The sequence below is a fragment of the Paenibacillus sp. SRL342 genome, assembly GCF_984798905.1.
The window spans coordinates 6,509,136-6,566,806 of the sequence record NZ_OZ481790.1 but is presented as its reverse complement, the minus strand read 5'-3'; the positions used below and the strand labels follow the sequence as shown (position 1 = coordinate 6,566,806).

The 57,671-nt window shown below is 47.2% G+C and carries 55 protein-coding genes and 1 riboswitch (1 of these 56 only partly in view); of the genes, 50 read left to right on the top strand and 5 right to left on the bottom strand.

Annotation, left to right across the window (positions count from 1 at the left end; all coding sequences use genetic code 11):
- On the bottom strand, positions 1 to 1,013 hold the 5' portion of the coding sequence (locus tag AC4E8D_RS29180; protein ID WP_490205577.1) for a phospholipase D family protein. The gene continues 655 nt to the left of window position 1, outside the view; only the first 1,013 of its 1,668 coding nucleotides appear in the window; it begins with the start codon at positions 1,011 to 1,013; its stop codon lies beyond the left edge, outside the window.
- Between the two features lie 75 nt (positions 1,014 to 1,088).
- Between AC4E8D_RS29180 and AC4E8D_RS29175 the strand changes: the two genes are divergently transcribed.
- The 9 genes from AC4E8D_RS29175 to fni all read left to right on the top strand — a co-directional run bounded on the left by AC4E8D_RS29175 (position 1,089) and on the right by fni (position 11,706).
- Positions 1,089 to 2,033, top strand: a complete 945-nt coding sequence (locus AC4E8D_RS29175) for a MerR family transcriptional regulator (RefSeq protein WP_221825440.1) — start codon at positions 1,089 to 1,091, stop codon at positions 2,031 to 2,033.
- A 266-nt stretch (positions 2,034 to 2,299) separates the two neighbouring features.
- On the top strand, positions 2,300 to 3,850 hold the full coding sequence (locus tag AC4E8D_RS29170) for a phytoene desaturase family protein (RefSeq protein WP_490205576.1): 1,551 nt from the start codon (positions 2,300 to 2,302) through the stop codon (positions 3,848 to 3,850).
- Positions 3,847 to 5,310: a phytoene desaturase family protein gene (locus AC4E8D_RS29165; protein WP_490205575.1), complete on the top strand. Its 1,464-nt coding sequence runs from the start codon at positions 3,847 to 3,849 to the stop codon at positions 5,308 to 5,310. Before AC4E8D_RS29170 ends, AC4E8D_RS29165 begins: the two co-directional genes overlap by 4 nt.
- On the top strand, positions 5,307 to 6,179 hold the full coding sequence (locus tag AC4E8D_RS29160) for a phytoene/squalene synthase family protein (RefSeq protein WP_490205574.1): 873 nt from the start codon (positions 5,307 to 5,309) through the stop codon (positions 6,177 to 6,179). Before AC4E8D_RS29165 ends, AC4E8D_RS29160 begins: the two co-directional genes overlap by 4 nt.
- Positions 6,179 to 6,946 carry a carotenoid biosynthesis protein gene (locus AC4E8D_RS29155; RefSeq protein ID WP_047840715.1) on the top strand — a complete coding sequence of 256 codons (768 nt, stop codon included), beginning with the start codon at positions 6,179 to 6,181 and terminating at the stop codon, positions 6,944 to 6,946. Before AC4E8D_RS29160 ends, AC4E8D_RS29155 begins: the two co-directional genes overlap by 1 nt.
- Complete coding sequence (locus AC4E8D_RS29150) at positions 6,915 to 7,676, top strand: lysophospholipid acyltransferase family protein (RefSeq protein WP_339305912.1); 762 nt, start codon at positions 6,915 to 6,917, stop codon at positions 7,674 to 7,676. The genes AC4E8D_RS29155 and AC4E8D_RS29150 overlap by 32 nt, the downstream gene beginning before the upstream one ends.
- Position 7,677: 1 nt before the next feature.
- Positions 7,678 to 8,826 (top strand): glycosyltransferase family 2 protein, encoded by a 1,149-nt coding sequence (locus tag AC4E8D_RS29145; RefSeq protein WP_339305910.1) that lies wholly within the window; start codon positions 7,678 to 7,680, stop codon positions 8,824 to 8,826.
- 11 nt (positions 8,827 to 8,837) lie between these two features.
- Complete coding sequence (locus tag AC4E8D_RS29140) at positions 8,838 to 10,304, top strand: phytoene desaturase family protein (protein WP_339305908.1); 1,467 nt, start codon at positions 8,838 to 8,840, stop codon at positions 10,302 to 10,304.
- A gap of 334 nt (positions 10,305 to 10,638) precedes the next feature.
- The gene (fni, locus tag AC4E8D_RS29135; RefSeq protein ID WP_221821842.1) at positions 10,639 to 11,706 is read left to right on the top strand and encodes a type 2 isopentenyl-diphosphate Delta-isomerase; all 1,068 of its coding nucleotides are present in this window, start codon (positions 10,639 to 10,641) and stop codon (positions 11,704 to 11,706) included.
- 418 nt (positions 11,707 to 12,124) lie between these two features.
- Here the strand turns inward: fni and AC4E8D_RS29130 are convergent, their stop codons facing one another.
- The 3 genes from AC4E8D_RS29130 to AC4E8D_RS29120 form a co-directional block, all read right to left on the bottom strand.
- Positions 12,125 to 12,751 (bottom strand): hypothetical protein, encoded by a 627-nt coding sequence (locus AC4E8D_RS29130; RefSeq protein WP_221821840.1) that lies wholly within the window; start codon positions 12,749 to 12,751, stop codon positions 12,125 to 12,127.
- Positions 12,752 to 12,757: 6 nt separating this feature from the next.
- Complete coding sequence (locus AC4E8D_RS29125; protein WP_221821838.1) at positions 12,758 to 12,949, bottom strand: hypothetical protein; 192 nt, start codon at positions 12,947 to 12,949, stop codon at positions 12,758 to 12,760.
- A 690-nt stretch (positions 12,950 to 13,639) separates the two neighbouring features.
- Positions 13,640 to 13,876, bottom strand: coding sequence for a helix-turn-helix domain-containing protein (locus tag AC4E8D_RS29120; protein ID WP_127549025.1), 237 nt, complete (start codon positions 13,874 to 13,876; stop codon positions 13,640 to 13,642).
- A gap of 243 nt (positions 13,877 to 14,119) precedes the next feature.
- Between AC4E8D_RS29120 and AC4E8D_RS29115 the strand changes: the two genes are divergently transcribed.
- The 4 genes from AC4E8D_RS29115 to AC4E8D_RS29100 all read left to right on the top strand — a co-directional run bounded on the left by AC4E8D_RS29115 (position 14,120) and on the right by AC4E8D_RS29100 (position 16,456).
- Positions 14,120 to 14,476: a hypothetical protein gene (locus AC4E8D_RS29115; RefSeq protein WP_221821836.1), complete on the top strand. Its 357-nt coding sequence runs from the start codon at positions 14,120 to 14,122 to the stop codon at positions 14,474 to 14,476.
- Between the two features lie 174 nt (positions 14,477 to 14,650).
- Complete coding sequence (locus tag AC4E8D_RS29110; RefSeq protein ID WP_260632813.1) at positions 14,651 to 15,994, top strand: transcriptional regulator; 1,344 nt, start codon at positions 14,651 to 14,653, stop codon at positions 15,992 to 15,994.
- A gap of 6 nt (positions 15,995 to 16,000) precedes the next feature.
- Complete coding sequence (locus AC4E8D_RS29105) at positions 16,001 to 16,138, top strand: hypothetical protein (protein ID WP_307415876.1); 138 nt, start codon at positions 16,001 to 16,003, stop codon at positions 16,136 to 16,138.
- 147 nt (positions 16,139 to 16,285) lie between these two features.
- Positions 16,286 to 16,456, top strand: coding sequence for an aspartyl-phosphate phosphatase Spo0E family protein (locus AC4E8D_RS29100; protein WP_221821834.1), 171 nt, complete (start codon positions 16,286 to 16,288; stop codon positions 16,454 to 16,456).
- Between the two features lie 82 nt (positions 16,457 to 16,538).
- On the opposite strand, the gene AC4E8D_RS29095 is transcribed toward AC4E8D_RS29100, so the two are convergent.
- Positions 16,539 to 16,973: a hypothetical protein gene (locus tag AC4E8D_RS29095; RefSeq protein WP_221821832.1), complete on the bottom strand. Its 435-nt coding sequence runs from the start codon at positions 16,971 to 16,973 to the stop codon at positions 16,539 to 16,541.
- A gap of 214 nt (positions 16,974 to 17,187) precedes the next feature.
- Between AC4E8D_RS29095 and AC4E8D_RS29090 the strand changes: the two genes are divergently transcribed.
- The 37 genes from AC4E8D_RS29090 (at position 17,188) to csaB (ending at position 57,667) form a co-directional block, all read left to right on the top strand.
- Positions 17,188 to 17,658 carry a GNAT family N-acetyltransferase gene (locus tag AC4E8D_RS29090; RefSeq protein WP_237177396.1) on the top strand — a complete coding sequence of 157 codons (471 nt, stop codon included), beginning with the start codon at positions 17,188 to 17,190 and terminating at the stop codon, positions 17,656 to 17,658.
- Positions 17,659 to 17,850: 192 nt separating this feature from the next.
- On the top strand, positions 17,851 to 18,951 hold the full coding sequence (ychF, locus tag AC4E8D_RS29085) for a redox-regulated ATPase YchF (protein WP_017691917.1): 1,101 nt from the start codon (positions 17,851 to 17,853) through the stop codon (positions 18,949 to 18,951).
- 670 nt (positions 18,952 to 19,621) lie between these two features.
- A complete protein-coding gene (prfA, locus tag AC4E8D_RS29080; protein ID WP_076209786.1) occupies positions 19,622 to 20,689 on the top strand; it encodes a peptide chain release factor 1 in 1,068 nt (355 codons plus the stop codon).
- A 24-nt stretch (positions 20,690 to 20,713) separates the two neighbouring features.
- Positions 20,714 to 21,598, top strand: a complete 885-nt coding sequence (gene prmC / locus AC4E8D_RS29075) for a peptide chain release factor N(5)-glutamine methyltransferase (RefSeq protein WP_221821856.1) — start codon at positions 20,714 to 20,716, stop codon at positions 21,596 to 21,598.
- A gap of 85 nt (positions 21,599 to 21,683) precedes the next feature.
- Positions 21,684 to 22,904 carry an FtsW/RodA/SpoVE family cell cycle protein gene (locus AC4E8D_RS29070; protein WP_221821830.1) on the top strand — a complete coding sequence of 407 codons (1,221 nt, stop codon included), beginning with the start codon at positions 21,684 to 21,686 and terminating at the stop codon, positions 22,902 to 22,904.
- Positions 22,905 to 23,131: 227 nt separating this feature from the next.
- Positions 23,132 to 24,352: an FtsW/RodA/SpoVE family cell cycle protein gene (locus AC4E8D_RS29065; RefSeq protein WP_221821829.1), complete on the top strand. Its 1,221-nt coding sequence runs from the start codon at positions 23,132 to 23,134 to the stop codon at positions 24,350 to 24,352.
- Positions 24,353 to 25,078: 726 nt separating this feature from the next.
- Complete coding sequence (spoIIR, locus tag AC4E8D_RS29060; RefSeq protein WP_221821828.1) at positions 25,079 to 25,738, top strand: stage II sporulation protein R; 660 nt, start codon at positions 25,079 to 25,081, stop codon at positions 25,736 to 25,738.
- 264 nt (positions 25,739 to 26,002) lie between these two features.
- Complete coding sequence (locus AC4E8D_RS29055; RefSeq protein WP_260632812.1) at positions 26,003 to 27,175, top strand: L-threonylcarbamoyladenylate synthase; 1,173 nt, start codon at positions 26,003 to 26,005, stop codon at positions 27,173 to 27,175.
- 175 nt (positions 27,176 to 27,350) lie between these two features.
- On the top strand, positions 27,351 to 27,911 hold the full coding sequence (locus tag AC4E8D_RS29050) for a manganese efflux pump MntP (RefSeq protein ID WP_221821826.1): 561 nt from the start codon (positions 27,351 to 27,353) through the stop codon (positions 27,909 to 27,911).
- 58 nt (positions 27,912 to 27,969) lie between these two features.
- Positions 27,970 to 28,542: a low molecular weight protein arginine phosphatase gene (locus AC4E8D_RS29045; protein WP_221821825.1), complete on the top strand. Its 573-nt coding sequence runs from the start codon at positions 27,970 to 27,972 to the stop codon at positions 28,540 to 28,542.
- Positions 28,543 to 28,638: 96 nt separating this feature from the next.
- Positions 28,639 to 28,720: riboswitch (ZMP/ZTP riboswitch) on the top strand.
- Between the two features lie 141 nt (positions 28,721 to 28,861).
- Complete coding sequence (locus AC4E8D_RS29040; protein ID WP_490205573.1) at positions 28,862 to 29,455, top strand: TIGR01440 family protein; 594 nt, start codon at positions 28,862 to 28,864, stop codon at positions 29,453 to 29,455.
- A 41-nt stretch (positions 29,456 to 29,496) separates the two neighbouring features.
- On the top strand, positions 29,497 to 30,744 hold the full coding sequence (glyA, locus tag AC4E8D_RS29035) for a serine hydroxymethyltransferase (RefSeq protein WP_017691928.1): 1,248 nt from the start codon (positions 29,497 to 29,499) through the stop codon (positions 30,742 to 30,744).
- A 425-nt stretch (positions 30,745 to 31,169) separates the two neighbouring features.
- Complete coding sequence (gene upp / locus AC4E8D_RS29030) at positions 31,170 to 31,799, top strand: uracil phosphoribosyltransferase (RefSeq protein ID WP_017691929.1); 630 nt, start codon at positions 31,170 to 31,172, stop codon at positions 31,797 to 31,799.
- Positions 31,800 to 32,022: 223 nt separating this feature from the next.
- Entirely contained in the window at positions 32,023 to 33,180 is a 1,158-nt protein-coding gene (gene wecB, locus AC4E8D_RS29025; protein WP_221821824.1) for a non-hydrolyzing UDP-N-acetylglucosamine 2-epimerase, read from the top strand.
- A gap of 185 nt (positions 33,181 to 33,365) precedes the next feature.
- The gene (locus AC4E8D_RS29020) at positions 33,366 to 33,620 is read left to right on the top strand and encodes an AtpZ/AtpI family protein (protein ID WP_024632723.1); all 255 of its coding nucleotides are present in this window, start codon (positions 33,366 to 33,368) and stop codon (positions 33,618 to 33,620) included.
- Positions 33,613 to 33,990: an ATP synthase subunit I gene (locus tag AC4E8D_RS29015; RefSeq protein WP_221821823.1), complete on the top strand. Its 378-nt coding sequence runs from the start codon at positions 33,613 to 33,615 to the stop codon at positions 33,988 to 33,990. The genes AC4E8D_RS29020 and AC4E8D_RS29015 overlap by 8 nt, the downstream gene beginning before the upstream one ends.
- 45 nt (positions 33,991 to 34,035) lie before the next feature.
- The gene (atpB, locus tag AC4E8D_RS29010) at positions 34,036 to 34,854 is read left to right on the top strand and encodes a F0F1 ATP synthase subunit A (protein ID WP_221821822.1); all 819 of its coding nucleotides are present in this window, start codon (positions 34,036 to 34,038) and stop codon (positions 34,852 to 34,854) included.
- 78 nt (positions 34,855 to 34,932) lie between these two features.
- A complete protein-coding gene (gene atpE, locus AC4E8D_RS29005; protein WP_017691934.1) occupies positions 34,933 to 35,157 on the top strand; it encodes a F0F1 ATP synthase subunit C in 225 nt (74 codons plus the stop codon).
- A gap of 113 nt (positions 35,158 to 35,270) precedes the next feature.
- A complete protein-coding gene (atpF, locus tag AC4E8D_RS29000) occupies positions 35,271 to 35,759 on the top strand; it encodes a F0F1 ATP synthase subunit B (RefSeq protein WP_036612568.1) in 489 nt (162 codons plus the stop codon).
- The gene (locus AC4E8D_RS28995) at positions 35,756 to 36,304 is read left to right on the top strand and encodes a F0F1 ATP synthase subunit delta (RefSeq protein ID WP_036612565.1); all 549 of its coding nucleotides are present in this window, start codon (positions 35,756 to 35,758) and stop codon (positions 36,302 to 36,304) included. The genes atpF and AC4E8D_RS28995 overlap by 4 nt, the downstream gene beginning before the upstream one ends.
- 16 nt (positions 36,305 to 36,320) lie before the next feature.
- Entirely contained in the window at positions 36,321 to 37,835 is a 1,515-nt protein-coding gene (atpA, locus tag AC4E8D_RS28990) for a F0F1 ATP synthase subunit alpha (protein WP_047840700.1), read from the top strand.
- 167 nt (positions 37,836 to 38,002) lie between these two features.
- Entirely contained in the window at positions 38,003 to 38,875 is an 873-nt protein-coding gene (atpG, locus tag AC4E8D_RS28985; RefSeq protein WP_036612560.1) for an ATP synthase F1 subunit gamma, read from the top strand.
- Positions 38,876 to 38,970: 95 nt separating this feature from the next.
- Complete coding sequence (gene atpD / locus AC4E8D_RS28980) at positions 38,971 to 40,374, top strand: F0F1 ATP synthase subunit beta (protein ID WP_047840699.1); 1,404 nt, start codon at positions 38,971 to 38,973, stop codon at positions 40,372 to 40,374.
- 62 nt (positions 40,375 to 40,436) lie between these two features.
- Positions 40,437 to 40,841: a F0F1 ATP synthase subunit epsilon gene (locus AC4E8D_RS28975; protein WP_221821821.1), complete on the top strand. Its 405-nt coding sequence runs from the start codon at positions 40,437 to 40,439 to the stop codon at positions 40,839 to 40,841.
- Between the two features lie 608 nt (positions 40,842 to 41,449).
- Entirely contained in the window at positions 41,450 to 41,707 is a 258-nt protein-coding gene (locus AC4E8D_RS28970) for a DUF1146 family protein (RefSeq protein ID WP_017691941.1), read from the top strand.
- Between the two features lie 521 nt (positions 41,708 to 42,228).
- A complete protein-coding gene (gene murA / locus AC4E8D_RS28965) occupies positions 42,229 to 43,575 on the top strand; it encodes a UDP-N-acetylglucosamine 1-carboxyvinyltransferase (protein ID WP_083656970.1) in 1,347 nt (448 codons plus the stop codon).
- Between the two features lie 470 nt (positions 43,576 to 44,045).
- Complete coding sequence (gene spoIID, locus AC4E8D_RS28960) at positions 44,046 to 45,386, top strand: stage II sporulation protein D (RefSeq protein WP_490205572.1); 1,341 nt, start codon at positions 44,046 to 44,048, stop codon at positions 45,384 to 45,386.
- 1,012 nt (positions 45,387 to 46,398) lie between these two features.
- Positions 46,399 to 47,139 carry a M23 family metallopeptidase gene (locus AC4E8D_RS28955; protein ID WP_036667765.1) on the top strand — a complete coding sequence of 247 codons (741 nt, stop codon included), beginning with the start codon at positions 46,399 to 46,401 and terminating at the stop codon, positions 47,137 to 47,139.
- Positions 47,140 to 47,309: 170 nt separating this feature from the next.
- Positions 47,310 to 47,597: a sporulation transcriptional regulator SpoIIID gene (gene spoIIID, locus AC4E8D_RS28950; RefSeq protein WP_024632710.1), complete on the top strand. Its 288-nt coding sequence runs from the start codon at positions 47,310 to 47,312 to the stop codon at positions 47,595 to 47,597.
- A gap of 219 nt (positions 47,598 to 47,816) precedes the next feature.
- A complete protein-coding gene (locus tag AC4E8D_RS28945) occupies positions 47,817 to 48,815 on the top strand; it encodes a rod shape-determining protein (protein ID WP_036612542.1) in 999 nt (332 codons plus the stop codon).
- Between the two features lie 102 nt (positions 48,816 to 48,917).
- Entirely contained in the window at positions 48,918 to 49,802 is an 885-nt protein-coding gene (locus tag AC4E8D_RS28940; RefSeq protein ID WP_105600129.1) for a flagellar hook-basal body protein, read from the top strand.
- A 642-nt stretch (positions 49,803 to 50,444) separates the two neighbouring features.
- Positions 50,445 to 51,284: a flagellar hook-basal body protein gene (locus AC4E8D_RS28935; protein ID WP_221821819.1), complete on the top strand. Its 840-nt coding sequence runs from the start codon at positions 50,445 to 50,447 to the stop codon at positions 51,282 to 51,284.
- Positions 51,285 to 51,296: 12 nt separating this feature from the next.
- Positions 51,297 to 51,521 carry a DNA-directed RNA polymerase subunit beta gene (locus AC4E8D_RS28930; protein ID WP_017691949.1) on the top strand — a complete coding sequence of 75 codons (225 nt, stop codon included), beginning with the start codon at positions 51,297 to 51,299 and terminating at the stop codon, positions 51,519 to 51,521.
- Between the two features lie 485 nt (positions 51,522 to 52,006).
- Complete coding sequence (gene fabZ / locus AC4E8D_RS28925) at positions 52,007 to 52,438, top strand: 3-hydroxyacyl-ACP dehydratase FabZ (protein WP_036613058.1); 432 nt, start codon at positions 52,007 to 52,009, stop codon at positions 52,436 to 52,438.
- 111 nt (positions 52,439 to 52,549) lie between these two features.
- The gene (locus tag AC4E8D_RS28920; RefSeq protein WP_490205571.1) at positions 52,550 to 54,271 is read left to right on the top strand and encodes a phospho-sugar mutase; all 1,722 of its coding nucleotides are present in this window, start codon (positions 52,550 to 52,552) and stop codon (positions 54,269 to 54,271) included.
- A gap of 217 nt (positions 54,272 to 54,488) precedes the next feature.
- Positions 54,489 to 56,510 carry a DUF5693 family protein gene (locus AC4E8D_RS28915; RefSeq protein ID WP_490205570.1) on the top strand — a complete coding sequence of 674 codons (2,022 nt, stop codon included), beginning with the start codon at positions 54,489 to 54,491 and terminating at the stop codon, positions 56,508 to 56,510.
- On the top strand, positions 56,486 to 57,667 hold the full coding sequence (gene csaB, locus AC4E8D_RS28910) for a polysaccharide pyruvyl transferase CsaB (RefSeq protein WP_490205569.1): 1,182 nt from the start codon (positions 56,486 to 56,488) through the stop codon (positions 57,665 to 57,667). The genes AC4E8D_RS28915 and csaB overlap by 25 nt, the downstream gene beginning before the upstream one ends.
- Positions 57,668 to 57,671: the final 4 nt, after the last annotated feature.

Genomic DNA, 57,671 nt, shown 5'->3' with positions numbered 1-57,671 from the left:
ATGTCGAGAATAGCTTGCTCTGACTGAAGAATATCGCCAATGATTGGGCCTGTTACTTCAAATGCAATGTTCGAGTGGTAGGCACTCGCATCATGAATATTGCCAGAAGAGACAATCGCCGTCTTCTCACTAACAACAACTTTGCGATGATTTGCTTTCACATTGAGCAGCTTGAGATAGGAACGGACCGTTACATCCGGGCCATCCGTGGCCATCAGGTTTTTGATCCAGCCATCTCCGGATTGGCCAAACCATTGGAAGAAGGTACGCCAGACCGCAGAGTATACTGGCGTTGAATCACGCAAAGGGTCCACATCGGTGATGACCACATGAATGCCTGCTTGTTTCATTTGTTCCAGCAACGGATTGGGTGCTGAGTTATAGTTGGTATTTACTTCATCTGTAATGAACCAGATGTCCATATCAGGATGTTGATTTTTTTTGGCAACCAGCGCTTCGGTGAATTCAGTACTCACGGGAGGAAAGTTCTGTCCCTTGTGCTGATAATTATTGAACAGGAACATATCCACCAGGACAAACTGCTCTGCTTCCTCCACAATTTGCATCATGCGCTGGAAAATCTGTTGTTCGTGCTGCATCTGTCCGTCAGATGAAGGGTAGGTGAGGTCATGCAGGAACTCGACTTGATCCACACGATACTCCGGACTTTCGTAGGAAATGCCTGGTGGTAATGGTTTGTAGGTCTGATAGAGCATGACGGCGATGAGCCATAGGACCAATAGGACGAGTCCTGTTCGTATGTATGGAAATTTGCCGCGTGAAGACTTGCGGTCTGATGTATGGCGGCGTAATGAGACCAACGGTGGACTCCCCCTTCTGTACTTGCTGACTTCTATTACCACACGGATGATAACGTTGACGCAGGACAACCCGGTAGAATAACTGATGTAGCGGTAAAATGCATATGGCAAAATTGGCAGGATGTAATCGACAGGTGTCTGAGCGTTGTGTATAATGAGTGTATTATTTTTGTAGAATGTTAGGGTTTTCATATGCCTGACAAGGACGGGGAACCAATGATATAACCTTTGAAATCTGGACATTTAGGAAAGAAAGTGGGTAATAAGGTGTATTCCATCAAACAAGTCGCTGCCATGCTCGGTATCCCGACGGTGACGCTCCGGGCTTGGGAGAATCGGTATAGTGCGGTCACCCCTGAGCGGACGGAATCGGGGTATCGAATGTATACCGAAGAGAATGTTGCGGATCTGCGCTGGTTGAAAGAGCAGGTTGAGCTGCATCAGACCAATATTTCGGAAGCGGTACGGATGTTGAAAGTAAACAAATTAAATCCGCCCGAGGCTGTGCCCACGCCGATCATGGCTCCGGTGCCTACGATGGAAGAAGCCTACGCACGCATGGCAGATCAGATCTATGACTCGCTCTACAACTTTCAGGGTGAACGTGCCAATGGTTTGATTGATTTTGGTTTCACCATGTATGGGTATGACTCGATGTTCTATCATGTGTTGGTGCCCATTCTGGTTCGGGTTGGTGATGCATGGGAGCAAGGCAGGGCTTCGGTGGCTCAGGAACACTTCATGACACAGCTGATTTCACAGCGGTTTTATCAGTTTTTCCATCTGTTCCCGATCTATCCGCATCTGCCCAAAGTTCTGGCGTTGTGTCCGGAAGGGGAGCATCATCAGGTCGGATTGCTGCTGTTCTCTCTCTTTATGCGCAAAAATGGAGCGGAAGTACTGTATCTTGGTGCGAACACGCCAGAAGAAGGTATCTTTCCGATTATCCGGGAGCAGAAGATCAAGTTGGTCTGCCTTTCGATCACAAGTCCAGGGCTTCTTGAACGGTGTGATCAGCTTATAGAACGGATTAAAAACGAGTTTCCACATATTCGCTTCGTACTTGGTGGAAAGGGCTATGAGCGTGCAGAACATGCTCGTTACCCGCAATGGATTATGCCAGGGGATTCAGCGGATTGGCAGTCATGGATAGAACGTGAGTATCTCGCAAATCGACCAACTGGTGCGAGGTTTGGACAGGCACATAACTAAACATATCTTAGCATTCAATGAATAGGTTAGTGTATAAAGGACATCCTTTGACGAAAGTGATCAAAGGGTGTTTTTTTGTGTTTGTATATGGATTAGTAGAGTATTTTGACCAACGGGTCATTTTTTGGTTTACAAGGTCGTATAATATTTGTATTATATTTGTATAATGTTTTTGCTAGTTACCGCTTAAAGTGTTCTTGGGCGGTTTAATAATAGGTTAGGGGCTAGAGAACTATAGGAATTCCCTACATAGAAAGGTGAGTGGCATGATACCGAATCAACAACGCAAACGTGCAGCTGTCATTGGCGCAGGTCCGGGTGGACTTGCGGCAGCGATGTTATTGTCCGGTCAGGGGTACGAGGTAGATGTGTATGAGAAACAGCCAGTCATCGGGGGGCGTTCTGCCAGATTGGAACTGGGTGAATATCGATTCGACCGGGGTGCAACATTTTTGATGATGCCTCAGCTGATTGAAGAGATGTTTGACGTGGTGGGACGTAAGTTATCCGATTATGTGCATATGAAAGAGTTAACCCCACTGTACGCACTGAACTTTGGTGATAAGGTGTTCACGCCTTCTCGTAATCGGGAAGATACAGCTGCACAGATTAAGGAATTGTTTCCTGGCAATGAAGACAATTACCTTCGGTTCATGCAAGAAGAAGAAGTGAAGTTTGGCAAAGTCATGCCTTTGCTCCGTCGTCCTTTTGGCAAGCTGACTGACTACTTGCGCAAGGATGCGGTAACAGCTCTACCCAAGCTTGATGTCCACAATACAGTCTATGGAATCTTGTCCCGCTATTTTACAGACGAGCGTCTGCGCTGGGCATTTACATTCCAATCCAAATATCTCGGCATGTCTGCCTGGGATTGTCCGGGTACCTTTACTATACTATCGTTTATTGAGCATCACTACGGATTGTTCCACCCCATTGGCGGCGTGAATCGGATCTTCCAAGCCATGGCTGATGTCGTGGAAGAATACGGAGGACGAATACATACTTCCACCCCGGTGAAACAGGTCATCGTTCGCAATGGTCGTGCAGAAGGTGTGTTGCTTGAGAACGGTGAACGCATCGAAGCGGACCATGTGGTGGTGAACGCCGACTTCGCACATGCGGTGAATCATCTGTTCGAACCGGGCGTGCTTAAGAAATATACCCCTGAGAAAATGAAACGTAAAAAATACTCCTGCTCCACAGCGATGCTGTATCTGGGCGTGGACGGTGAGGTGGACCTTCCGCATCACTCGATCTATTTTCCCGAGGACTACCGGTTGAACGTTGATGAGATTACCAAGCACAAAATGTTATCAGCCGATCCATCTCTATATATTCATAACCCTTCCAGACTTGATTCGACGCTGGCACCGGAAGGGAAATCTTCTTTATATGTTCTTATGCCTACGCCTAACCTTACCGCAGACATTGATTGGGAAGCAGAACGGGAGAATGTGCAGGAGGCCATGATGAAACGCATGGAAGGCATTCCTGAGCTGGCCGACATACGCAGCCGTATTGAAGAATGTATGCTGTTCACTCCACTTGATTGGGAGACTGAACTGGATGTGTATCGCGGAGCAACATTTAATATGGCACATAATTTGGGTCAGATGATGTACCTGCGTCCCCATAACCAGTTTGAAGAGTTGAAAAGTGTATGGCTGGTAGGCGGCGGAACACATCCGGGCAGCGGGTTGCCCACGATCTTCGAATCGGCACGGATCAGTGTCAGACTGATTCAGGAAGAGGACGCACGCACAAGTTCCAAGCCATCCTCGTACGTGAAGACGGCAGAAGTCGGAGGGCATTCATGAAGCGGGCCGCTATTGTAGGGGCAGGGATTGGTGGACTTACTTCTGCGCTGTTATTGAACCGTCAGGGCTGGGATGTCACCGTCTATGAACGGAGTTCTCGCGTTGGCGGACGCATTGGATATGAGCAGGAAGGGGAATACCGGATCGATCAGGGGCCAACGATCGTACTGCTGCCGGAGATGTTACTTGGCATACTGGAGGAAGCGGGCGTAGATCGTTCGAAGATTGAGTTACTTCGCTGTGATCCGTTATACAGAGTGTATTACCACAGTGGTCGTGTCATGACCAAGATGACCTCACGAGAAGAACAGACGGCGGAGATTGAACGTTTGTTCCCGGGAGAGAGCCGAGGATTCACACGATTTATGAAAGATATGGACACGTTGTTTCCGGCAGGCCGGGCAGCGTTTCTGGAAAGGGCTTTTCCGCGCAAAAGGGATTTCTTCACCCCTTCGCTCATGTCCCTCATGGGCAGACTGCGTGCACACAAAAGTGTTCGGAAAGCGGTAGGCGATTATTTTCACCATGAGGAATTGCTCGACGCTTACTCTCTGCAAAGTCTATACATCGGTGGATCACCGTTTGGGACGCCAGGCATCTACTCCCTTTTGCCTTACGCAGAGCATGAATACGGCATTTGGATGGTCAAAGGTGGATATGCAGCATTGCCGGCCATTCTGGAACAGGAACTGATATCACGTGGTGGGCGTGTTGTGCTGAATTCCGAAGTGACCGGACTCACGATTGAAAATGGTGTGTGTAAAGGTATAGAAACGGCAGTAGGCGCAGAAAATGTGGATGCAGTTATCTACAATGGTGATTTCCCCCATCTTTCAGGTTTGCTTGGACAATCACCAGAGGTAGCGCGGAAAAGAAAACCATATCGTCCCTCTTCCGGATGTGTATTGCTCTATGTGGGCGTGGACAAAACCTGGGAAGATGCAACAACACACCAGTTCTTCCTGCCACCGAGTCTTGAAGGTAGCTTACAGGAAGTGTTCAATCAGCGACGCATTCCGGCAAAGTCCTCATTTTACGTATTTAATCCGGTCGCATTGGATGAAACTGCAGCGCCTCAAGGACAGAGTGTATTGTATTTCCTCATTCCCGTACCAGATGCCGAAGGTGTCGACTGGGATCAGGAGAGCGAAGTATTGGCAGAACGTGTACTGGAAGAAGCGGAGCAACGTGGATTCCCGGGACTTCGTGCAGCGATTAAGTGGAAAAAGGTACGTACACCCGCTGACGCAGAGCGAGACGGTCTCTATGGGGGCGGAAGCTTTGGTATAGCACCTGTATTGTTCCAGTCCGGTGTATACCGACCGCAACCCAAACCATTCCCTAATATAAAGGGATTATATGCCGCAGGAGCATCTGTACATCCAGGTGGCGGAGTGCCGATTGTAATGCAGAGTGCACGTATGGCCGTCAATCAACTCATGAAGGAGATGGGAACATGAATGAAGCGATTTTGAGCAGGTGTGAAGAGTTGATGCAAAAGGGTTCTTCCTCTTTTTATCAGGCCTTTAGAGGGCTGCCAAGTCCACGTCGGGAAGCGGTATATGTCATTTATGCCTTCTGCCGCATGATTGATGACAGTGTAGATGAGCCGGAACATTCACCCTATACGATACACGAGATCCATGACTTGTTTGATCGCCTAGACGACGCGGAAGGGCACTTTATCTGGCCAGCACTGAGATGGTTGTTCAGCAGTTTCCCTCATCTGGATAAGGGGCCATTTTTCCGTCAGATGGAAGGGCAGCTCACAGATCTTAAAGTAACGCATTATACAACGCTGCAGGAACTGGAGCATTATTGTTATCTGGTAGCCGGAACCGTAGGTGAGATGTTGTTGCCTGTACTTCGGGATGATAACGGAGCGGAAGTAGCCATGAACGGGATTGCTTTGGGTAAAGGGATGCAGATCGTTAATATTATTCGGGATGTTGGTGAAGATCGGGCCAGAGTGCGCCGGTATGTTCCGCTGGAGATCATGGAGAAGCATGGTTACACCGAGCAGGACTTTGAAGACGGAATCGTGGATGAACGTTTTATTGCCGTTGTTCATGAATTAAAAGCTGCAGCATTGAACTGGTTCCGTATTGGCATGGATCGTTTGGATACGTACCCAACGGAAAGTGCGTTTTCCATCGAGCTGGCAGCAGCTTTTTACTCCACCATTCTACACGCCGTTGAACGCAACGATTATGACGTATATACCAAACGGGCATATGTTAGCGATGAATTGAAACTGGAGATGCTGGGTGCGATTGTGAAACGTTACCCGATGCAGGCCTATCAAGCCTCCCGAACGGCGGTATCCTGATGATCCAGTGGCTTTACTGGGCGTGGTATGTCATTGGAGCAACCTTGATGCTAACGATCGGTGTGCCTGACGTATTATCTTTTTCAAATGGTTTATTTCTAATCTTCTACGCATTGTATGTGCTGGATCTGATCTATCAAGGGCGTAATCGGACAGGCCTGTCCGACCAGTCAGTCATCTGGCTGAAACCCGGACTCTGGATATCCTCTGTGATCATCTGGCTTGGAGGTATGGGCGTGGAGTGGGTAGGGGTTCATACCCATTGGCCCTTTGGTGAGTATGCTTACTCAGACTTCTTCGGAATTCATCTGTTCAGTGTGCCGGTTACGCTGGGTTTTGCCTGGATCGCAGTGGTGGGTAACTCGGCGCTGTTAAGTGGCGGTGGTTCAACCTGGACTGGCAAATTGCTTCGAGCAGTGAAGACTGGGTTCTGGGCAATTGTACTCGATCTGGTACTCGACCCTGTTGCACATGCGAGAGGATTCTGGGAGTGGCAGGCTCCAGGCGGTTTCTACGGTGTTCCGTGGACCAATTACATAAGCTGGTTTATCATGGGTGCATTCCTGTCCCTCTTCCTTCCGGCCATGCCTAATGACCGTAGCTCATTACTGCGTGCAAAATGGCTGTATCAGCTGTTTATTCTTCTGTTCGGCCTACTTGCTCTAAAGGAAGGAATTACGGGCAGCTTTATCATCGCCATTGCTGGGGTGCTTCTTGCCGAAGGGAGCTGGCTCTATGATTCGCGCCGTAAAATCAAAACCGTTTAATCGTATTTTTGCCTTATACAATCACTATTATCTGCTGCGTCGTCGCTTCCGCTCCTTCACGCTCACAGGGTCACTGGACCCGCAGGTGGATCTCAGGGACAACTCTCCGATTGATCCCAATCGCCCGGTGATTTACTTCATGAACCACAGCTCCTGGTGGGATGGTCTGCTGCTCTATCATGCGGCCAGACAGACATCGCGGGGAGATCATTATGTGATGATGGAGGAGCAACAGCTTCAGCAATATGCTTTTTTTCGTAAATTGGGTGCGTATTCGATCAATAAGGAGAGTGCGTCCGGTATTCGGACCTCTCTACAGTACACCAGTGAATTATTGGATTCAGGTAAAAGGGTCTGGATTTTTCCCCAAGGAGAAATTCTGCATCAGGAGGCGAGACCGATTCGGTTCCGTCCAGGCATTGGATTGTTGCTTCGTCGCTGCCCGAATGCCATCGCCGTACCGGTAACCTTGTGCCATGGGATGGTTCAGCATGATCTACCGGAAATATCGATGCTGGCAGGCCCTCCTGTGATGGAAGACTGGAAGGCGTGGAAGAGTGAAGAGATTGCCTCCAGACTCGGTCATGTGTTGGAACAGCAGTTAGACGATCATAGATCAGAGCTTGTACGGATGGGGCAGGGAAGTTTGCCATATGCGCTTCCGCTGATTCGTCATGTACGTTCGACAAGTGAAAAATACGATGCGGCACGAAAGCGGGTGAACCGTTAGCATGAATGCATCTGAAATCTTCTGGATTGTGCTTACCTGCATATTGGGCATACAGTTGCTGTTCGCTCTATGGAACGTCTCCTGTCTGCCCAAGGTACGTTTATTCCGAGCAGACCGAATACAACCACCAGACCTGCTGGTCTCGGTGCTGATTCCAGCCAGAAATGAAAGACTACATATCGAAGGATGTCTGGAAAGTGTGCTCGCGAGCGATACGTCGGGATTCCGGATGGAAGTGTTGGTGCTGGATGATCGCTCCGACGATGAGACAGCGGCCATGGTACAAGCGATTGCGGATCGGGATGCACGTGTGCGTCTGCTGCATGGTGTCGATCTTCCCGAGGGCTGGATGGGGAAATCCCATGCGTGTCACAGGCTGGTTCAGGAGGCCAAGGGAGAATGGTATATGTTCGTGGATGCGGATGTGCGTCTGGAGCCAAGTGCGATTCGGCAGACTCTTGCGGCAGGGTGTGAGCAGAGTGGGGGGCTTATAACCGGTTTTCCTTATCAGGTAACAAAGACATGGATGGAAAAGCTTGTTGTGCCCATGATGGTCTTCACCATCATCAGTCATCTGCCCATTTTCATGATACGCAGATCATCCAGTCCGATGTTTGTGGCCGCTACGGGGGCTTTTTTGCTGATTCATCGCTCCAGTTACGAAGCATCCGGCGGTCATGCTGCCATTCAGGCACATCTGGTGGATGACATGAGTCTTGCCAAAGCTGTCAAGCGTGCAGGTCATCCGGTGATGTTGACAGACGTGCATGACGTAACAAATACCCGCATGTATCAGAACGGGGCAGAAGTATGGAACGGGTATAAGAAAAACATGTACGAAGGTATGGGACGCAAAGACGTACTGCTGCTGGGCACGATGTTGATGTATACACTGATGTATATTGTGCCTCCACTAGGATTGATTATTGGACTCATGACGGGTAGTTCGGTGTCCGTTCTGTATGGATTGATAGGAACTTTATTAGGTATGGCTGTGAAAAGAGTAGCGGATCATGCTGGCGGACAGCCCTGGTGGCTTGCCCTTCTGCAACCGGTCAGCATGGCCTGTGTCATTGCCATCGGACTTGCTTCCTGGCAGGCAGGCCGCTCAGGCAAGGGGTATGTATGGAAAGGTAGGCGGTACAGTTGAGAGGTAACGTCATGATAATCGGTGCAGGATTTGGAGGTCTGTCGTGTGCAATAAGACTGGCTTCACAAGGTGTGCAGGTGACCATTCTGGAACGGCAGCAACATGTAGGTGGCAAGCTGCAGCAGATTGAGCGGGACGGGTATCATTTTGACCGGGGACCGAGCACGATCACGATGCCATCCACTTTTCGTTCAGTCTTCGATCATGCGGGAGTAACGATGGAAGATTACGTACAGTTATATGAGTTAGAACCACGCACGCGTAATGTATTCGCAGATGGAACAGTGGTGGATTTGTCAGGCAATCGCGGGTGGATGAAGGAGCAGATCGCGGCGTACAGTCCGGAGGATGCGTCTCGTTATGATGCATTTATGGATGAGTCTGCTGCACTGTATGCGGAAGCCAATCGTCATTTTCTGGGTAAGTTGTTGCTGTCTCCTTCTGACAAATACAATCTTCAAATGCTGCGCAGCCTGCTCCGCGTGCGGCCAACGGTGAAGCTGGATAAGCTGCTGCGTTCCTATTTCAAGCATCCGCATACGCTGGCTATGTTCGGACGGTACGCGACCTATGTAGGATCATCGCCGTATCAGTCGCCTTCGATCTTTGCCATGATGGGTCATGTGGAAGCAGAAGTCGGCATCTACGGAGTCAAAGGAGGAACCTATCAACTGATCGAAGGAATGACTCGTCTGGCACAGGAAAAAGGTGTGCAGATCATTACCGGTACAGAGGTCCGGCAGATTGTTGTTCGGAATGGCAAAGTGGCAGGTGTGGATACGGATCAAGGCTTCCGCGAAGCCGATCAGGTGGTCGCCAATGGAGATGTGCTTAGCGTGAATCGACTGCTGCTCACACCGGAACATCGGAAAGAGATGAGCGATGCGCGCATACAGAAGTATGAGCCGTCCATTTCAGGATTTGTGACGCTAGCGGGTGTGCGAAGACAATATGATGCATTGCTGCACCATACGGTTTTCTTCCCGGAACGGTATGAACCGGAGTTTGACCATATTTTCCGTGACCGTAAAATGCCCGCCGATCCCACGATCTACATCTGTTACTCCGGTTATTCGGAAGCAGGCATGGCCCCGGCGGGAGCCAGCAATCTGTTCATTCTGGTCAATGCCCCCTACTTGTCGGATTCGTGGAATTGGGAGCAGCAGACGGAATGTTATGGGGAGTTTGTGCTTGAACAGTTAGCGACGCGGGGAATTACCGGTTTGAACCAATCCGATGTGCTGATCCGGTACACACCGCGAGATATCGAACGGGATACCTTGGCGCATAAAGGGTCGATCTACGGCATCTCGTCCAACTCGGTGAAGCAGACCTTTATGCGACCAGGCAACCGAAGCAAAGATGTACAAGGACTCTGGTACGTCGGCGGAACGACACATCCAGGCGGAGGAACCCCGATAGTGACGTTGTCCGGACAGCTTGTTGGGGAGCAATTGGCATCGGAAATCTTGAGATAAGTTTGTTGTGCAGATGATGGAGTGAAAATGTGTTTTGTTGATCCATGTGCGTGTGTATCGTCTCTGCTAACCAGCTTCGAAGATGCGACAGATGATCCGTGCTGTTGAGTAGGTATGAGATAGTGGTGCTCCGGGATTTAAGTGAGACATTTGGTGTCGGGGCATCCTTTCAATAGCCGGTTTGGAACGTTATACTGGATAGAGTTAAACTGCTGAGCTGCAATGCTAATAGGATTAATGTTTTTGTCTTTTGCAAAAGACGTATATACATAGAAGTAAGGAACTGGCAGGTTATCCTGTCGATCCGCACGATTCTCACATAGGAGGTCTCATCATGAATGAACAAGAGCGAGCCGGCGAACGGCTGCTTCCCGAAGTGGCTACGGGAGAACGGAAGCTAGAGCACGTGCGCCTCTGTCTTGAGGAGAATGTGGCAGGAGAAGGGGTAACCAGCGGTATGGAGCGGTTTGCGTTTCGCCATCACCCACTGCCGGAACTGGATTTTGAAGAGGTGCATCTGGAGACTTCGTTTATTGGCAAAAAAGTACGCACACCCTTGCTCATCAGTTCGATGACGGGTGGAAGCAAAACAACGGGCGCCATCAATGAGCGCCTCGCCCGAGTAGCGAACGCCAGAGGCTGGGCGCTCGGCGTAGGTTCGATCCGGGCTGCCGTAGAACAGCCGGAACTCGCGAGTACCTTCGATGTGCGGCGCTGGGCACCGGACATCCCGGTCATTGCCAACCTGGGCGCGGTGCAGCTGAACTATGGTTTCAGCACAGCTGATTTTCAGCGCGCCGTGGATATTGCGGGTGCGGACATGCTCGTGCTTCATCTGAACACGTTGCAGGAGGTTTTTCAGCCGGAAGGTAACACCAACTTTAGCGGATTATTTCAGCGAATTGAGAACTTGTGTCGTGAACTAGACGTACCTGTTGGCGTGAAAGAGGTAGGTTTTGGCATCGATGGTGTGACGGCTCAACGCTTATATGAAGCGGGTGTCGCGTTTATCGATGTGGCCGGGGCAGGTGGTACAAGCTGGGTACAGGTGGAGAAATACCGCAACAATAACCCGGTACGCCGGGCAGCTGCTGAAGCTTTTGCTGACTGGGGCATTCCCACAGCAGAGTGTATTCAGGAAGTGCGAGCGCTGAACCCTACTGGTGCCCTGATCGGCAGCGGTGGACTGTACACTGGCGTGGATGCGGCCAAAGCCCTCGCGCTCGGTGCGGACCTGGCTGGTTTTGGCCGATCTCTGCTCGAATCCGCAGTCGCTTCGGATGATGCGCTAAATGAGCGGTTGGAACAGGTCGAATTCGAGTTGCGTACCGTCATGTTCGGCATTGGTGCAGGGCGGATTGAAGATTTGAAGCAGACGTCACGTCTGGTGGAACGGCGTTAGGCCGGGGTTGACATGATGGTGCGAACCCCAAGCTCACATGATTTCCCTGGGGGACTTGTAAAATTTTGTCGGCCCCCTTTTTTTGATCTTTTGGCAATGATTATTCTCTCGGATAGTTAGATGAATTAATATTTAAAGATTAAGTTGCTTAATGGTGTCCCGTATTTGTATCTTTATTACATTGTTTTAGCTGCCGCGCTCGCCAAAAGTTCGGGGCCTGAAGTACGTGGGTTCATTTCTCGACTGCTTCCCAAATATTTTAAACTTAATTACCCTTATTTTGTTGCTATCTTTATAGCTGTCTAAGGATAAATTATGCAAAGGATTTTTGTGAAACTACGAAAAGGGAGAACGAAAATTTCGTTCTCCCTTTTCTAACATAACGTGATAGTCTGTCTTACTATATAACTAATTATTTTTAAAAAGTACTTTTTATAGCCTCATGGCTAGTGATGAGTTTAGAGTAATTAGCATCAGAGTAATAGTAAGTAACATTTTTAACATTTCTATAATCATGGCTAATATATTGATCAATTTTTATATAAACTTCACTTGCTCCAGCTCTTTTAGCAAGATTGATAGCCCCTATTACTACAGCTACTGTTCCCATACCTGGCACAAGTCCTATGATTAACAGAGCAGCATCTCCGGCGTTGTTTATAATACTTTGTTTTGTTTTAAATGTTGTAACATATGTCCAACTTGTTGCTGCGGCTGAATTCAAGGAATTTGTCTTTCTGTATTCTCTAACAGCCTCAACAACCATTACACCATCTAAATAAATGCTTCCGTTAGCATCTTTTTTATATTGTTGCGTTACACCGTTAGCACCTGTCCAGATGCCTTCTGTTTTTTCGTCATTTGTGAATTCGAGTGATACACTCTGATTTGTATCATGATTTATTACAACTTGTTTATTATCATTAATTATAACCTCATATGGATTATTTTCTTGTGCATGAATTGTTGATGGATAAAATGTTGCAATTAATGTTGCTGCCATTACAGTAGAGAGGAGTTTAGTTGCTTTTTGTTTAATAGACAATTTATATCATCCTTCTTTATGTTCTTTTATTTTCTTTAACCTTCTAATAACATCAAGTATCAAGATAAATACAAACATACCTGCTAAAAAGAAGTATTCTTTCTTATCTTCTTTGATCCCAAAAAAAGTATAAAAATAACCGCAAATAAACATTAATATTATATCTACCCAAATTATAATTCGATGATAGTTTTTCATGGGAATCTACTCCTCAATTTTAGTGTTTTCTAAGTTGTTATATGTATCCCCATACTTCTTTTACTTTAAATGAAGAACGAAATCCTCCCCTCTAAATCTTTTTTAAAACGCTTACAATGTAACTATAGCATAAATACGATCTTAAATGTATTTTTAAGCCAAATCAGGACGTTTGAATTATGTAATTAAGTATTTTCACCTAATTGTAACAGTTATCACGAAAAATTGAGGAAGTGAATTTTTTCGTTTTAACAAAAGTAGGTCACTTAATAACGTTAACTCTATAAGTTGAATTTAAGTTCTTAGCAGACTCTAACAGGGTGAATTTTCCATTTTTTTAAATAAGAAATAGATCAATGATGGACAGTCGAAAACTGCTATGTAGAAACATAATGAACTGGAAAAATTAACATCAGCTATGAAACAAGCCGAATGACGGTGAGCAGTTATATCTATACCTGTTTTTTTGATGAACAGAAAGATAAGCTTGAGGTAGTGTTTCGGCCACCTTACACATTCGCTCGTCGGACTCTGTAGTGCCAAAATGAATTAAGCATGGCCAATACGGTTTCACATTAGTAGGACTCAGTAAAAACACAAAAAATCCGTCCAAAAATCGACGGATTTTTTGTGTTTTTCTTTAGATGTGAAATTTTGTTTCATCAACAATGTTTAACCTGGTTTGTTTTTTTACCCCTTGTCATCATCCGGTATGTACTCCAAAACATCTGTAAGAGTGTAATCATTTCCTGTCATTGCCCGTAGAGTGTTCACGATATTATTCAACGTATCTAAATCAAGCCTTTTCGTTTTTCCTTCGCACAAATCATATATAAGGTTTGGTCTTACTTTTGCTTCCCTGGCCAGTGCATTTTTAGTGACGCTGGCTGCATCTAAAGTATCGCCCAATCTTATTTTAATAGACATAGCCAATTCCACCTTTTACTTCAATGATAACCTAACGTTAAATGTTTTGAAATAATCACTTGACGTTTATCGTTAAACGTTATAAAGTTTGGGTGTATTATCAATAGACGTTAAACTATTGACGTTAAATTTTTCGTCGTTTTAAATCAAATTCAATAATGTTTTAAATTTACCTAATGGTTATTTCTTCATAATGATTATGAATAATGAGTCTCATTCTTTTTAAGGGAGGGCAATAGTGTCATGAAAATCTCAAACCATTTTGAACGTGCTTTGTTAATCCTCGACACCTTTGACCAAGATCGAGAAATGTATATTTATCAAGGTTATGTCATGAATGAGCGCTATATCATTTATGTAGATGAAGGTACGTTATGGCTTCGGCATGTACAGAGAGTTACACATATAGATCATTTATATATTGATGGAGATACTGGAGGGTTAGTCCTGGCTGAGCATATCACAGGAAATGCAAGAGAGATGCTAGAGTCAATCGTGGACAGATTGAGTGGTATGGATGCGTTGACATTTCTCACGGATGTCTTATTGTGGACTCCCGACCGAGTGGATATGAATTTGATGCTTGATCGCATTCTATGACAAAGGCTTTCTAGCCCTCTTCCAGGCTATTCTCTACAACATTTTAAGAAAAGCAGATAAATCTTATTATAATAATAGTAAATTATTTACAAGTAAAATATTGCTAATTAACTGAGGTGTATAGTATGATTTTATTGACCATTGCTTAATTTTGCTTGGAAAGGTGGTGTACCTTTGAACTCAGTAGCCACAATACGTGATCATTTAGCAGACTACTTAAAAACGAACCATATGACACTCAATCAATTCTCTGAGATATCGGGAATTAACTCAGGGACGTTGAGTGGTACGCTGAACGGGCTGCGTCCCATAGGCATGCAGCAGTTGGATCGACTAACTGCCGGGATGGGTTTAACAGAGGGTTACTTCTATGAATTATACATAAATGAGTGTTTTGTACATACAAGCCCGGATTGGCGAAGACTTGGGCCTTTTTTATACCGTTGTGCCGAACTCGGTAAGGTCGATTATATGGAAGAAGCCGTTAATCTAATTATGGATAATCTTTCCTATGCGCCGCTTTTGTTCGAGTTGGCTGAACAGTTATATCGTGAAGGGAAGTTGGAAGCGGCCAAGCCCTTGTACCTTTGTGTAGCCGAGGGTGAGAAAATGCAACATTCTGAACGGTTGGCTCTAAGTCAGTATCGTTTGTTCACAATCGGGCTTTCCAAGGATCAGTTGAGCAATCTTACACTTGCAACGCAGTTTGAGTTTTTTGTAGATCGGCTTGATGAACACTACCAGCTGGATGGATTGAACGATTTGATTAATGTGTATGCTTCGTTACGCCGATGGGATAAGGTGAAGAATCTTGCTGACAAGTTAAAACTAAAAGCAATGATCCATTATGAATTAGGGGTAACATCTGAAGAGCCCGAGGCTAAACCCAAAAAGCAGATTGTTTTTTACGTTTTGTACGCATATTTAGCGCTTGGAGAAGCTTGTTTCTACTATGAAGAATATGAAAAGGCACTTCAATATGTATCTATGTACACCGATTATAGCTGGGTAAATAATCCGAGTGACGAGGAAACCGTTGTTATTCGTCAGTTCGAGGAATGGGCAGAAGGCAACTGTTATCTATATGAATTAATGTCAGGTAAAACAGAGGTTATCCCAAGTTATATGAACTACATCTCGGAGAGAGAGAACGAAATCTTCCCTGCTTTATGTGCAATTGTGAATGCGGCAAATCGGTTTGATATCAACATTGACTCAGTTCTTGAAGCGTATGACTCTTATTTTATCTACCAAGAACAGAGCAGTCGTATTGGAAAAATCAGCGAGCAATTTACGAATGATCAATATGGTACTTTGCTTGTGGGCCTAGGTACATACTATTTAAAACATCAAGATTATAACAGAGGATTTGAGTTGATTCTTAACGGTTTGGATTTTGTAATTAAAATTAAGAATAAAGATAGTGTTCTAGAGTGTATAAAAATATTTGAAGAATTTCGGTGTTTTGCAGTTGAAGAAGCTAAACTACGATATAAAAGAATGATTCGGGAGGTTTGATGACGAATGAAGATGAAATTGGCAGTATTGATAGTTACATGCAGTATCGCAGTAGGCGTAGTTGTTCCTATAACTCAACCAATCCCCGTTGAAAAAGACCGTCCAGTAATCATGACGACTAATGGCCATGGCATGGGAAGTTAACCAGCGTTTCTGAAATTAATATGAGCTGCTCCCTCAAGTAGAATGGTGAATTGTCTACTTTGAAGGGAGCTTTTTCGTGTTGGAGTTCGCCTGATTTCCTACTAATTAGCAGAATAGACTAGAATGTTACAACAGGGAGGGGTGAATATGGATTGTGGTGAGCTCAAGTCGCAGATCGAAGCAGCGAGACAAAAGCTCTATCAACTCAAGGTGGACTATGGAGATCTGCTTCATCCTCATGTTATACAGCAATCTATGGTCCTGGATGATCTAATTAATCAATACAATCAGGTTAAAATAAAAAAGCCGATTGAATAATTCAATCGACTTTGGGCGAGAAACTTTGGCGGGTCGCTCGCCCCTATATTTTAACATAAGTCCACAGAGCGAAGTATCGTTATTACATACATTCTTCCCTCACAGTTACATTCTCATTGGTAACAGTGACGTATGAATTGCCGGACAAGTATTCCGTATAACCACAAACCGTTTTGTTAAAGGTTTTTCCGCGGCTGTCCGTAAACGCCAAGGAGACGGCGCCCTCCCCAGAACGTTTCAGCTGCGGGGTGAATTTCATGTTTGCTCCGCTGGGAATATCCTTATCGAATACGTAGGTGGAGCCACTCTCATTGTTGTTTAACGAGTTGTCGCCTTGGACCAGGCTAGCCTGAATATTGGTGATGTCATAGTCGGACTGATTGTGGATCGTGATCCTTAAGTGACGAAAGGGATCGATTACATTCAGAAAGCTTCTAAAAGCGACGATGCCGATCACGAGGACGATAGCGGACAAGATAATAATTTTCTTTTTGGAAAATCGACTACGTGTGTTCAATATGATCCACTCCCTTCCTTCATGAGGTATAAACGATGGGAAGAGATCAAAAGTTATAAATAAAATGGATAAATATGAAATTGAAGCTCGAATCGTCAGAATTACTTCATGCGCTAAGCGGGAGAAAAGGATACAATAAGATACTAGTAGTGCAAGAAGGATTGCACAGAGATCATACATAATGAAGATCACTCGAAATAAGGAGGGGAAAAAGTTGAAACTTTCTCCAATGAATCAGGAAGATTATGCGAGTTTTCGCATTCGATCGATTAAGGATTTTGCAGAAGAAAAAGTAGAAGCAGGTACCTGGGCGGAGGAAGAGGCGCAGCAACTGGCCGAGGAATCTTATGAACGTTATCTGCCAGAAGGCTTGAACACACCTGGAGCGTATCTCTACAATCTGGTGCACCCTGTGGACGGAAATGTGGGGTATATCTGGTTTAATATCACGGATAATCGTCGCGGGAAAGATGCTTTTTTGCTGGATATTGTGGTTGAAGAAGCACACCGTGGTAAGGGATACGGAACAGAGACAATGCAGGCGCTTGAACAGACGGCCTTGAGTCTTGGCGTGGATCGCATTGGTTTGCATGTGTTTGGACATAATGTGCGGGCGAGCAGCCTGTATCGGAAGATGGGATATGAGGTAACGGATCTAACGATGTACAAGGAAATTAAAGGGTAAACCTAATAGCAGATAATCTAGGCCAAACTTAAGATCTGCGCCAAACGAATTATCCGCAGGAACCGGGGATTTCGGGAAGCGGATGGGACTCTGGTCGAATTGGCGAAGTTCCTTGATGCCTTGAGGTTTGTCATATATAATGTATAGGATTATCCATACCGAACAAGTAATCAATGAGGAGTTGTCATATACATGGCTTTGAAAGCTGGAATCGTGGGTCTGCCTAACGTTGGTAAATCTACATTGTTTAACGCAATTACACAAGCAGGTGCCGAATCGGCAAACTATCCGTTCTGTACAATTGACCCTAACGTGGGGATCGTTGAAGTACCCGATGAGCGTTTGGACAAACTGACAGAACTCGTTGTACCTAAGAAAACAGTACCAACGGCGTTTGAGTTTGTAGATATCGCTGGTCTTGTTCGCGGTGCGAGCAAAGGCGAAGGTCTTGGTAACAAGTTCCTTGCCCACATTCGTGAAGTAGATGCAATTGTACACGTGGTACGTTGCTTTGTAGATGAGAACATCACACACGTCGATGGTAAAATTGACCCGGTGAGCGACATCCAGACGATCAATCTGGAGCTGATCCTGGCCGATATCGAAAGTGTTGAGAAGAAAATCGATCGCTCCAAGAAAAACATGAAGGGCGGCAACAAGACTGCCTCTCAAGAAGTAGAAGTGTTGGAGAGAGTGAAGGCTGTTCTGTACGATGACAAGCCGGCACGCAGCATGGAACTTACGGATGATGAGCTTCTGATCGTGCGCGATCTGCACTTGCTTACCCTGAAGCCTGTTCTGTACGCAGCCAATGTAGCTGAGGACGAAATCGGCGATGTGGCGAACAATGCTTACGTGCAAAAAGTAAGAGAATTCGCAGCTGCTGAGAATGCAGAAGTGGTGCCAATCAGTGCAAAGGTTGAAGAAGAGATCTCCGAGCTGGAAGGCGAAGATAAACAAATGTTCCTGGAAGAACTCGGTATCGAGGATTCCGGTCTGAACCTGTTGATCAAAGCGGCTTACAAATTGCTCGGTCTGTACACATACTTCACAGCAGGTGTACAGGAAGTTCGTGCTTGGACAATCCGTAAAGGTACCAAAGCACCTGGCGCAGCGGGTGTCATTCACACCGACTTCGAACGTGGATTCATCCGGGCAGAAGTGGTTTCCTACGATGATCTGGTAGCAGCGGGTTCCATGAACGGTGCCAAAGAGCGCGGACAACTTCGTCTTGAAGGTAAAGAGTACGTTGTAAATGACGGCGACGTTATGCACTTCCGTTTCAACGTATAAGTTGTTACACCTTTATATGTAGATTCAATAACATGACCCTGCGACCTTCTCGTGAAGTTCGTGGGGTTTTTGACTTAGAGTTTTGCAGTGGGGTTAATAGCCTTATGCAGCGCGTGGAAAGTAGCGCGGAACAAGAAAAAACCTCGGATTAGGTTGATCGCCTTGCAATCCGGTGGTTTTTCATTCGTCTGATTGAAATTCCCCGTGTTCGCCCACCGGCCTTTGTTAGAGAAGTCACGATGTTAGCGCATCGTGGCTTTTGTTTATTTTACAATTCGGAACAACATCGAACAACAATTTCATATTGAATTTCGCAGTACCAAAAATTAGTTCATCCGCGTCGGAACAGTTACTATTCAGAACCATAAGAATATGCTATAATTAAGAGTCGTATACCACGTTAAAATTCGCGCTGTAACAGATGAGCTGAAGCGAGTTTCATACAGGGTACACGATTTCTTGATTTCACTTTAAAAGTAAAGGATTTGATGACGTTGTAGCGATGTTATACGTCGATCATACATGAATGTGAATACATGCTGCGGTCAGGGGATTCATTGAGAATCCTGTGCGTTGTGGAATATAGATTATAGATGTAATTAATGTTGGATTGAAATAATTATTGAAAATGTGATGTGCTTGGACAAAATAATGCGTGAGGTGACTATACATGTTGGATAAATTACAGGCTTTAGCCGACCGTTATGACAAGTTGAGCGAGCTTTTGTGTGACCCGGATGTGGCAAGTGACAACAAAAAGCTGCGGGAATACTCCAAAGAACAATCCGATCTGCAACCGACTTATGAAGCATACAATGAATACAAACAGGTAAGTCAGGATCTCGAAGCTGCAAAGGAAATGCAGGGTGAGAAGCTGGATGATGAGATGCGCGAAATGGTCAAAATGGAAATTGACGAACTGAGCACTCGCCAGAAGGAACTGGACGAATTGATTCGTGTACTCATGCTGCCAAAAGATCCGAATGACGACAAAAACGTTATTGTTGAGATTCGCGGAGCAGCTGGTGGAGATGAAGCTGCGTTGTTTGCAGCAGATCTGTATCGGATGTACACACGTTATGCAGATGCACAAGGCTGGCGTGTAGAGCTGATGGACGTTAATACAAATGATCTCGGTGGATTCAAAGAGGTTGTTTTCCTGATCAACGGACGTGGCGCTTACAGCAAAATGAAATACGAAAGCGGCGCACACCGTGTACAGCGTATTCCAACAACCGAATCCGGCGGACGTATTCATACGTCAACTTCAACGGTTGCGGTTATGCCAGAAGCCGAAGATTTCGATATCGAAATTCATGATAAAGACATCCGTGTAGATACGTTCTGTTCCAGTGGTGCCGGTGGACAATCGGTTAATACCACGAAATCCGCAGTACGGGTAACACACGTTCCAACGGGAATCGTGGCGACATGTCAGGATGGAAAATCACAGAACTCCAACAAGGAAAAAGCGTTGCAGGTTCTGCGTACACGTATCTTCGATATGAAACGTATGGAAGAGGAAGCGAAGATCTCTGTTGAGCGGAAAAGTAAAGTGGGAACGGGCGACCGTAGTGAGCGGATTCGTACGTACAACTTCCCGCAAAGCCGTGTGACGGATCACCGTATCGGTCTGACGATGCACAAGCTGGATCAGATCATGAACGGGGAGATTGAAGATATCTTGTCTGCACTGACGATTGCTCAGCAGACTGAGATGATGGATAGAGGAGAATAATCTGTGACCCGCGCGCAGTTTGTCATGACGCCGGAACAGAGCTGTCGGGAAGCCTTCGTGGAGGCTTCCTCTTTTTTGGAGAAGTGCGGCGCGTACGAGCCGCAAAACAATGCCCGGCTGCTGTTGGAACATGTACTCGGCGTTTATGGCGCCGCGTATTACATGATGCAGCCGGAGCCTTTTCCCAGCGAGCATCGCAGCCGCTGGGAGGACGCCGTCACGCGTAAGGCTGCGGGTGAGCCGGCGCAATACATTATCGGCAGCCAGGAATTCTATGGGCTGCCGTTTGAGGTCACGCCGGCCGTGCTGATTCCGCGGCCGGAGACCGAGCTGTTGGTCGAGGCTGTGCTGCGCGAAGCCGACCGCGTGTTTCCCGACGGCGCTCCGCTCGCCGTCGATATCGGCACGGGCAGTGGTGCCATCGCGGTGACGATGGCTTCACTACGCCCGCGCTGGCAGGTCGGCGCCGGGGATCTCTCGGCGGCTGCCCTGCAAGTGGCCGCGCGGAACGCGGCCGCGAACGGGGTACAGATCGACTTCCGTGAAGGCGATCTGCTGGCCCCGTTCGCCGGGGCACGGGTGGACATCCTGGTGTCCAACCCGCCATACATCCCGGCGGCGGATATCGCCGGGTTACAGCAAGAGGTGCGCGATCATGAGCCGCGCATGGCACTGGACGGAGGTCCGGACGGGCTCGCACCGTACCGTGTTATGCTGGAGCAGTTGGCGCTGCTACCTGCGCCGCCGCAGATCATTGGTTTTGAACTGGGCCAGGGGCAGGCTCGCGACATCGCAGCTCTGCTTGAATCGGCGGGACATTGGCCGGAAATTATCATTGTACCGGACCTTGCCGGAATCGAGCGGCATGTCCTGGGTGTTCGTACTTCGGAACAGGTGACGAAAATGTAAGGTTCCGCGGGTTTTCTTTTTGCCGTGAAATCCTCTACAATGAGATATACCGAAGATTTCTGAATGCTTGGGGGAACATAATTACATGCTGCATAAATTTAAAAAGATAGACTATTCTATTGTCTTTATACTCGTTATTCTGATGGGTATCAGTATTTTATCGATTTACAGTACAACGTTTGGTCGTCCGAGATGGGAATCCTATCCCCAAAAGGCAGGGATTTTCTATATTATAGGTTTCATCGTATTCTTCGGAATGTCTATGATTAACTATAAAGTGATTATTAAAAACTATTTATATATCTACGGTGTGGGTCTACTGCTACTCGTCATCGTTAACTTTTTCGGTGTTACGTATTATGGAGCCCAAGGCTGGTTATCCATATTTGGCCTTAGTTTGCAGCCTGCGGAATTATTTAAGTTGTGTTTAATCGTTTTCCTGTCTGCTCTGCTTGCGAGAAAGAAAAACAGACCCTTATTCTTCGGGCGTGATGTCATTCCGATCGCACTGTGCGTTTTGCCTCCTTTGTTGTTGGTTCTGCTTCAAAATGATTTGGGGAATGCTTTGAGTTATGTAGTCATTCTTGTCGGTCTGTTGTGGATTGGCAATGTGAAATTCAGCCATGCACTGATTGGTTTTGTGATTGCTATCGCTGCCTTTATTGGTGGAACACAGGCCTATATTCATTATCATGATGAAGTTGCCAAGTTCCTCAAGGATATTGGACGTGCTCACTGGGCTGAGCGGTTTGACCCTTGGCTCGTGCCAGAACAGACATCCAGAGATGTATTGTGGCAGACCTATAATGCCAAGCTAGCCATCGGTTCCGGTGGGATTAGTGGTAAGGGATATCTCGAAGGTACGACAATCCAGTCCAATCGAGTACCGCTCGCATATGCCGATTCCATCTTTGTGCAGATTGGTGAAGAGTTCGGTTTTGTGGGCGCCTCCGTACTGCTGCTACTCTACTTTATTCTGATTCACAGGCTGGTGTTGATCGCGCTGGAGTGCAAGGATCGAGCTGGGCCGTACCTAATTGTAGGTATTATCTCAATGTTGCTCTATCAGATTTTCGTTAATATCGGTCCGTTTATCGGTCTGATGCCATTAACAGGGATCACCCTTCCGTTTATCAGTTTCGGTGGTACCTCTCTTGTGCTCAACATGCTCAGTATGGGCGTTGTCATGAGTATCAAAGTGCATACGGAAGAAAATGAAGATATCCTGGGTTCGTCAGAACAACTCAGTATCACTGAGATGATTATGAAGTTGTTCAGACGGAAGCCGTCGCAGCAAGAGCAATAACTCTCGTGAACAGAACGTAAAGATATATGCGTATAAGCGTAAATAACGATATAACTATTAAACCCTGGAACAGATCTATCCCAGTCACATTGGGTAGCTGCTCCGGGGTTTTGTTTGTTCCTGTCGAGGTTAGGATTTCCATTTTTATTATCCAATTATATACAATGGTAATATTGAGTTCAATTGGAAATCATAGAATGTTAGATTTCAGGGGGATGGACGGAGTCATGTTGAGAATGCTGAAAAAGATGGACGGTGTGATTCTTTTTGTCATGCTGCTGCTCATGATTATTAGTGTATTTGCGATTTATAGCGGAACGCAGACAGATGCCAAACTGGCGAATCATCATGTCAAAACGATTTATTTCTATGTGGGCGGGTTCATTGCGGTGCTAGTGATCGGGCTTGTGAATTACAAGTTATACGTGAAATATGCGTTTTATTTGTATGGGTTGGGAATTATATTGCTGATCCTGGCCAATGTACTGGGAAGTTCGATCAATAACGCCAACGGTTGGCTGAAGCTGGGCGAGAACTTTTCTTTTCAACCGGCAGAGTTGTTCAAGATGATTCTGATTTTGTTCCTCGCCCATTTGATCGTGAAGAGACAACGAGGCACACTGAAATTTTGGAGAGATATTGTGCCGATTGGCTGCTGGGCGTTTATTCCGTTTGCCCTGGTTATGGCTCAGAATGATCTGGGAAATGCGCTGGGGTACGTGGTGATTCTGGCTGCGGTATTCTGGATCGGAAATATGAGGCTGAAGCACGCATTGATTGCACTGGCGATTGTGGGGGTGGCGTTCTTTGGTTTTGTTAAAGCCTATACCTTCTACCATGATGAAGTATTTACTTTTCTTGAAAAGATAAAACGTGAGCATTGGGCAGAGCGTATTGACCCCTGGCTTGTGCCGGAAAAGGCTACCTCCAAAGCTTCTTGGCATACGAAAAATGCAGGTTTAGCCATTGGTTCAGGCGGCATCATCGGCAAAGGTTACTTGCAAGGAACATCCGTTCAGAGTGGACGAGTCCCCTATACGTATTCTGATTCCATTTTTGTTGTGATCGCAGAGGAGTTTGGCTTTGTTGGTGCATCCGTACTGATTCTGTTGTACTTTATTCTGATCCACCGCATGGTGCTGATTGCTCTGGCATGCAGAGATCGCGCGGGACCTGTCATCATTGTAGGTATTATCGGAATGTTGTTGTATCAGGTGTTTGAGAATGTGGGGGCGTTCCTCGGGCTGATGCCGCTCACAGGTATTACGTTACCTTTCATCAGTTACGGCGGCACCTCTTTGCTTATTAATATGGCTTGTATTGGGGTAGTCATGAGCATTAAGTTGTATGGACAAGAAGAGGAGGATGAACTTCTGATCGGGGAGCAACAACCTCGGTTGTCGGAACGTTTATGGAATATGCTCAAGAAAGAGAAAAGTACTGTGTAACTGTTGAGTCGGTGTAGTGAAAAGTAAAGTGGTGAGACGTCGTATAACGTGTTCGTTCGTAGGAATAAAGAGGTTGATTTGCCCTGTAACCAGGTGCAGATCAACCTTTTTAACATGATGGGTGAGAAAGTGTGAATGAGAGATGAGAGAAGCAATGCATAGGTGTTTTCAAGCCAACTGTAGGCTGAGGCGCACCTGAAAGAGTTGGGAATAGTGTGTTGAGCATGATGTGACGATTCAAGTGCCAGCTGTTAGGGGCTTAGAAGTTAAGAGTTATGAGCTAGCGAACCTGACGCATCTTATTCGGGGATTTGAAGTGCCAGTACAGTCTTCAAGGCTTTTTGGACGCTGACATTTTGTCATTGTATAACTTGTCTGGTTTTAAACACACATTCTAGTAGTGCGTGCTCAAAAAGTTGGGTTTTCAGTACCGAGAAGATGGGATGAAGCTAGAAATGGAGTAGTGGAGCGTAGGATAACTACGTGAGCCATCAAAATGGTTCTTTGGTAAACATACTTCGTAAGCCTCCCGCTTATTTCGGCTGAATTTCATATTCGACGTTGATGATGCAGCTGGGCATCCTTCGTAATCAAAGCAGACTTTTTGAACAAACTCTAGTAGATTTATTGTAAATGCTAGGTTTACTTCTGTCTCTACCGGGCATACTGATAGACATGAGAGAGTTGCAGGCAACGTGATCAGAGAGCCGAGGGGGAGAGAACGGAATGAACAGACGAATTGTAAAGCAAATTGGACTTATTATTGTATGTCTTATGATGATTATCATGATGTGGGAAGGTCAGAAAACGGATGCAGCTGTGGCAGCCACAGCGATTCCTGAACAATCGATACGCTTGCGTATTCTCGCAAACTCGGATGCACCGGGAGATCAATTAGTGAAACGTGAGATTCGGGATGCTGTCGTTGCTCAGATGGGCGAGTGGGTAGCCGAACTGGAGAATCCGCAAAGTCTGGATGAAGCGCGCAAGGTTATTCGTGAGCATTTGTCCGAGATTGAGAATAGAGTAGGAGAAGAGTTGGCCAGTCGCGGTTTGAATTATGAGTATCAGGTGGAGCTGGGTTCCGTTCCGTTCCCGACCAAGCTGTATGGAGGTACCGTCTATCCTGCCGGAGATTATGAAGCGGTTCGGATCACGCTGGGGGAAGGCAAAGGTCAGAACTGGTGGTGTGTGTTGTTCCCGCCGTTGTGCTTCATTGATGCAGGGACCGGGGATGCACTGGCGAAACCTTCAACCGTATCAGCCGCAGCGGCTGAACCAGGAGATGCAGAGGCATCTGTGCAGGGAGACACACCGGAAGCGAGATTCTTTCTGTGGGATATGGCTGTGAAACTATGGAGTTGGGTGACTAGTTTGTTCGTATAACAACGTATTTATAATACAGTAGAGGGCGACTTCGATTCAGGGAGCTGCCCTTTTAATATGAATTAGTGGTGAAGTTAAAGTGAGACTCATGCGTGGAGTGAAGTGTGAAGGGCATCCGAGGCGGGAGAGGTATGTTATAATTACTTATATTGAATATGGATAGGAACTAACCTACTTGAAGTTTAGGAATGATGATATATGAGCAGAGAAAACGAACCATTGCAACACACCTCTGAGATGAGGGATGGTAGAGAAGATCGTGATATGAAAGCTCCGGGAGAGCTGGTCACTGAGATGTGGGATGTACGCGTCTTGGTGAGCGCTGAGAACGATCACGGATTGGGTAATAATGAGTGGTTGGATGTGAAAAAGGGGAGCGCCGATCAACAGGCGCTCGCCGACTTGCAGGCTGCCGCAGCCTGCATTCGTCAAGGTCAGACGGTGGCCTTTCCGACCGAGACGGTCTATGGCTTGGGTGCCGATGCGCGTATCACAGCAGCCGTGGAGGCTGTATTTGTCGCCAAAGGCCGACCTTCCGACAATCCACTGATTGTGCATATCGCGCACCGTGACCAGTTGGATACTCTGGTCACGGAAGTGAACGAAACGGCGGAAGCGCTGATGGCGGCCTTCTGGCCGGGACCACTGACGCTGGTGCTGCCGGTTAGGCCGGGGGCGGTGTCACCGCGTGTCACCGCCGGTCTGGACACGGTGGCCGTGCGCATGCCGGACCATCCGGTGGCCTTGCAGTTAATCGCGGCGGCGGCATGCCCTGTTGCTGCGCCAAGCGCCAACCGCTCCGGGCGGCCAAGCCCGACACTCGCGTCTCATGTCCGCGAGGATCTGGATGGCCGCATCGGCGGCATCGTGGACGGCGGCCCCACCGGGGTGGGCGTCGAGTCCACGGTTGTGCAGGTCGGTGACGACGGTACCGTCACCATCCTGCGCCCTGGCGGCATTACGGCGGAACAACTGTCCGCCGTTGCCGCCCGTGTCGCCACGGACCCCGCGCTACTCGCGGAGGGGGCCGATGGCGTGGGCAGCCCGGCGCCGCGCTCGCCGGGCATGAAGTACACGCACTACGCACCCGCAGGGGCGCTGTGCGTGGTGGAGGGGCCGCCCGCAGCGGTGGCGGCCTGGATCAGCGCCGCCCTCGCAGAGGCGGCGAAGCGCGGAGAGCGCACCGCGGTGCTGGCGTTCGCCGAGCACGCGGAGCAGTACCGCGCCGATGCCGTGTTCTCGCTGGGTGACGCCAGCGAGCTGGAAGAAGCAGCGCGCCGGCTATACGCCGCGCTGCGCAGCTGCGATGAGCAAGGCGCCACATATATTGTGGCTGAAGCCTGCTCACGCGAAGGGCTGGGAGCAGCCGTCATGAATCGGCTGCTCAAGGCTGCAGGTAACCAACTCATACAAGTTGGCGACCAGCAACCCTCTTAATCTCTCCTGATCATACAGTCAGGAGAGTAATCACCCTTTTTCCAAAACAAAATCAAGATTCTATAAAGCCAGCATCTGACCAGAGATCCGTCGCCGTTTGCCTTTCATCGGTCATGTTTAGGTCCTTGTCCGCATATCGTGTACAAGAACCTTTACGTGACTTGGGGGTATGGGGATGTGGGATGTGTCTGCCCATGTTGGGCAGTTTGTAACCATTTTGATCATGGCTATTGCGCTTGGCCTCGATGCGTTCTCACTCGGAATCGGAATTGGCATGAAGGGCATTCGGCTGCGGGATGTATTGCGAATCAGTATTGTAACGGCGCTGTTTCATATCATCATGCCGCTCATCGGCATGTATATGGGCAAATACGTCAGCTCCCTGCTCGGTGACATTACGACGTATGCGGCAGGTGGATTGCTTGTTTTGCTGGGAGCTCATATGATTCTGAATGCATTCCGTGAAGGCGATACCAAGCTGGTGGACCACCGTTCCCTGCTCGGCGTTGTGTTGTTCTCCCTCAGCGTAAGTGTGGATTCGTTCTCCGTTGGTGTTTCCTTAGGGATGTTTAGCAGTGATCTGATCTTGACCGTACTTGCTTTCGGTGTGTGTGGCGGGGTGATGTCGGTTATGGGTCTGCTATTAGGCCGTCGGGTGAGCCAGAATCTTGGGGATTACGGCGAAGCTATTGGTGGCGCAATCTTGCTTGCGTTTGGACTTTTGTTTATATTTTAGAATAAAACGTGAGTAATCATATCATTCGCATCATATGTAAAATGGGGAGGCTAACACAATGAAACATATTTTATTCGTATGTACAGGAAATACGTGCCGCAGCCCCATGGCAGAGGGGCTTTTGAGAAAATTGGCATCGGAGCGCGGCATTCAGGTAGAGGTTCGTTCCGCAGGTGTGGCAGCAACATCGGGTATGCCGATTTCTCGCCATGCTGAAGCAGTTCTGAGAGATCATAACGTTGAAGGTCCACCTCATTCCACACAGCTTAGCGCTAACCTGGTAGGTTGGGCTGATCTGGTTCTTACATTAACACGGAGTCATAAGCAGCATGTCATGCAGGTTTTTCCCGATTCAGTCCACAAAACTTATACATTGAAAGAATATGTGGAGGATGATGAACAGGTATTAAGTGATGTTCAGGAGTTGGACAGCCTGTTTGCAACGCTTGAAATGAAACGTGCCCTTGGGCAAGAGATCCTGGCATCGGAGCGTGAGCGAGCCATTGAGATCAGACAACGAATTCCAAGTTTCGACATCTCCGATCCGTTTGGGGGAAGTCGTGATGATTACAATATAGCTGCAGCTGAGATTCGGACGGCGTTGGACCGGCTTTTGGATAAGCTGGGTTAAATCTGATCCTGCGGGGCGGGTTATAGAAATAGGACACGTGATGTAAATTAACCGTTGATTTTAGACGCGGGTTGTTTTATGATGAAGGGGAAAACAGGGATCCGGTGTAACTGGCGACGAAGTGGGCATAACCACGATGGAGCACCGGAACAAACGGCCGGTCGCCTGGGCAAAAGAGCAATTCTGCGTTACCCGCAGACTGCTCTTTTTTTCGTCTTTCATCTGATTATTCGCTATAATAGTACCTGAGATGCCGTGCAAGAATACGAAGGACAACCAAGAGACAGCGGGCATGATTTTATCGGGAGGCGATGATAGGATGACTATAGAGTTAGATTCGGAACAACCCGGATTGCAGGAACAGACCGCGTCTATTCTGCATGAACTGGCGCTTGCCGGACAGCTTGGACCTGGACAGATCGTTGTGATCGGTACAAGCACAAGTGAAGTCGCAGGCGCTCGGATTGGTACGAGTGGTGCCATTGAAGTGGCACAGCAGCTTCTTGCGGGTATACGCGAGGTGCAGGAGGAATTCGGTTTTGACACGGTATTCCAATGTTGTGAGCATCTGAACCGTGCGCTGGTAATGGAACGTTCTGTGCTTACTCGTCTTGGATTGACCGAGGTTGGTGCTATACCCGTGCCCAAGGCCGGAGGTTCAATGGCATCCGCAGCATATCGTTCGCTGACCGATCCATGCCTGGCTGAACATGTGCAGGCCCATGCGGGACTGGACATTGGGGAGGCGATGATTGGAATGCATCTCCGGCATGTAGCCGTACCCTATCGTACAGCGCTTCGCTATGTTGGAGATGCTCGTGTAACCACAGCGTTGACCCGTCCGAAGTTGATTGGCGGCGAACGCGCGGTGTATCGTATGGAAGAACAACCAGATTCGACATTATGTGACTAACATATTCAACCTACTTCACTATACTTGGGAGGAATTTAATCATGGAACAATTGCGCAAGAATGACCCGGCAGTACTGGAAGCGATGAATCTTGAACTGAAACGTCAACAGAACAACATCGAACTTATTGCATCCGAGAACATCGTAAGTGAAGCAGTAATCGAAGCAATGGGATCTGTTCTGACCAACAAGTATGCTGAAGGATATCCAGGCAAACGTTACTATGGCGGTTGTGAGCATGTGGACATCGTTGAAGACATCGCGCGTGATCGTGCAAAAGAATTGTTCGGAGCAGAACATGTGAATGTTCAACCTCACTCCGGTGCACAAGCGAACATGGCAGTATATCTTGCAGCGTTGAAACCTGGTGATACTGTACTCGGTATGAACCTTGCCCATGGTGGACACCTCACACACGGTAGCCCGGTTAACGCATCCGGTTTGCTGTATAACTTTGTAGCATACGGCGTACAGGAAGATACATTCCTGATTGATTATGATGAAGTACGCAAAGCGGCTTTCAAACACCGCCCTCGTCTGATCGTTGCAGGTGCAAGTGCATATCCGCGTACCATTGATTTTGAAAAGCTGGCTTCCATCGCCAATGATGTAGGTGCTTTGTTCATGGTGGACATGGCTCACATCGCAGGACTGGTTGCTGCTGGTTTGCATCCAAACCCGGTTCCACATGCGCATTTCGTAACAACAACTACACACAAAACGCTGCGTGGACCTCGTGGTGGTATGATTCTGTGCCGCAAAGCGTGGGCAGCAGCGATTGATAAAGCCGTATTCCCTGGTTCCCAAGGAGGACCTTTGATGCACGTGATCGCTTCCAAAGCGGTAGCATTCGGAGAAGCTTTGCAACCTTCGTTCAAAACATATGCACAGAATGTTGTGAAAAACGCACAGGTTCTGGCTGAAACACTGATCGCTGAAGGATTGAACATCGTATCCGGTGGTACAGATAACCACTTGATGCTGATCGACACACGCAGTGTGAACATCACAGGTAAGGAAGCTGAGCATGTGCTTGACTCCATCGGTATTACCGTGAACAAAAATGCCATTCCATTCGACCCTACAAGCCCGTTTGTAACGAGTGGTATTCGAATTGGTACACCTGCTGCAACTTCCCGTGGCATGAACGAAGAAGCAATGGTAGCGATCGGTAAGATCATTGCCAAAACGCTGAAAAATCCAAAAGATACAGCGAAGCTGGATGAAGCTCGTGCAGAAGTAACTGCACTGACAGACCAATTCCCGCTCTATACAGATCTTAAATACTAAAAAACTTTGCTCATGCTGCTTTCTTTTGAGTTTTTATAAATTGGAATACAAAAGACGAAGCTGGCAGAATGCAATCGGAGAAGCGAAGCGCTCGCCTTTATCCCATGATTTTCTCCTTATATAGGAGAATCAAAAAAATCAGGGGATAACAGCGATCGTAGGTGCAATCTGTTTGCGGAGCATCACTTGTATTCATATTTTTTCCCACTCAATGACATAACAGCATGAGCAAAACAGGACCGGATGGATCATTTTCCGGTCCTGTTTTTTATAGGATTCGGTAATCTGTAATGATTGGGTGCCCTTTGATGGTGTAATTCGTTGTTGGTGATGATATAATATACAGGATTTATCGAGCCCATGAATGGTGGCTAGGTATATTTGGAAATGCTGAACATGAAGAACTTACCGGAGGGACAAATTAGATGGGAAAATTAGTAATATGTGATCACCCTTTGATTCAACACAAACTGACGTTTATACGCGACATGCGTACGAATACGAAAGATTTTCGTGAATTGGTGGATGAAGTAGCAACGTTGATGGCTTATGAGATTACAAGAGATGTTGAACTGGAAACGATTGATGTACAGACACCTGTAGCTGCAACACAAGGTAAAGTTATCTCTGGACGTATGCTCGGACTGGTGCCGATTCTGCGTGCAGGACTCGGAATGCTGGATGGCGTTGTGAAATTATTGCCAGCGGCAAAAGTTGGACATGTTGGTCTGTTCCGTGACCCGGAAACACTGCAACCGGTAGAATACTACACCAAACTGCCTACAGACGTAACAGAGCGTCAATTGATTGTAATTGATCCGATGCTGGCAACGGGTGGTTCGGCAATTGCAGCTATTGACGTGCTCAAAAAACGTGGCTGTACCCAAATCAAAATGATGAACCTGGTTGCAGCACCGGAAGGCGTAAAAGCTGTGCAGGATGCACATCCCGATGTGGACATCTATGTAGCAGCATTGGACGACCGTCTGGATGATCATGGTTATATCGTTCCAGGACTTGGAGATGCAGGAGACCGTCTATACGGCACTAAATAAGCATATCGCATGCTTTGTAAGAGGTTGTTCAAAAAGTCCAATTTTGATTACGAAGGATGCCCAAGGGCATCATCGGCATCGAATATGAAATTCAGCCGAAATGTCCGTTGCTCACGTAGTTTTCCCTACGCTCTGCTACTCCATTTCTACCTTCATTCCATATTCTTGGTACTGAAAACCGGACTTTTTGAACATGAACTTATAGAAAAGGGGCTTTGCTCGAATGTCCAACAAAATTAAAGTCATGACGATCTTCGGGGTGCGTCCGGAAGCCATCAAGATGGCTCCGCTTATTTTGGAATTGCAAAAACACCCTGAGTCTATTGAATCTATTGTTTGCGTAACTGCGCAGCATCGCCAGATGTTGGATCAGGTACTTGACGTTTTCGACATTCATCCCGATTATGATCTGGATGTGATGAAGGACCGTCAGACATTGAATGAAATTACAATTCGTGTGCTTGGTGGTCTGGAGCCCGTGTTAGCTGAAGCTAAACCGGATATTGTGCTGGTTCACGGGGATACATTAACTACCTTTGTAGCGAGCTACGCAGCATTCTTGCAACAGATTCAGGTAGGACATGTGGAAGCGGGACTGCGGACGTGGAACAAGCTGTCTCCATATCCGGAAGAGATGAACCGTCAGCTGACGGGAGTACTGGCTGATCTACACTTTGCGCCTACGGATTGGTCTTCTTCCAATCTTGCCAAAGAAAATAAATCGGAGTCTAGTACGTACGTCACAGGCAACACGGTAACCGATGTGTTTCAATATACTGTACGGGAGGACTACACACACCCGGTACTTGATTGGGCCCAAGGCAAACGCCTTGTGCTGATGACAGCTCATCGCCGCGAATCTCAAGGCGAGCCTCACCGCAACATTTTCCAGGCCGTCAAACGGATTGCCGACGAATTCGAAGATATTGCCATCGTGTACCCGGTGCATCCAAGTCCTGCTGTGAAGGAGCCGGCTCACACGATTTTGGGGAATCATCCCCGTATTCAATTAATTGATCCACTAGACGTGGTGGATTTGCATAACTTTTACCCGCACACTCACTTGATTTTGACCGATTCAGGCGGTTTGCAGGAAGAAGCGCCTTCGTTTGGTGTGCCTGTGCTCGTATTGCGCGATACAACAGAACGCCCGGAAGGTATTGAAGCCGGAACGCTGGAATTGGTAGGTACCGAAGAGGAACTTGTGTATGAACGGACCAAAGCTCTGCTTACAGACAAAACCCTGTATGCAAGCATGAGTCAGGCTGCCAATCCATACGGTGATGGACATGCTTCGGAAAGAATTGTCAATGCGATTTTGCACCATTTTGGTGTAAATAGTGAGCGTCCGGAATCATTTCACAGAAAATTCAAAAAATAATACATTTTTTCTGACGGATTTATAAAGGGCAAGCATACAGTTAAACTGTACGGTTTACGCGGGTTTATGGGCTTTGAGGGTCTGTATTCCCGTCGTTTCCCCCTTTAAAACGCTAAAATCATTCAATTGACAAAGGCTCTCATCATTCAGTAAAATTAACTGGGATTGCAAGGGTGGCGTGGAAAATGGCCGATTCGAACAAACCAAATTCATCCCGTAACCATGACGATAATGTATGGAAAGCGATGGGGCTCGTGACAGCTTTTGGGATCGAGATTGCCATTCTCGCTGTTGCCGGATATTACGCTGGCTCCTGGTTGGACAAGACCATCGGGGGTAACGGAATATGGATCGCCGTAAGCGTTCTCTTTTTTCTTGCGGCAGGCGGTGTAAGCATCTACTTTATCGCGAAAAAATTCATGGGGGAAAGTGATGAGTGAACTAACCAGATACCGCAGATCGATGACTGTTTTCATCATGTACTTTCTTATGATTTGTTTTCTCGCAGCGGCCTTTATGCCACGTGTGGAGACAATTGCTTTGGGACTGGCCCTGGGTACAGGAGTTAGCTGGATCAATGCATTTTACTTGGGCTACAAAGTAAGGAAAATGTCTGATGATGCGGCAGAAGGTAACTTGAAGCGTGTGAACCTGGGATTTTTGACAAGAGCGGCACTCGCTGTGCTCGGTATATTCATATCGATGCGCTTTCCGCAGTACTTCAATACATATGCGGTTGCAGGCGGTCTCGTCATTGCACAATTTTCCTTACTGATTATAGGGATTGTCCATTCCCGCAGAGCAGAATGATGTTAAGGGCTGCAGCTTTCAAGTCGAGAAAGGGGTGAGAAAAATATGCATGAAGCTCCAATTATTATGCTTGGCGGATTTCGACTCGATCTATCGGTTCTGTTGATGCTGGTAGTTACAGGTGCAATTGTTTTTATTTTTGCTGTACTGGCAACACGGAGATTATCCGTTGAAAATCCCGGCAAGCTGCAAAATTTTATGGAGTGGGCAGTAGAATTCGTCCGCAATCTGATTTCCAGTACAATGGATATGAAGAAAGGTAAACATTTTATCTCTCTCGCTCTTTCCATGATCATGTTCATTTTTGTAGGGAACATGCTCGGCCTTCCGCTCGTGGCTGTATCTGAGGTAACAGATGTTAATCAGGCACAGGTATTCGGTAAGCCGATTGTTACAGCGGTGGAGGCGTTTGAAAAAGCGCATGCCAAGGACCCTGAAGCACACCCACACGTTGAACTGGCTTGGTGGAAATCACCAACAGCCGACTTGTCTGTAACGATGGGACTTGCTCTCGTAGCGTTCCTTGTATCTCATGGACTGGGATTGTTCCGCAACACAAAAGGATATCTCCAGCATTACCTGAAGCCATTCGCTTTGTTCTTGCCAATCAACTTGATTGAGACGGCATCCAAGCTGTTGACACACGGTATGCGTCTATTCGCGAATATCTTCGCAGGTGAGGTACTGATCGCAACGATCCTGAAACTGACCACATTTAAAGTGTTTGGTGCTATTGCAGCGATTCCGCTACTTATGGTGTGGCAAGGCTTTAGTATCTTTATCGGCGCGATCCAGGCATTTGTGTTTGTTATCTTGATGATGGTGTACATTTCACAGAGCATCGAGACGCACGACGAGCATTAAGTTTCAAGCCCTACGAAGATTTCTTCACCAGGCTGAACAATAAAAAATTCGATTTATCATTTTAAGGAGGATATACAAATGGGAGCAATGGCATTAATCGCAGCAGCAATTGTTGCAGGACTGGGCGCGTTTGGCGCAGGTATTGGTAACGGTATGGTAATCAGCAAAACGGTGGAAGGTATTGCCCGTCAACCAGAGGCAAAATCCACTCTTCAAACAACAATGTTTATCGGTGTAGGTTTGATCGAGGTATTGCCGATCATCGGTGTGGTACTCGCGTTCATGTTCTACGGTATGGCTTAATTAAATTTTAAAGGTTTGGCGGGGAAGGCCATAGCCATCCGCGCCTTCTTTTTAGGTAATGTCCGTTCTAACGGATGACGTTTCAAGGATACCTCCAGGAAGGAGTGAACAGATTGAGTTTCATATGGGAAAATACGCTTCTTGCGATTGTTGCATTTGCAATTTTATATTGGCTGCTTAGCCGTTATGCCTTCGGGCCTTTGTTCTCCATTATGGAAAAACGTCGTGAACTCGTGATGACGCAGATGAATGAGGCTGCACAGACTCGGGAACAGGCCATTGCCTATGTGGAGGAACAAAAACAAGCTCTTGAACAAGCACGTCAAGATGCTTACGACATCATTGAACAGTCCAAACAAACAGGTGGCAAACAAGCTGAATCGATTTTGGCTGATGCAAAAGCTGAAGCTAATCGTCTGAAAGACGATGCAGTACGCGAAATCGAGAGCGAGAAGAACAAAGCAGTCGCAGCACTTCGCAGCGAACTGGGTACAGCTTCCGTTCAGATTGCATCCAAGTTGATCAAAAAAGAAGTTGAGAACGGTCCTGCACAAGAAGAGCTTGTGAACCAATACCTCAATGAGGTAGGAGGCCGACAATGAGCCGCGATACGATAGTTGCCAAGCGTTATGCGAAAGCATTGTTCGAAGTTGCTCTTCAGCAACAGCAGGTGCTTGAGGTTGAACAGGAACTGGTTGCAGTAGTCAGTGCATTGACCGGAGATGCAGATATCGAGAAATTTATCGTATCCCCTAATATTTCTGATGAAGCCAAGCAGAACGTAATTCACTCAAGTCTTGATGGCAAGGTATCCGATTCAGTCCTTCGTACAGTCTTGTTGTTGATTGAGCGCGGACGCGTTGAATTGCTGGGAGACTTGTTGAATGATTATCGGAAGATCCAAGGTGAGTCGCTGGGCATTGCTGATGCACGTGTCTATTCGACTTATGCGTTGAATGATGAAGAAAAAGAAGCGGTAGCCCGTGAATTCGGTGGCCGTGTGAATAAAAAGATTCGTATCGAGAACATTGTTGATCCGACTCTGCTGGGCGGATTGAAAGTCGCCATTGGCGATACGATCTATGACGGCAGCTTGGCTGGCAAGCTCGAACGTCTTGAGCAGTCTTTTAACAGACGAGTACAGTAGATTGGGGTGAGGACACTTGAGTATCAAACCAGAAGAAATCAGTACATTAATTAAGAGCCAAATCGAACAATACAAGACCGATATCGATGTAGTCGAAGTCGGAACGGTAATCGAGGTTGGTGATGGTATCGCTCGTGTTTACGGACTTGAGAACGTCATGTCCAACGAGTTGGTTGAATTCCCAAGCGGTGTTATGGGACTCGCCATGAACGTCGAAGAAAGCAATGTCGGTGTCGTTATCCTGGGACCTTACTACGATATTCGTGAAGGTGACCAAGTGAAACGTACTGGTCAAATCATGCAAGTGCCTGTAGGCGAAGCATTGATTGGACGCGTTGTGAACCCGCTTGGTATTCCTGTAGATGGCAAAGGGCCAATCGCTACAACGGAATTCCGTCCGGTTGAAGGTAAAGCACCAGGCGTAATGGATCGTAAATCGGTTCATGAGCCGATGCAAACAGGGATCAAAGCCATTGATGCAATGGTTCCAATCGGTCGCGGACAACGTGAGTTGATCATCGGTGACCGTCAAACAGGTAAAACATCCATCGCAATTGATGCGATCCTGAACCAAAAAGGCAGTGGCATGAAGTGTATCTACGTGGCTATTGGTCAGAAACAGTCTACGGTTGCTCAAGTTGTGGAAACTCTTCGTCGTAAAGGCGCAATGGAGTACACAATTGTTGTAACAGCAGCAGCTTCCGATCCATCACCACTCTTGTACATCGCACCGTATTCCGGTTGTTCGATGGGTGAGTACTTCATGTACAAAGGCGAGCACGTTCTGGTTATCTATGATGACTTGACCAAACAAGCCTCTGCATATCGTGAGCTTTCCTTGTTGCTTCGTCGTCCACCGGGCCGTGAGGCTTATCCGGGTGACGTCTTCTACCTGCACTCCCGTTTGCTGGAGCGCGCTGCGAAGCTGAATGATGAACTTGGTGGTGGTTCTTTAACCGCACTGCCGTTTATTGAAACACAAGCTTCCGACGTATCTGCATACATCCCAACAAACGTAATCTCCATCACGGACGGACAAATCTTCTTGGAAGCTGACTTGTTCAATGCTGGACAACGCCCGGCGATCAACGTAGGTATTTCCGTATCCCGTGTCGGTGGTTCTGCTCAGATCAAAGCGATGAAAAAGGTTGCAGGTTCCCTGCGTCTCGACCTCGCTCAATATCGTGAGCTTCAAGCGTTCTCCCAGTTCGGTTCCGATCTGGATAAAGCGACTCAGGCCCGCCTGAATCGTGGTGCGCGTATGATGGAAATCCTGAAGCAAGGTGTTAACCAGCCTCTGCCTGTAGAACAACAGGTTGTCAGCTTGTACACTGCGGTTAAAGGATTCCTGGATGAGATTCCAACAGGTGATGTTACTCGTTTCGAGCGTGAGTTCCTCGCGTTCATGGAGAGCAGCCATCCGGAGATTCTTGCATCCATCCGTGATACTAAAGAATTGACTGCAGACAACGAAAATGCACTGAAAGGTGCAATTGAGAAGTTCAGAAAGAGCTTTGCTGTCTCTGTCTAAATAAATGATTGCAGGTGCGGAGTTGTCTAACCGATTCCGCATGTCTGCATGTAATACTTTGACTCAGTCAAAAAGATGATGCTTACGAAGTAACTTTGACCCCGTCAAAGTAGGGTTGTGCTTACGATGTAGTTTTGACTTTGTCAAAACTTTAAGGTGGTGAAATCATGGCAAAAGGCATGCGCGAAATTAAGCGGCAAATTAAAAGCGTACAAAGCACCAAGCAGATCACCAAAGCAATGGAGATGGTAGCTGCTGCAAAACTGCGTAAAGCGCAGGAAAAAGCGGAAGCAGCCCGTCCTTATTCGGAGAAACTGAAAGAAGTTGTAGCTAGTATTGCATCAAGCACGCAAGGTATACAGCATCCGATGCTGGAGAGCCGTCCGGTCAAAAAGACAGCTTACCTGATCATTACATCGGACCGTGGTCTTGCAGGTGGATACAATGCGAACGTTTTGCGTCAGGTTAATCAGACGCTCAAAGAGCGCCACAACTCCCAAGATGACTACGAATTGTTCGTCATTGGACGTAAAGGACGCGATTACTTCAGACGTCGTGAAATTGCGATGGCATCCACAACAACGGATCTGTCGGATTCGCCTTCATTTGCAGATATCAAATCCATCGCACACGAAGCGGTTCATGGGTTTGAACTGGCTGAATTTGATGAATTGTACATTTGTTATAACCGCTTTGTGAATGCGTTGACCCAGATTCCTACGGTAGAGAAACTTCTCCCGATGGAAACACCTGAGGTAACTGCTGCGGAAGGACCAACGGCAAGCTACGAATACGAGCCGTCTGCTGAAGCTGTACTGGAGGTTCTGCTTCCGCGTTACGCGGAAACGCTGATCTATGGTGCACTTCTGAACGGTAAGGCAAGTGAGCTCGGCGCGAAAATGACAGCAATGGGTAATGCAACCAAAAATGCATCCAAACTCATTAACGACTTGTCATTGACATACAACCGTGCCCGTCAAGCGGCGATTACGCAGGAGATTACGGAAATTGTGGCAGGTGCCAACGCAGCACAAGGCTAACCGTTTTTTTATTAATGAAGGCTTGCAGAGCAAAGATAAACGAACGGTACATTATTTTTGCAAAAGTAGCAGGCTTGTAGGAGGGGAACGTTAAGATGAACAAAGGACGCGTTGTGAGCATCATGGGTCCGGTTGTTGACGTCGAGTTTGATCGCGGCGGTCTGCCGGAAATCCTCAATGCCATTACGATCACTACAGTAAGTGAGAGCGGCGTTAGTGTAAACCTTACACTCGAAGCTTCGAAACATCTGGGTGACAACCGAGTACGTTGTATTGCGATGTCCTCCACGGATGGACTTGTTCGTGGTATGGAAGCTTTAGATACAGGAGCACCAATCTCTGTACCCGTTGGAGAAGCAACACTGGGTCGTGTATTTAACGTACTCGGTGAAGCAATTGATACTGGCGGTGCCGTAGCTGCTGAGCACAAGAACCCGATTCACCGTTCAGCACCTGCATTTGATGAACTGACTACCCAAGCAGAAATGCTGGAGACAGGAATCAAAGTTATCGACTTGCTTGCTCCTTACGCTAAAGGTGGTAAAATCGGTCTCTTCGGTGGTGCCGGTGTAGGTAAGACGGTAACCATTCAGGAATTGATCAACAACATCGCACAAGAACACGGCGGTATCTCCGTATTTGCGGGTGTTGGTGAGCGTACACGTGAAGGTAATGACTTGTATCACGAGATGAGTGATTCCGGCGTTATCAACAAAACAGCAATGGTTTTCGGACAAATGAACGAGCCTCCAGGCGCACGTCTTCGTGTAGCCCTCACAGGTCTGACGATGGCGGAATACTTCCGTGATGAAGAAGGCCGTGACGTGTTGCTCTTTATCGATAATATCTTCCGTTTCACCCAAGCGGGTTCAGAAGTATCTGCCTTGCTTGGTCGTATGCCTTCCGCGGTAGGTTACCAACCTACGCTGGCAACAGAAATGGGTCAACTGCAAGAACGTATCACATCAACGAAAAAAGGTTCTGTAACATCCATCCAGGCCATCTACGTGCCTGCGGATGACTACACTGACCCGGCTCCTGCAACGACGTTTGCCCACTTGGATGCAACGACGAACCTGGAGCGTAAAATTTCCGAGATGGGTATCTACCCCGCGGTAGATCCACTGGCTTCCAGCTCCCGGATCTTGTCCCCTGAAGTTGTAGGAGAAGAACACTACAGCGTAGCTCAAGGCGTTAAACGTATCTTGGCACGTTACAATGAATTGCAAGATATCATTGCAATCCTGGGTATGGACGAGTTGAGTGAAGAAGACAGAGCGCTTGTATACCGTGCTCGTAAAATCCAACGTTTCTTGTCCCAGCCTTTCCACGTTGCTGAAGCATTTAACGGTATTCCGGGTAAATACGTTCCAGTTAAAGAAACGGTGCGCAGCTTTAAAGAGATTCTCGAAGGTAAGTATGATGATCTTCCGGAAGCAGCTTTCCTCTTTGTTGGTACAATTGAAGAGGCAGTGGAGAAAGCCAAAACACTGGTTTAGTCTGAATCCAGGATTGTCCTTATGAAGCGGGCTATCCTTCGGATATTTCAGGAGGGATGGAATTGAGCACCTTTTTGTTGGAAATTGTAACACCCGAGCGTTTGGTCTATTCAGAACAGGTGAATAGCATTACGGCTCGTGGTATTGAAGGGGAACTTGGCATTATGCCAGGTCATATTCCTATGGTTACACCTTTGCAGATTGCACCAATCTATATCCATAACGGAAAAGAAAATAAACGAGTTGCTATCGGTGGCGGGTTTATCGAAGTTCGTAAAGATAAGGTTGTTGTACTCGCAGAGAGTGCTGAATTCCCGGAAAGCATTGATGTGGATCGTGCGCGTGCGGCGAAAGAGCGGGCTGAACGTCGGCTTGCAAGCCAAAGCAATCAGGACCACTTTGATCACCGTCGTGCAGAGATTGCACTTCAAAAAGCGGTTAACCGGATTAATGTATTCGGCAAATAAACGATTCTTGGAAGCCTGGCGGCTTAGTCTGCCGGGCTTTTTTGAGTTTGTTTAATAGAATTGTTCTATCGAATATATCAAAATGGCTGACCACAAATCCATCATATTACTTCAGGTAAACAGAAGTATTTTAAGCAAAATATTCACCGATTATGAGGATTTGAATAGGATGTAGGACTAAAGTAGTGGGCGCATTTACCACTAAGAGAACCATTTTTTTTCATGAATGAATTTAAATTATTTCCGAGGAAATGACAGAATCGATATCGAAATAGCGCTCTTTTATGTCGTTTTAGTCACAAAATCCCGGCATTTTAAAATTAAAATATTTTAGAAGTGGAAATCAATGTAATTGACAATGTATGATGAAAGAGCCTATATTCCATAGAGTCAGCAGAAGCAGGAAGCTGCGTAGTAGATTCCATAGTCATGCACAGCCGCATTGTTGCTGCTCGGTGATTGGGCATCAGGAGATTCCTGCCTGGCAGGAGTAAATCTGACAGTACGCTCAGTGTGTTGTGCTCAAGACATTCCAGTATACTAACAAGTTATGGGTGCCGGGCATATGATATGCTGATCGCTGCAACAAATGTGGAGGTAAAGAATATATGGATACTGATCTGACGAATCAGGTGAACCAGGCGTTAAGCACCAATGGCTTGGTCTCAATCATCGTCTCCCTGTTATGTATTGCGTTGTCTTGGTGGGCTTTGACAAATCTCAAACTGGATTTAATCATCAGGCAGCCACGAGGTGCTCAGGGAAGACTGTTGCATTTGTTGCTCGCCATCATTTTGGGGCATGCCGTTGCTGGCTTTGTCATTGACTACTTGTCCTGGACTCAAATGTTGCGTAATTTGTTTTAATGTTGAGATGGTTGGTTAATCATCTGTTAGGTTCTTCAAGCTGCTCATTGTCGAATAACATCGATTAATTGTGTTAACAATTAGAGTATGAGTTGTCGGTAAAGAAATTAAGAAAAAAATGTGACGTAAAATTGGTTGAATTTGAGATGTTTTATGTAAAAATGCTTGTATCGTACAATTCAACAATGTTATGATGGAAGTTAGGGAATTCACAATTGTTCACTTATTTTGTAGTTATAAACGGGATATCCGGTTCATGCCGGCTAATAACCATCCCACTCTGTCTGTTCTGATGCTCTGCTGGCTTGTAAGACACTTATTTTACATGCTGAATAGCAAGATGCACGGCACATGGTATCATTGATATGGATTATAAAAACCAATTCTTTTCTGAACAGACATCTGTGGCAATATGCCAGAATATGTCGAAATTCCACACACAGCAACAGTCCTTTCTAGCATAGTGGGGCTTACGTATTCCGGAATGAAGAAAAGGGAATAAAAGCGCGGAGGGAACCATGATGAGCAAATTTATCGTCCGCGGTGGCAAAAGGTTGACCGGAAGTGTCAAAGTTAGCGGCGCTAAAAATTCTGTTCTTCCGATCATCGCTGCCTCTCTCTTAGGGGAAGAAGGACAAAGCGTTATTATTGACGCGCCTCCTCTAGACGATGTGATGACGATTAACAAGGTGTTGGAATCGCTGGGAGCGGGAGTTACATACCGGGACGAAGTGATTACCGTAAATGCGGAGAAACTTACTTCCTGTGAAGCCCCGTATGAATGGGTAAGTAAAATGCGGGCGTCTTTCCTGGTCATGGGGCCTTTGTTGACTCGTATGGGTCATACAAGAATCTCACTTCCTGGTGGATGTGCCATCGGTACACGGCCTATTGATCAGCATTTGAAAGGTTTTGAAGCCATGGGCGCAGAGATCAGCTTGGGCCAAGGTTATATCGAAGCTCGTAGCCAAGGAAGGTTGCGTGGCGCGAAAATTTATCTGGATGTGGCTTCTGTAGGTGCCACTCAAAATATTATGATGGCTGCAACATTGGCCGAAGGTGTAACTGTTCTGGAGAACGCGGCGAAAGAACCTGAGATTGTGGATCTTGCCAACTTCCTGAATGGAATGGGTGCCATCGTACGTGGTGCTGGTACTGGAGTCATCCGCATTGAAGGTGTGGAGAAACTTAAAGGCGTTACACACACCGTTATTCCGGATCGGGTAGAAGCTGGTACGTATATGGCTGCTGCTGCAATTTCTGGTGGTGACGTGTACATTGAAGGTGCAATCTCTGATCATTTAGGCTCCGTTATCGCGAAGCTTGAAGAGATGGGTGTTACAATCCAACCGGATGAGAATGGCGTGCGTGTAATCGCAGATCGTCCTCTTAAGGCTGTGGATGTGAAAACATTACCATACCCAGGATTCCCGACAGATATGCAATCCCAGATGATGGCACTCTTGCTCGCATCTGAAGGAACAAGTGTCGTGACAGAGACTGTTTTTGAAAACCGATTCATGCATGTGGATGAGTTCCAATTGATGAATGCGGAGATCAAAGTTGAAGGACGTTCGTCCATCATCACAGGTAATGCCAAACTGAAGGGTGCCAAAGTAACGGCTACCGATTTGCGTGCGGGTGCCGCACTCATTATTGCAGGTCTCGTTGCTGAAGGTACAACGGAAGTGGGCGGTGTTCATCACATCGACCGTGGCTATGTACATCTCGCTGAGAAGCTTAACGGACTTGGCGCTGACATCTATCGGATCTCAGTTGATGAGCCTAAGCTTGAAGCAACCAAAGCACCTAGTGAAAAAGTGGAGAAAGAAGTACCGATGTTTAAGGTGCAACCAACTTTGGCTTAACACTGGATTGAATAGAAAAAATATGATCCCCCTATTATGAGTCACACCGTTGTGTGGATTATGAATGTGATGGAACGTATATTGTAAAAAATGATAAAGCTAAGCCATCTGGCTTGGCTTTTTTTGTGTTTTACTTTTAAGAATATGACGAGATATTTGATACCTGATTCTATTAATAGCTGGTCCTAACTTGTATAGCATAACATCGTATTCTGTATCGATTCTGAACCAAATGAAAGAGCGTACTTTATATAGGGTGTCGACTGCAGTTAATTACCGGTATTCAGCGACAGATCAACGTTTCTAAGATGTACATAGCAAAAGAAAACAGGAGATTGAACAGAACAAAAAGGGCCTCGTTTCTCTTAAATCAGGTTCTATCAGATCAAGCCAGCTCATAACCTAAACTATGGATTTGAACAACACGACCGGCACATGACCGGCCATAGATAACGGAGGGTTATATTCGAATGAAAGAAGCTCGTGTACAGGTAAAGGTACCCCTTGTCCCTCGTCCAGGTATGCAAGAGCCGGAGGGCAATACTGTTTCTGGAGTGGAAAAAGACAAGCCTGCCCCATTGAATCTGAGGACTGTTCCATCACAGCCTGCAAGTTTCTCCAATCCAGGACGGGTGTCGACAGATGAGTTGAACAGAAAGACAACCGAGCATATTCATATACCTGTAATTGAACTGGACGAATTCCGCCGAGTGAAGCGACGCCGAATGCGGACATTTGGACGAAAACCCCGATGGGGACGTAATACGAAGCGATGGCAACCCGCTGCCGCTGTATCTGCCTTATTGGCAATGGCGCTGCTAATTCCTGTAATTCTGGTATGGCCACGGACAAGTGAATCACCAAAGCCGATCCCTGCTCCAACAGATTCAAGCAGTACAAGAACCCCAGCTCCTGCGCCAGCCGTTCCTGTTACCTACCCTGAACCTAAAGTACGCGTATACCTGTCTGCAACGGGCAAAACGATGAATCTGCCATTGGAAGATTATGTTACCGGGGTTGTGGCAGCTGAGATGCCGGCGGAATTCAGACTGGAGGCGTTAAAGGCACAGGCAATAGCTGCTCGTACATTTATCGTGCGTAGGTTAGCTGCGAGTGATACCAGCGGTGTTCCATCAGGTGCGGCGGATGTGACGGATACGGTCAGCCATCAGGTGTTTATTCCGCCAGATCAGGTGAAAGCGGATTGGACGCGTCTAGGGAAGGCGAAGGAATGGGAGAAGCTGCAACAGGCTGTACGCGAAAGTCGAGATACAGTGATGACCTATCAGGGCAAGGCGATCACCGCATCCTTTTTTTCCACAAGTAATGGGTATACCGAGAATGCCGAGGATGTATGGGGGAACGCTGTACCATATCTGAAAAGTGTAGACAGTCCGTGGGACAAAAATCTGGCACCAGGATTCAAGCAGACCGTCACCATGAAGCGTAATGAGGTTCTGCAGAAGTTAAACCTGGATGCCATTCCGGTTACCGCCCAGAAGAATGGATCATGGATGGAAGTATTGTCTACAACCAAAGGACATCGGATTAAGAAAATGCAGGTCGCAGGTGAAACATTCAGCGGTCCAGAGGTTCGCAAACTGCTTGGATTAAGATCCAGCCAGTTCAGTTGGAAGACCACAGGTGACGAGGTCCAAATTACAACGTTCGGGTATGGGCATGGGGTTGGCATGAGCCAATGGGGAGCAAACGGCATGGCGCAGGAGGGACACACCGCCACCCAGATTCTCAAACATTACTATACCGGCATCTCATTCGGACAGGCATCCAAGATGCTTGCATTGAAGTAGGAAAGATGAACACGGATAAAGCAAAATAATTCGAATGGATACGAATGTATGCAAATGTATGTGAATGAGAGCAGTATAGGTTTGGAACTCATCAGACTTCACATACACCATTGGCGCGCTAACGAATCTGAGAGACCTTATTGGGCGTTATCACAATGAATGAAAATTCTAACGAATCTCAGACACGTTATATCACGACATACTTCAGTATTGATCCGAAAATAGCGCCCAAAAGAGTAATTAGCGTGTCTAGGTTCATTAGAATCCCTGAGCCACGATTTTTCCGTTAATAAGGCCGCCTGAGTTCGTTAGAAATATTTTATTATCTAATCATTAGCAAAATTGAGGGTACTGCCATTCACTACATGCTCATTCGCAATAAGCAAGCCGAACCAGAACCAGAACGTTGAAATCAAGTTTCCAAGCCCTAAGGTTAAAAAATTGATTTATGTTCCCTGTCTACCAAGCAACTTCTAATTATACTGTAACCATTCATGATTTAGCTTCTTTCAAATCTAGATGTTAGATGGAACAGTCAGTATTGGCGTGCCTTGTCTATCTCTAATCTCACATCTCACTTTAACGAACCTAGAGCACTTTAAATCTGCATTATCCAGTCACATCCTATATCCTTTCTCTCACCGATAAATGCACTTCATAGAAGGATTGGCAACTACAGCCAATCCGGACCAGTCTACCATCACCCATTCCGGAGCTTTCGAGATTTGGCTATATATGCGGAGAGTGCTAGCGTACGGAGAGCGCAGGGGACAGAAAAGACCTGTAGAAACGAAGTGTCCGCCTTTACTACCGGATTTCACCTTTGAAGAAGGTGATAGAAGAAATCTGGTAGTAACCAGCGGTCGAAAGGTTTTCTGGCACCGAAGCGGCGCACGCACAACCCCTCACCCCTCACATATATAGCACTCTCTGAAACCTCTGTGAAAATAATTAGAGTCGCGCGTGTATAAAAGAGTTGCACCCGGTAACACTTGTTACTGAGGTGATTAACATGAATGAACAAAACAAAAAAACAAACCAAGAAGAAACTCCTAAAACAACTCAAGGAGTACCGGCTAGTCAGCCCTCTTCATGGAAAAGAGCAATGTCCAAACGCTGGGTCTTCCCGGCAGCCTACATCGCAGCAGCAGGCATTATACTAACCTTAGTGTGGGTCTATCAGGGCACAGGCGACAAAACGCTGAACTCGGACCCTGCTAGCGGGGTAGTTGAAACAGGCGCATCGGCGGGTACAGAAGGAACAGCAGTAGGCGGAGAAGAAGAAAGTGTGGAAGTTGTTGCAAAGTCGGAGAATTTTGTATGGCCGGTAGCGGTACCGTCCGAAATTTCGGTAGTAAAACCTTTCTATGATAGCGAAGCTTCAACCGAGGAACATGAAGCGGCAATGGTGCAGTACAATGATACATTCATCCCGAACACGGGTGTGGATCTGGCACGTGGGGATAACAAAACGTTTGAAGTCAAAGCAGCACTCGCCGGTAAAGTTACCCGGGTTGAGCAAAATCCACTCACAGGTCAAGTTGTGGAAATCACACACAGCGATAACCTGAAGACGGTATACCAAAGCTTGGCAGACGTCAAAGTGAAACAGGACGACGAAGTGAAACAGGGAGATGCGATTGCATCCGCTGGCGTCAATGAATTGGGTAAAACGCTTGGCAACCACCTTCACTTTGAAGTGTACGAAGACGGACAGCCGGTTAACCCGCAAGGATATCTTCCGGAAAAATAAATGAATTTTACCGCAGCAACATGACGGGCAGAGGGTTAAACCTCTGCTCTTTTTGTGCTTTTCAGAAAATAATGGGACCTTCGAAGCTTGTCACACCTCTAAACCGCGAATATATAGGCATGCTCCTCATATAATGTACCAAACTATCCACACAGTAGGGAGGCGGGAGCGTGCACGATTACATCAAGGAACGGACCATCAAAATTGGTCGCTGCATTGTTGAGACGAGGAATACGGTCCGTACCATAGCCAAGGAATTCGGCGTGTCAAAGAGTACTGTGCATAAGGATCTGACGGAGCGTCTGCCGGAAATCAACCCTGATCTTGCTGACCAGGTGAAACACATTTTGGAGTATCACAAGTCGATCCGCCATTTGCGGGGCGGTGAGGCGACCAAAATCAAATACAAAAAAACGAGTGGCAAGAAACGTGAGGTGTTGGCTTCCGCCAAATCGTAAGCCTCTTCTTAAAGACGTAGGCCAAAAAGCTCACACATGCATTGAATCCCTCCCCTGAAGTATGATATGTTAAATGCTGGTACAGGATCGAATTATGACATCTTATCAGCCCGATTTTTACATATATATGTTGCACTTTGTCGAACGAGCGGTGACGTGATAAGGGACTCTTTTTCACAGGATACGCTGACCAAATAATATCACTTTGGGGGCTCTTTTATGTTTAGCAAGGATATCGGTATTGATCTTGGCACGGCCAACGTGCTTATTCACGTGAAAGGAAGTGGGGTTGTCCTCGATGAACCTTCCGTCGTGACCATTGAAAGAGATACGAAGCGTGTCCTTGCTGTTGGGGAAGAAGCGCGTCGTATGGTGGGGCGTACTCCAGGTAACATTGTTGCCATTAGACCGCTGCGTGACGGCGTTATTGCGGACTTCGAGATTACAGAAGCGATGCTCAGACATTTCATTAATCGTGTGGGTGCAAGAAGCTGGTACAGCCACCCTCGAATTCTGATCTGTGCACCAACGAACATTACTTCCGTGGAGCAGAAGGCCATCCGTGAGGCGGCAGAACGCAGCGGTGCCAAAGAAGTGTTTCTGGAAGAAGAGCCGAAAGCGGCAGCGATCGGTGCGGGAATGGATATTTTTCAGCCGAGCGGCAATATGGTCGTGGATATCGGCGGCGGTACGACTGACGTTGCAGTCCTTTCTATGGGCGACGTGGTCACCGCCTCTTCTATTAAAGTCGCAGGGGACAAGTTCGACGAAGCCATTATCAAGTTTATCAAAGCCAAGTATAAGCTCATGATCGGTGAACGGACCGCTGAAGATATCAAAATTGCAATTGGTACCGTACATCCGGGTGGACATCAAACGGAGATGGACATTCGCGGACGCGATATGGTATCCGGCCTTCCTGTTACCGTAACGATATCGGGAAATGAAGTACAGGAAGCACTTTGGGATTCCGTACAATCCATCATCGTGGCAGCCAAATCGGTATTGGAACGTACACCGCCTGAATTGTCAGCGGACATTATCGACCGTGGTGTTGTATTGACTGGCGGAGGTGCGTTGCTGAACGGACTGGACGAGCTTTTGTCCAATGAATTGCATGTACCGGTATGGGTTGCGGAAGATCCAATGCACTGTGTCGTGAAGGGGACAGGCATAATGCTTAATAATTTGGATCAGGTGGTTAAGAAAAAGTTCTAATCTGCCGATATAAATAGCAAAGGTTCGCCATGCTCGGAAAGCAGAACGGACAAGCAGCCAACCTGTGATGCAGGTCATGCGCTTGAGGAGAGGGGTTAATTCATGTTAAGAGGTCTGTACACCGCTACTGCGGGAATGATTACGCAACAACGCCGCCATGACACAGCAACACAGAATATCGTAAATATGAACACCACGGGATATAAACAGGTGAACAGCGTAAGCCGTTCCTTCCCGGAAATGCTCATTACTTTGGTAGGCGGAGATGCAAATCTTCCAACAAAGCGGCTGGGCAAGCTGAACACGGGGGTGTTCGCGGAAGAGAGTTTGTCCATGAATTTGCAGGGGACCATTATGGAGACTGGGCAAAAAAATGATTTTTCCATTTCATCCAATATGACTGTCAATGATCCGCAGACTGGACAACCTGTCCCGTTTGACGCATCAGGCAAATTTGTACGGGCCGACGGCACGGTGACTTACCAGCCCCAGGCGTATTTTACAGTTCAGGATGCAGAAGGTAACACCGGATATACACGCGATGGTCACTTCGAGATCACTGGAACGGGACAATTGCTGAGTTCAACAGGTTCACAAGTGTTGGATAATAATGGGCAACCTGTAGTGTTGACAGGTTCCGTAGAGCAATTTAAAGTGGATGAGCAAGGCCGTTTGGTGGATGCAGCAACAGGTGCACCAACAGGAGTTACTCTTGGCATTAGTGTCATTGACCAGCCGAATCAACTGGTTCGACAAGGTAATGGCAATTTCAGTCTCAGCGATGCAAACGGGGCAACGTCCCGGATGATGGCTGCAGGAGATAATGTGCAGATCCGTCAGGGATACCTGGAAGGTTCCAATGTTGATGCCTCACAGGCAACGGTTGATATGAACGCCGCATTCCGTGCGTATGAAGCGAACCAGAAGATCGTACAATTCTACGACCGCAGTCTGGATAAAGCCGTCAATGAAGTCGGGCGTGTATAACGCCGACGTTTAAATATAACCGCGCAGCGGAGAGCCAAGCGTCCTTTGCGCAGCAAAGCAGAGAGGCTCACGCGAAGTGCAAACAAAGCGCAGCCGAGCCTATGCGAGGATTGCGTAGCAGCACTTGAGCGAAGCGACGGTCTCGACAGCCCTTTGCGGAGCAAAGCAGGGAAGAGACCCCGCGGAGCGCAAGAGCCTAGACGCAACCGAGCCTATGCGAGGATTGCGTAGCAGTACCTGAGCGAAGCGACGGTCTCAACAGCCCTTTGCGAAGCAAAGCAAGGAAGAGACCCCGCGGAGCTCAAGAGCCTAGACGCAGCCGAGCTTATGCGAGGAATGCGTAGCAGTACCTGAGCGAAGCGACGGTCTCGACAGCCCTTTGCGGAGCAAAAGCAGGGAAGAGACCCCGCGGAGCTACACGCCGCATAAAGAGCGTGCCGTGCTATGATTCAGCCATGTGAAACGATGGCGGGAATCATAGCACGGCAGTCGCGGCGCACACACCACCGCCACTTAGCAAGATCGTACTCCACTTACCTAATCCGCCTGTTTCGGGAGTCCAGAGGGCAGCGCCATCTGGGGCCCTCCCTACTAGGGAGGGTTTGGGAGGGTGGACAGGAACCAAGGGAGGGTATACCACCAATGAATAATTCCATGATTAGTGCCAAGGTTTCCATGACTGCCATACAGCAGCGTCTGGATGTCATTTCCGATAATATTGCAAACGTGAATACGGCAGGCTATAAGAGCAAGCAAGCGGCCTTCGAGGATGTGCTCACCCGGGTTCAACAACAACCGGACAAGTACAAACTGGATGGGCGTTCCACACCGATGGGATATAACCTCGGTTTTGGTGCTCGCTTGGCAGATGTAACGAAGGATATGTCTCAAGGCCCCTTGAACGAGACTGGTCTTCCGACCGATCTGGCCATTGAAGGAAATGCGATGTTTGCAGTTGAAGCGAATGGGGAGAAAATGTGGACACGTCAGGGTGCATTTCATTTTGTACCTGATACAAGACCTAAGCCTACTCCGAATTCACCTGATATGATGGTGATGGTCAATGGCGAAGGCCACTTTGCCCTGGATCGTCAAGGCAATCGTATTACGGCACCGAATAATAGCAAAGTTGCTTTTGATGAAAATGGCAACCTGTTAATCCGACGCGGTAATGCGGCAAACGCAACCATTGGAGCACAGATGCAAGTGGTAGACATTGAACGCCCTGAGGGGCTGGTACAGTATGCGGATAACCTGTTTGGTCTGGATGCGGGATTAACTGAGGATGATGTATTTGGCGCTAATGCAGCTACACGTCAAGCAGCGGCCTTGATCCGACCAGGATTTCTGGAGCAATCCAATGTTGATCTGACACAGGAGATGTCTTTGCTTATGCAAGGACAGCGGACATATCAGCTGGCGGCAAAGGCGCTAACTTCAAGTGATTCCATGTTGGGTCTTGCCAACAATATGAGAGCGTAAAAGGTGAATGTGATGACAGAAACACAGCAGCAGAACAGTAAGCCGGAGAAAAAGGAAGTCAAGAAGAAGAAGAGTGGATGGCGCATCGCAAGATGGTTCCTGGTTCCGGTCCTGCTTGTTCTTGCCCTCGCTGGCGGAATGGTAGCTGGATATGTGGTACTGGGCAAACAGGATATCGGTTCCGTATGGCAATGGAGTACATGGGAACATGTATATAATCTGGTATTCGCTCCATAATGTAACGAGTTAAGCGAAAACTCCTGCGCAGGCAGGAGTTTTCTTTTTGACGTTGAAAACAGTATAATGATGGATGACGTTTCATAGCAAAAGAGGCCTCCCCTGCGAAAGACATTCGTCATCGCGAAGAGAGACCCCTTATCTTAACCTTCACTACTGCAGTCATGAAGGATATAACTAGTGTTAACCGAAAATATGCTTTCCATACAAAATTTAAAAATTAAAAACCCATTTATATGAGCTTTTGATTTTATCATGTTTGGGTTGACCTTGCAGCATCGAAGTAAGTGGAGGGAACGGAATCGTTCAGAAGAAGCGAAGCGCTCGCCTTTGTCACCGAATTTTGACCTCTCTGAGGTTGATCAAAAAAATTCGGAGACAACAGCGATCAGAAGGACGATCCGTAACCGTAACGACCACCGCAGCGCTAAGAGTCAATCATGATGAAGAATGCTCATATAAACATCCCGAGAGGAGATTACACTGTGCTTGATATCAAACAGATTCAAGAAATCATCCCGCACCGCCCCCCGTTTCTGCTGGTGGACAAGATTCTAGAGATTGAGGATGGCAAACGTGCCGTTGGTTTGAAAAACGTAACCATTAACGAACCTTTCTTCATTGGTCATTTCCCAGAGTATCCGGTAATGCCGGGTGTACTGATTACAGAAGCGCTGGCGCAAGTTGGTGCAGTAGCCATTCTGAATTTGGAAGGCAACAAAGGAAAAATCGGCTTTTTGGCGGGACTGGACAACTTCCGATTCCGTGGACAAGTTGTGCCCGGAGATACGTTGATTCTGGAAGTGGAGATTACACGTCTGAAGGGTTCTATTGGTAAAGGTAAAGCAACTGCCCGAGTGAACGACAAAGTGGTCGCTGAAGGCGAGATCATGTTTGCACTGTCTGACCCAAGCTGATTACATATGTGAGCATTGACATCATGCAGGAACGTAGACGGACCGAATGATGCAAGATGCTGAAGTAACTCAGCACACCTGAATTTATATAGACGGAAGGGGTTTATCGGAATGGAACAGTTAAGCACAGCAGCAGCAGAGACGTTGCAGCAATGGTTGGAGGATGCTTCGATTGATGAAGCAACGAAACAGGAGCTTCGTGACTTGCAGGATCAGCCGAAAGAGCTGGAGGAACGTTTTTACAGAAACCTGGAGTTTGGTACAGGGGGATTACGCGGAGTCATTGGTGCCGGAAGCAACCGGATGAACCGTTACACCGTAGGCCGGGCAACGCAAGGATTTGCGCGTTATTTGCTTGAGCAGCATGGTGACCAAGAAGGCAAACCTTCTGTTGTCATTGCTCATGATTCCCGTCATTTCTCACCTGAATTCACACTGGATGCTGCGCTTGTACTGGCTGGAAACGGCATTGTAGCCAAGCTGTTCCCATCCCTGCGTTCAACTCCTGAGTTGTCATTTGCAGTGCGTCATCAGAAGGCAACTGGAGGGATCGTTGTAACAGCGAGCCATAACCCACCGGAATATAACGGCTACAAAGTATACAATCATGAGGGCGGTCAATTGGTACCGAATGAAGCGGAAAAGGTCATTCAGTACATTCAGGAAGTGCCTTCCCTTGCTGACGTGAAGAAACTGACGCAGGAAGAAGCAGAAGCTCAGGGGCTCCTGATCTGGTTGGGTGAAGACCAAGATCAAGCGTTTGTGGATACCGTAGCAAGTCGCAGCTTGAGCCGCGAACTGATTCAATCCGGCATAGGCCGTGATTTCAAAATCGTTTACACACCGCTTCACGGGACAGGTAACATTCCTGTACGTCGCGTGCTGGAGCAGATCGGATTCGAGCAAGTGCATATTGTAGCCGAACAAGAACAGCCGGATGCTGAGTTCTCTACCGTGAAATCCCCTAACCCGGAAGAACGCGAAGCGTTTACGCTTGCAATGAAGCTGGGAGAATCCGTGGGCGCTGATATTCTGATCGGAACAGATCCGGATGCAGACCGTATGGGTGCTGTGGTGAAAGACAACGATGGCAAATATTTCGTCTTGTCCGGTAACCAGTCTGGTGCCATTATGGTACATTACCTGCTCAGTCGCCTACAAGAGACCGGAACACTGCCAAGTAACGGTGCAGTTGTCAAAACGATCGTAACAAGTGAGATGGGTGCTGTTATTGCTGAACATTACGGTGCAGAAGTGATGAACACACTGACAGGCTTCAAATATATCGGTGAAAAAATGAACCAGTTCGAAGCAACAGGCAGTCATACATTCTTGTTCGGATATGAAGAGAGTTATGGCTACCTTTCAGGCAATTATGCCCGTGATAAGGATGCTGTCCTTGCCTCAATGCTGATTGCTGAAGCAGCTGCGTACTATAAGAGCCAAGGCAAGACGCTGTATGATGTCTTGCAAGAGCTGTACAACCAATTCGGATACTTCTTGGAGAAGCTGGAGTCCCGTACGCTACAAGGCAAAGACGGCGTGGCTCAGATTCAATCCAAAATGACGGACTGGCGTTCCAATCCGCCACAAGAAGTAGCGGGAATTGCGGTACAAGATGTACTGGACTACTCCCTTGGTCTGGACGGTCTTCCCAAGGAGAACGTACTGAAGTTCATTTTGGCAGACGGTTCATGGTTCTGCTTGCGTCCTTCAGGGACAGAGCCGAAGATCAAAGTATATTTCGCCGTACGTGGCGAAAACCTGGAAGATGCGGAAAGCCGGATCGAGCGTCTGGTAACTACAGTGATGTCGCGTGTAGACGCACAATAATACGAATGCAACAATGAACAAGGACAAGAGAAGGCCTCTCCGCACCGTAAGGTTGGTTGGCGGAGGGGTTTTTCTTTGAAATAAAAGTGTAGATGGTTCTAGCATATAAGAAGGCTTGTTGACACAAGCTGTTTGTAACCTATTGTATAAATGTTAAATGAACGAATTACTTGAGCTGAACGTGCATTTGGTTCCAACACTTGAGGAGGTACATGTAGTGCGTCAAAAATGGCTTTATTGGAATAACGCTTCTCGGAAGTGGTTGTGGCTCGTCGTTATTATCGGTCTGGTTGCGTCCATCCCTGTAATCAGTGATCGGGTGCAGACAGAATCTTCTGCCAAAAAGGTGGAGCTTGTCTTCAACTATCGAGGTCTGCTGGATATCTCGGCCTATCAGGCACATCCGCAAGATTTCATGAATGAACAATTGACTCGTCTGAAAGACGCAGGCGTAACAACGATGGCTGTGTTCGAAAGTACATTGGACGAGCTGAGAAAGACACGCCGACTAATGGTATATAATGGCCAGGATCTCGCGAACCTGACCAAAGATGTGATCCCTTCTAATGCAAATTACACGTATGTGTTATTTACATCGGAGGAAAACGCACAGACGTATACCCCTATTATTGAACAAACGTTCGCTGATCGGCAGATTCCGGTTGTACCATGGGAATATGAAGGTCGTAGCGGCTTAATATTGCAGACTCCTCCGGAGAATGCCAACATGCAGCCTTTGCAGCCCGATCCGGTTGCCGTGAAGATGCTGCGTGATAAAGGTTTCTACATTTTGCCGCGGATCTCGGACAGTGTGCCATACAGCCAAGAATCGATGGAGCGCTTGCTTACCTTCTTCGAAGAGAATGGCGTAAAGCGTATCTTGTTTGATGGTGATGCTGTGAAAGGGTACAATGATAATGCAGAGATGAAAAGTCTAGACCAATTCGCACAGTTGCTGAATAAGCACAATATTGGTCTTGCAGCCATCGAGAACTTGAAGAAACCGCAGTCTGGGTTCCAGACCCTCGCTTATAAAACGGATTACAACGTTACGCGTCTGTACTCGCTTAGTGACGGCGATGCCAACTTGGACGTCGATGTCATAGCTGACCGTTTTGTTCTGGCAACCAAGGATCGTAACATTCGTATGCTCTATATGAATGCTTCCCCTAGCCGGAATACAGCCAAGGCTATGATTACAGATCCAATTGAGAATCTGATCAACAGCCTGGGTGAGCCGGGACATGCGGTAGAACGCATGGCGAAGCATGGATTTGAACTTGGACAAGCTGAAGCATTTACAGTTAAGGATTCCTCGATTCAGCGTTATGCGAAGCTGGTTGCTCTTGTTGGTGCAATTGCCATGATTGCACTTATGGTTTCTTATTTTATCCCACTACTGACCTTGATCGCATTTGTGGTTGCTTTGGTGGGCAGTGCAGGATTGTTCCTCTTGAAACCAACGCTGCTGGAGCAAGGAATTGCCTTGCTTGTGGCAATCGCCGCGCCGACCATAGCGATGGTGCTGGCCGTTCGTACAGTGAACTATCAGCAACAGCGTCAATCTGACGCATCTGCGGGTCGTCGTTTGAAACAAACATTAGTTTTATATGTAAGAACGTCAATTCTGTCGTTCCTGGCAGTACCTTTTGTCATCGCATTGCTTAACAGTATTACGTACAGTCTGGTGATTAACCAGTTCCGCGGCGTGAGTCTGTTGCACTTTGCACCTATGGCACTGGTGGCGATCTATATTGTGTTTTACCGGGGTGCGGGTTCGTTCTCCATTAAACAAATTAAAAATATCCTTCGTACACCGATTACCGTTGTGATGGTTGTGCTGGGACTTGTTGCAGCCGTTGTTGGATATTACTATTTGAGTCGTACAGGCAACTCGGGTTCGGTAACACCATTCGAGATGTTCCTTCGTGTTGTGTTGGAAGATACGTTCGGTGTACGTCCGAGATTCAAAGAATTTATGCTGGGACACCCGCTGTTTATCGTTGGCGTGTTCGCCGCTTTAAAATATCGTAAAGTCATCTTTGTGCTCATTATTGCAGCGATTGGACAGTTGTCCATGGTGGATACGTTCGCGCATATCCATACGCCGGCTGTATTGTCACTCATTCGTGGAGTGATGGGATTGGGACTTGGCTTAATCTTCGGTATCATTGCTGTGGGTGTGTGGCAAGTAGCGGAAGGATGTTGGAAAAAATGGTCACCACTTCTCAAAAGTTAGTCATCTCGGGGTATTACGGATTCCGCAATAGCGGAGACGAAGCGGTGCTAAAGTCGATTTTGACAGCGCTGGAAGAGGAAAGCCAAAGGTCGAACATAACCATTGAACCTATTGTTCTCTCGGGTGATCCCGAGTCGACAACCGCCATGTACGGTGTGCGCTCCGTGCATCGCATGAAATTGAAGGAAGTCCGTGAAGCACTCAAGGAGAGCGACGGGTTAATCAGTGGCGGAGGAAGTCTATTGCAGGATGCAACTGGACTGAAATCCATTCCTTATTATCTGGGTGTAATCAAGCTGGCCCAGTGGCTGAAAAAACCAACGTTTATCTATGCACAGGGGATTGGCCCTGTGAATCGTAAAATTTTTAATCCAATGATCAAATCGGTCTTCAAGGCCTGCACCTATGTATCCGTACGGGATGAACAATCTGCAGACTACCTGCGTGGGCTCGGGTTACAGTGGAATCAGATCCATGTTGTACCTGACCCCGTAATGGGTTTGCCATTACCTGAAACAAAAGTTGAGAGGGGCGCAGGTGCTGTCTCAGCAAATGCTGCTACTCAAGCTAATCGAGTGGAACCTTCAACTGGAGGACATACCAAGCTTCCTGTGATCGGCGTATCGGTACGTTTTTGGGAGTCCGACCGGAAGGAACTTACGGCTATTGCCGCAGGATTGAAAAAACTGTGCTCCAAAAGAGCCGTGCACTTGCGTTTTCTGCCATTTCATTTGCCGGTTGATGAACAGGCATCACGTTTCCTTATGGAAATGCTCGGTGATGTGACCAGCAAAGGCAGTGAGATTAGCATCACAGAAGATCTGACCGATCCTCAGCTTATGCTGGAGGAAGTCAGCAAGTGTGATCTCGTCATTGGGATGCGTCTGCACAGTCTGATCTATGCAGCTTCGCAGTATGTGCCTCCGGTGGGCATCTCGTATGATCCGAAAATCGATCAATTCCTGCTTCGCCTGGATAGCGAGCCAGCAGGAAATACGGATACACTCGATGGCGACAAACTCGCTAAGACTGTTGTTGGACTGCTGGATCAACGTTCACAATGGTTGAAGGAACATGAAGAAGGCATCACCCAACTGAAGCAGGAAGCCAAAGTGCCTGCACAGCAGATTATTAACTATTTAGGCCGCAAAGGATGAGATA

What these genes read in the sequence shown, in the direction of transcription:
- AC4E8D_RS29170 (WP_490205576.1), top strand. Translation starts at nt 2,300, where the DNA reads ATGATACCGAATCAACAACGCAAACGTGCAGCTGTCATTGGCGCAGGT.
- AC4E8D_RS29165 (WP_490205575.1), top strand. Translation starts at nt 3,847, where the DNA reads ATGAAGCGGGCCGCTATTGTAGGGGCAGGGATTGGTGGACTTACTTCT.
- AC4E8D_RS29160 (WP_490205574.1), top strand. Translation starts at nt 5,307, where the DNA reads ATGAATGAAGCGATTTTGAGCAGGTGTGAAGAGTTGATGCAAAAGGGT.
- AC4E8D_RS29155 (WP_047840715.1), top strand. Translation starts at nt 6,179, where the DNA reads ATGATCCAGTGGCTTTACTGGGCGTGGTATGTCATTGGAGCAACCTTG.
- AC4E8D_RS29150 (WP_339305912.1), top strand. Translation starts at nt 6,915, where the DNA reads ATGATTCGCGCCGTAAAATCAAAACCGTTTAATCGTATTTTTGCCTTA.
- AC4E8D_RS29145 (WP_339305910.1), top strand. Translation starts at nt 7,678, where the DNA reads ATGAATGCATCTGAAATCTTCTGGATTGTGCTTACCTGCATATTGGGC.
- AC4E8D_RS29140 (WP_339305908.1), top strand. Translation starts at nt 8,838, where the DNA reads ATGATAATCGGTGCAGGATTTGGAGGTCTGTCGTGTGCAATAAGACTG.
- fni (WP_221821842.1), top strand. Translation starts at nt 10,639, where the DNA reads ATGAATGAACAAGAGCGAGCCGGCGAACGGCTGCTTCCCGAAGTGGCT.
- AC4E8D_RS29125 (WP_221821838.1), bottom strand. Translation starts at nt 12,949, where the DNA reads ATGAAAAACTATCATCGAATTATAATTTGGGTAGATATAATATTAATG.
- AC4E8D_RS29120 (WP_127549025.1), bottom strand. Translation starts at nt 13,876, where the DNA reads ATGTCTATTAAAATAAGATTGGGCGATACTTTAGATGCAGCCAGCGTC.
- AC4E8D_RS29115 (WP_221821836.1), top strand. Translation starts at nt 14,120, where the DNA reads ATGAAAATCTCAAACCATTTTGAACGTGCTTTGTTAATCCTCGACACC.
- AC4E8D_RS29105 (WP_307415876.1), top strand. Translation starts at nt 16,001, where the DNA reads ATGAAGATGAAATTGGCAGTATTGATAGTTACATGCAGTATCGCAGTA.
- AC4E8D_RS29100 (WP_221821834.1), top strand. Translation starts at nt 16,286, where the DNA reads ATGGATTGTGGTGAGCTCAAGTCGCAGATCGAAGCAGCGAGACAAAAG.
- ychF (WP_017691917.1), top strand. Translation starts at nt 17,851, where the DNA reads ATGGCTTTGAAAGCTGGAATCGTGGGTCTGCCTAACGTTGGTAAATCT.
- prfA (WP_076209786.1), top strand. Translation starts at nt 19,622, where the DNA reads ATGTTGGATAAATTACAGGCTTTAGCCGACCGTTATGACAAGTTGAGC.
- prmC (WP_221821856.1), top strand. Translation starts at nt 20,714, where the DNA reads ATGACGCCGGAACAGAGCTGTCGGGAAGCCTTCGTGGAGGCTTCCTCT.
- AC4E8D_RS29070 (WP_221821830.1), top strand. Translation starts at nt 21,684, where the DNA reads ATGCTGCATAAATTTAAAAAGATAGACTATTCTATTGTCTTTATACTC.
- AC4E8D_RS29065 (WP_221821829.1), top strand. Translation starts at nt 23,132, where the DNA reads ATGTTGAGAATGCTGAAAAAGATGGACGGTGTGATTCTTTTTGTCATG.
- spoIIR (WP_221821828.1), top strand. Translation starts at nt 25,079, where the DNA reads ATGAACAGACGAATTGTAAAGCAAATTGGACTTATTATTGTATGTCTT.
- AC4E8D_RS29055 (WP_260632812.1), top strand. Translation starts at nt 26,003, where the DNA reads ATGAAAGCTCCGGGAGAGCTGGTCACTGAGATGTGGGATGTACGCGTC.
- AC4E8D_RS29050 (WP_221821826.1), top strand. Translation starts at nt 27,351, where the DNA reads ATGTGGGATGTGTCTGCCCATGTTGGGCAGTTTGTAACCATTTTGATC.
- AC4E8D_RS29045 (WP_221821825.1), top strand. Translation starts at nt 27,970, where the DNA reads ATGAAACATATTTTATTCGTATGTACAGGAAATACGTGCCGCAGCCCC.
- AC4E8D_RS29040 (WP_490205573.1), top strand. Translation starts at nt 28,862, where the DNA reads ATGACTATAGAGTTAGATTCGGAACAACCCGGATTGCAGGAACAGACC.
- glyA (WP_017691928.1), top strand. Translation starts at nt 29,497, where the DNA reads ATGGAACAATTGCGCAAGAATGACCCGGCAGTACTGGAAGCGATGAAT.
- upp (WP_017691929.1), top strand. Translation starts at nt 31,170, where the DNA reads ATGGGAAAATTAGTAATATGTGATCACCCTTTGATTCAACACAAACTG.
- wecB (WP_221821824.1), top strand. Translation starts at nt 32,023, where the DNA reads ATGTCCAACAAAATTAAAGTCATGACGATCTTCGGGGTGCGTCCGGAA.
- AC4E8D_RS29020 (WP_024632723.1), top strand. Translation starts at nt 33,366, where the DNA reads ATGGCCGATTCGAACAAACCAAATTCATCCCGTAACCATGACGATAAT.
- AC4E8D_RS29015 (WP_221821823.1), top strand. Translation starts at nt 33,613, where the DNA reads ATGAGTGAACTAACCAGATACCGCAGATCGATGACTGTTTTCATCATG.
- atpB (WP_221821822.1), top strand. Translation starts at nt 34,036, where the DNA reads ATGCATGAAGCTCCAATTATTATGCTTGGCGGATTTCGACTCGATCTA.
- atpE (WP_017691934.1), top strand. Translation starts at nt 34,933, where the DNA reads ATGGGAGCAATGGCATTAATCGCAGCAGCAATTGTTGCAGGACTGGGC.
- AC4E8D_RS28995 (WP_036612565.1), top strand. Translation starts at nt 35,756, where the DNA reads ATGAGCCGCGATACGATAGTTGCCAAGCGTTATGCGAAAGCATTGTTC.
- atpG (WP_036612560.1), top strand. Translation starts at nt 38,003, where the DNA reads ATGGCAAAAGGCATGCGCGAAATTAAGCGGCAAATTAAAAGCGTACAA.
- atpD (WP_047840699.1), top strand. Translation starts at nt 38,971, where the DNA reads ATGAACAAAGGACGCGTTGTGAGCATCATGGGTCCGGTTGTTGACGTC.
- AC4E8D_RS28970 (WP_017691941.1), top strand. Translation starts at nt 41,450, where the DNA reads ATGGATACTGATCTGACGAATCAGGTGAACCAGGCGTTAAGCACCAAT.
- murA (WP_083656970.1), top strand. Translation starts at nt 42,229, where the DNA reads ATGAGCAAATTTATCGTCCGCGGTGGCAAAAGGTTGACCGGAAGTGTC.
- spoIID (WP_490205572.1), top strand. Translation starts at nt 44,046, where the DNA reads ATGAAAGAAGCTCGTGTACAGGTAAAGGTACCCCTTGTCCCTCGTCCA.
- AC4E8D_RS28955 (WP_036667765.1), top strand. Translation starts at nt 46,399, where the DNA reads ATGAATGAACAAAACAAAAAAACAAACCAAGAAGAAACTCCTAAAACA.
- AC4E8D_RS28945 (WP_036612542.1), top strand. Translation starts at nt 47,817, where the DNA reads ATGTTTAGCAAGGATATCGGTATTGATCTTGGCACGGCCAACGTGCTT.
- AC4E8D_RS28940 (WP_105600129.1), top strand. Translation starts at nt 48,918, where the DNA reads ATGTTAAGAGGTCTGTACACCGCTACTGCGGGAATGATTACGCAACAA.
- AC4E8D_RS28935 (WP_221821819.1), top strand. Translation starts at nt 50,445, where the DNA reads ATGAATAATTCCATGATTAGTGCCAAGGTTTCCATGACTGCCATACAG.
- AC4E8D_RS28930 (WP_017691949.1), top strand. Translation starts at nt 51,297, where the DNA reads ATGACAGAAACACAGCAGCAGAACAGTAAGCCGGAGAAAAAGGAAGTC.
- AC4E8D_RS28920 (WP_490205571.1), top strand. Translation starts at nt 52,550, where the DNA reads ATGGAACAGTTAAGCACAGCAGCAGCAGAGACGTTGCAGCAATGGTTG.
- csaB (WP_490205569.1), top strand. Translation starts at nt 56,486, where the DNA reads ATGGTCACCACTTCTCAAAAGTTAGTCATCTCGGGGTATTACGGATTC.